59 protein-coding genes and 1 riboswitch (2 of these 60 running past the window's edge) are annotated in these 55,085 nt (G+C 71.0%); of the genes, 32 read left to right on the top strand and 27 right to left on the bottom strand.

Features of this window, described 5'->3' with window-relative positions; all coding sequences use genetic code 11:
* On the top strand, nucleotides 1-634 hold the 3' portion of the coding sequence (locus IE277_RS18455) for a catalase (protein ID WP_189953753.1). 836 nt of this gene lie to the left of the window's left edge; 634 of the gene's 1,470 nt are visible here — the last part of the coding sequence; its start codon lies off the left edge, out of view; the stop codon is at nucleotides 632-634.
* Between the two features lie 165 nt (nucleotides 635-799).
* Here IE277_RS18455 and IE277_RS18460 read toward each other — a convergent pair whose 3' ends face one another.
* Both IE277_RS18460 and hisN read right to left on the bottom strand, forming a co-directional pair.
* On the bottom strand, nucleotides 800-1,195 hold the full coding sequence (locus IE277_RS18460; protein WP_189953755.1) for a CBS domain-containing protein: 396 nt from the start codon (nucleotides 1,193-1,195) through the stop codon (nucleotides 800-802).
* Nucleotides 1,196-1,385: 190 nt separating this feature from the next.
* On the bottom strand, nucleotides 1,386-2,186 hold the full coding sequence (gene hisN / locus IE277_RS18465) for a histidinol-phosphatase (protein WP_189953757.1): 801 nt from the start codon (nucleotides 2,184-2,186) through the stop codon (nucleotides 1,386-1,388).
* 196 nt (nucleotides 2,187-2,382) lie between these two features.
* On the opposite strand from hisN, the gene IE277_RS18470 reads away from it, so the two are divergent.
* Nucleotides 2,383-2,994, top strand: a complete 612-nt coding sequence (locus IE277_RS18470; RefSeq protein WP_189953759.1) for a TetR/AcrR family transcriptional regulator — start codon at nucleotides 2,383-2,385, stop codon at nucleotides 2,992-2,994.
* Between the two features lie 65 nt (nucleotides 2,995-3,059).
* On the opposite strand, the gene IE277_RS18475 is transcribed toward IE277_RS18470, so the two are convergent.
* The 4 genes from IE277_RS18475 to IE277_RS18490 form a co-directional block, all read right to left on the bottom strand.
* A complete protein-coding gene (locus IE277_RS18475) occupies nucleotides 3,060-3,383 on the bottom strand; it encodes a DMT family transporter (RefSeq protein WP_189953761.1) in 324 nt (107 codons plus the stop codon).
* Between the two features lie 97 nt (nucleotides 3,384-3,480).
* A complete protein-coding gene (gene rsgA / locus IE277_RS18480; protein ID WP_189953763.1) occupies nucleotides 3,481-4,491 on the bottom strand; it encodes a ribosome small subunit-dependent GTPase A in 1,011 nt (336 codons plus the stop codon).
* Between the two features lie 9 nt (nucleotides 4,492-4,500).
* Nucleotides 4,501-5,817, bottom strand: coding sequence for a 3-phosphoshikimate 1-carboxyvinyltransferase (gene aroA, locus IE277_RS18485; RefSeq protein ID WP_189953765.1), 1,317 nt, complete (start codon nucleotides 5,815-5,817; stop codon nucleotides 4,501-4,503).
* Between the two features lie 99 nt (nucleotides 5,818-5,916).
* Nucleotides 5,917-6,639, bottom strand: coding sequence for a M50 family metallopeptidase (locus tag IE277_RS18490; protein ID WP_189953767.1), 723 nt, complete (start codon nucleotides 6,637-6,639; stop codon nucleotides 5,917-5,919).
* Between the two features lie 50 nt (nucleotides 6,640-6,689).
* On the opposite strand from IE277_RS18490, the gene IE277_RS18495 reads away from it, so the two are divergent.
* From IE277_RS18495 to IE277_RS18540, 10 genes are all read left to right on the top strand, one after another.
* Entirely contained in the window at nucleotides 6,690-7,505 is an 816-nt protein-coding gene (locus IE277_RS18495) for an SOS response-associated peptidase (protein ID WP_189953769.1), read from the top strand.
* A gap of 1 nt (nucleotide 7,506) precedes the next feature.
* Entirely contained in the window at nucleotides 7,507-8,133 is a 627-nt protein-coding gene (locus IE277_RS18500) for an alpha/beta hydrolase family protein (protein ID WP_189953771.1), read from the top strand.
* Between the two features lie 256 nt (nucleotides 8,134-8,389).
* The gene (locus IE277_RS18505) at nucleotides 8,390-9,085 is read left to right on the top strand and encodes a sigma-70 family RNA polymerase sigma factor (RefSeq protein ID WP_189953772.1); all 696 of its coding nucleotides are present in this window, start codon (nucleotides 8,390-8,392) and stop codon (nucleotides 9,083-9,085) included.
* The gene (gene rsrA, locus IE277_RS18510; protein ID WP_189953774.1) at nucleotides 9,082-9,381 is read left to right on the top strand and encodes a mycothiol system anti-sigma-R factor; all 300 of its coding nucleotides are present in this window, start codon (nucleotides 9,082-9,084) and stop codon (nucleotides 9,379-9,381) included. Before IE277_RS18505 ends, rsrA begins: the two co-directional genes overlap by 4 nt.
* A 129-nt stretch (nucleotides 9,382-9,510) precedes the next feature.
* On the top strand, nucleotides 9,511-10,803 hold the full coding sequence (locus tag IE277_RS18515; protein ID WP_189953776.1) for an HD-GYP domain-containing protein: 1,293 nt from the start codon (nucleotides 9,511-9,513) through the stop codon (nucleotides 10,801-10,803).
* Nucleotides 10,800-12,092, top strand: a complete 1,293-nt coding sequence (locus IE277_RS18520) for an HD-GYP domain-containing protein (protein ID WP_189953778.1) — start codon at nucleotides 10,800-10,802, stop codon at nucleotides 12,090-12,092. Before IE277_RS18515 ends, IE277_RS18520 begins: the two co-directional genes overlap by 4 nt.
* A gap of 100 nt (nucleotides 12,093-12,192) precedes the next feature.
* Nucleotides 12,193-13,173, top strand: a complete 981-nt coding sequence (locus IE277_RS18525; protein ID WP_189953779.1) for a hypothetical protein — start codon at nucleotides 12,193-12,195, stop codon at nucleotides 13,171-13,173.
* A 126-nt stretch (nucleotides 13,174-13,299) separates the two neighbouring features.
* Complete coding sequence (gene def, locus IE277_RS18530; protein WP_189953782.1) at nucleotides 13,300-13,950, top strand: peptide deformylase; 651 nt, start codon at nucleotides 13,300-13,302, stop codon at nucleotides 13,948-13,950.
* A 292-nt stretch (nucleotides 13,951-14,242) separates the two neighbouring features.
* The gene (gene cyc1, locus IE277_RS18535) at nucleotides 14,243-15,328 is read left to right on the top strand and encodes an epi-isozizaene synthase (RefSeq protein ID WP_189953915.1); all 1,086 of its coding nucleotides are present in this window, start codon (nucleotides 14,243-14,245) and stop codon (nucleotides 15,326-15,328) included.
* Complete coding sequence (locus tag IE277_RS18540) at nucleotides 15,325-16,695, top strand: bifunctional albaflavenone monooxygenase/terpene synthase (protein WP_189953784.1); 1,371 nt, start codon at nucleotides 15,325-15,327, stop codon at nucleotides 16,693-16,695. Before cyc1 ends, IE277_RS18540 begins: the two co-directional genes overlap by 4 nt.
* 126 nt (nucleotides 16,696-16,821) lie before the next feature.
* Here IE277_RS18540 and IE277_RS18545 read toward each other — a convergent pair whose 3' ends face one another.
* The 7 genes from IE277_RS18545 to nagB form a co-directional block, all read right to left on the bottom strand.
* Nucleotides 16,822-17,835: a ribonucleotide-diphosphate reductase subunit beta gene (locus IE277_RS18545; RefSeq protein WP_189953787.1), complete on the bottom strand. Its 1,014-nt coding sequence runs from the start codon at nucleotides 17,833-17,835 to the stop codon at nucleotides 16,822-16,824.
* Nucleotides 17,835-20,210, bottom strand: a complete 2,376-nt coding sequence (locus IE277_RS18550) for a ribonucleoside-diphosphate reductase subunit alpha (RefSeq protein ID WP_189953788.1) — start codon at nucleotides 20,208-20,210, stop codon at nucleotides 17,835-17,837. The genes IE277_RS18545 and IE277_RS18550 overlap by 1 nt, the downstream gene beginning before the upstream one ends.
* 123 nt (nucleotides 20,211-20,333) lie before the next feature.
* Nucleotides 20,334-20,479: riboswitch (cobalamin riboswitch) on the bottom strand.
* The gene (locus IE277_RS18555) at nucleotides 20,463-21,017 is read right to left on the bottom strand and encodes a GNAT family N-acetyltransferase (RefSeq protein ID WP_189953789.1); all 555 of its coding nucleotides are present in this window, start codon (nucleotides 21,015-21,017) and stop codon (nucleotides 20,463-20,465) included. (Overlaps the previous riboswitch by 17 nt.)
* A gap of 73 nt (nucleotides 21,018-21,090) precedes the next feature.
* A complete protein-coding gene (gene mctP / locus IE277_RS18560) occupies nucleotides 21,091-22,710 on the bottom strand; it encodes a monocarboxylate uptake permease MctP (RefSeq protein ID WP_189953790.1) in 1,620 nt (539 codons plus the stop codon).
* On the bottom strand, nucleotides 22,707-22,970 hold the full coding sequence (locus IE277_RS18565) for a DUF3311 domain-containing protein (protein ID WP_189953791.1): 264 nt from the start codon (nucleotides 22,968-22,970) through the stop codon (nucleotides 22,707-22,709). Before IE277_RS18565 ends, mctP begins: the two co-directional genes overlap by 4 nt.
* A gap of 141 nt (nucleotides 22,971-23,111) precedes the next feature.
* Nucleotides 23,112-23,876, bottom strand: coding sequence for a GntR family transcriptional regulator (locus tag IE277_RS18570; protein WP_189953792.1), 765 nt, complete (start codon nucleotides 23,874-23,876; stop codon nucleotides 23,112-23,114).
* Nucleotides 23,877-24,045: 169 nt separating this feature from the next.
* A complete protein-coding gene (gene nagB, locus IE277_RS18575) occupies nucleotides 24,046-24,831 on the bottom strand; it encodes a glucosamine-6-phosphate deaminase (protein ID WP_189953793.1) in 786 nt (261 codons plus the stop codon).
* A gap of 218 nt (nucleotides 24,832-25,049) precedes the next feature.
* Here nagB and IE277_RS18580 point away from each other — a divergent pair, with 218 nt between their 5' ends.
* Together IE277_RS18580 and IE277_RS18585 are read left to right on the top strand one after the other, a co-directional pair.
* Nucleotides 25,050-25,688: a TetR/AcrR family transcriptional regulator gene (locus tag IE277_RS18580; RefSeq protein ID WP_373310813.1), complete on the top strand. Its 639-nt coding sequence runs from the start codon at nucleotides 25,050-25,052 to the stop codon at nucleotides 25,686-25,688.
* A gap of 315 nt (nucleotides 25,689-26,003) precedes the next feature.
* Nucleotides 26,004-27,479, top strand: coding sequence for a sensor histidine kinase (locus tag IE277_RS18585; protein WP_189953795.1), 1,476 nt, complete (start codon nucleotides 26,004-26,006; stop codon nucleotides 27,477-27,479).
* A gap of 223 nt (nucleotides 27,480-27,702) precedes the next feature.
* On the opposite strand, the gene IE277_RS18590 is transcribed toward IE277_RS18585, so the two are convergent.
* Nucleotides 27,703-27,960, bottom strand: a complete 258-nt coding sequence (locus IE277_RS18590; RefSeq protein WP_003992873.1) for a WhiB family transcriptional regulator — start codon at nucleotides 27,958-27,960, stop codon at nucleotides 27,703-27,705.
* Nucleotides 27,961-28,292: 332 nt separating this feature from the next.
* Nucleotides 28,293-29,261, bottom strand: a complete 969-nt coding sequence (locus IE277_RS18595) for a diacylglycerol/lipid kinase family protein (protein ID WP_189953796.1) — start codon at nucleotides 29,259-29,261, stop codon at nucleotides 28,293-28,295.
* Nucleotides 29,262-29,397: 136 nt separating this feature from the next.
* Here IE277_RS18595 and IE277_RS18600 point away from each other — a divergent pair, with 136 nt between their 5' ends.
* Nucleotides 29,398-29,847: a hypothetical protein gene (locus IE277_RS18600; RefSeq protein WP_189953797.1), complete on the top strand. Its 450-nt coding sequence runs from the start codon at nucleotides 29,398-29,400 to the stop codon at nucleotides 29,845-29,847.
* A 29-nt stretch (nucleotides 29,848-29,876) separates the two neighbouring features.
* Here the strand turns inward: IE277_RS18600 and IE277_RS18605 are convergent, their stop codons facing one another.
* The 3 genes from IE277_RS18605 to IE277_RS18615 form a co-directional block, all read right to left on the bottom strand.
* Nucleotides 29,877-30,986, bottom strand: coding sequence for an RNA polymerase sigma factor SigF (locus tag IE277_RS18605; protein ID WP_189953798.1), 1,110 nt, complete (start codon nucleotides 30,984-30,986; stop codon nucleotides 29,877-29,879).
* A 17-nt stretch (nucleotides 30,987-31,003) separates the two neighbouring features.
* Nucleotides 31,004-31,420: an ATP-binding protein gene (locus tag IE277_RS18610; RefSeq protein ID WP_009190566.1), complete on the bottom strand. Its 417-nt coding sequence runs from the start codon at nucleotides 31,418-31,420 to the stop codon at nucleotides 31,004-31,006.
* 326 nt (nucleotides 31,421-31,746) lie between these two features.
* Nucleotides 31,747-32,007, bottom strand: coding sequence for a UBP-type zinc finger domain-containing protein (locus IE277_RS18615; RefSeq protein WP_189953799.1), 261 nt, complete (start codon nucleotides 32,005-32,007; stop codon nucleotides 31,747-31,749).
* 61 nt (nucleotides 32,008-32,068) lie between these two features.
* On the opposite strand from IE277_RS18615, the gene IE277_RS18620 reads away from it, so the two are divergent.
* Nucleotides 32,069-33,664: a Na+/H+ antiporter gene (locus tag IE277_RS18620; protein ID WP_189953800.1), complete on the top strand. Its 1,596-nt coding sequence runs from the start codon at nucleotides 32,069-32,071 to the stop codon at nucleotides 33,662-33,664.
* A 42-nt stretch (nucleotides 33,665-33,706) separates the two neighbouring features.
* Here the strand turns inward: IE277_RS18620 and IE277_RS18625 are convergent, their stop codons facing one another.
* The gene (locus IE277_RS18625) at nucleotides 33,707-34,606 is read right to left on the bottom strand and encodes a 1-aminocyclopropane-1-carboxylate deaminase/D-cysteine desulfhydrase (RefSeq protein ID WP_229881734.1); all 900 of its coding nucleotides are present in this window, start codon (nucleotides 34,604-34,606) and stop codon (nucleotides 33,707-33,709) included.
* Between the two features lie 44 nt (nucleotides 34,607-34,650).
* Complete coding sequence (locus IE277_RS18630; protein WP_189953802.1) at nucleotides 34,651-35,244, bottom strand: N-acetylmuramoyl-L-alanine amidase; 594 nt, start codon at nucleotides 35,242-35,244, stop codon at nucleotides 34,651-34,653.
* Between the two features lie 280 nt (nucleotides 35,245-35,524).
* Here IE277_RS18630 and IE277_RS18635 point away from each other — a divergent pair, with 280 nt between their 5' ends.
* The 4 genes from IE277_RS18635 to IE277_RS18650 all read left to right on the top strand — a co-directional run bounded on the left by IE277_RS18635 (nucleotide 35,525) and on the right by IE277_RS18650 (nucleotide 39,390).
* Nucleotides 35,525-36,931 (top strand): family 2B encapsulin nanocompartment shell protein, encoded by a 1,407-nt coding sequence (locus IE277_RS18635; RefSeq protein ID WP_189953803.1) that lies wholly within the window; start codon nucleotides 35,525-35,527, stop codon nucleotides 36,929-36,931.
* 112 nt (nucleotides 36,932-37,043) lie between these two features.
* Nucleotides 37,044-38,183, top strand: a complete 1,140-nt coding sequence (locus IE277_RS18640) for a family 2 encapsulin nanocompartment cargo protein polyprenyl transferase (protein ID WP_189953804.1) — start codon at nucleotides 37,044-37,046, stop codon at nucleotides 38,181-38,183.
* Between the two features lie 260 nt (nucleotides 38,184-38,443).
* On the top strand, nucleotides 38,444-39,028 hold the full coding sequence (locus IE277_RS18645) for a dihydrofolate reductase family protein (protein WP_189953805.1): 585 nt from the start codon (nucleotides 38,444-38,446) through the stop codon (nucleotides 39,026-39,028).
* A gap of 29 nt (nucleotides 39,029-39,057) precedes the next feature.
* The gene (locus IE277_RS18650) at nucleotides 39,058-39,390 is read left to right on the top strand and encodes a DUF952 domain-containing protein (RefSeq protein ID WP_189953807.1); all 333 of its coding nucleotides are present in this window, start codon (nucleotides 39,058-39,060) and stop codon (nucleotides 39,388-39,390) included.
* Nucleotides 39,391-39,440: 50 nt separating this feature from the next.
* On the opposite strand, the gene IE277_RS18655 is transcribed toward IE277_RS18650, so the two are convergent.
* From IE277_RS18655 to IE277_RS18665, 3 genes are all read right to left on the bottom strand, one after another.
* On the bottom strand, nucleotides 39,441-40,205 hold the full coding sequence (locus IE277_RS18655; protein WP_189953808.1) for a VOC family protein: 765 nt from the start codon (nucleotides 40,203-40,205) through the stop codon (nucleotides 39,441-39,443).
* 55 nt (nucleotides 40,206-40,260) lie between these two features.
* Nucleotides 40,261-40,677, bottom strand: coding sequence for a VOC family protein (locus IE277_RS18660; RefSeq protein WP_189953811.1), 417 nt, complete (start codon nucleotides 40,675-40,677; stop codon nucleotides 40,261-40,263).
* 117 nt (nucleotides 40,678-40,794) lie between these two features.
* Nucleotides 40,795-41,193, bottom strand: a complete 399-nt coding sequence (locus IE277_RS18665; protein ID WP_189953813.1) for a helix-turn-helix transcriptional regulator — start codon at nucleotides 41,191-41,193, stop codon at nucleotides 40,795-40,797.
* Nucleotides 41,194-41,332: 139 nt separating this feature from the next.
* On the opposite strand from IE277_RS18665, the gene IE277_RS18670 reads away from it, so the two are divergent.
* A complete protein-coding gene (locus IE277_RS18670; protein ID WP_189953815.1) occupies nucleotides 41,333-42,487 on the top strand; it encodes an inorganic phosphate transporter in 1,155 nt (384 codons plus the stop codon).
* Nucleotides 42,488-42,505: 18 nt separating this feature from the next.
* Complete coding sequence (locus IE277_RS18675; protein ID WP_189953817.1) at nucleotides 42,506-42,730, top strand: hypothetical protein; 225 nt, start codon at nucleotides 42,506-42,508, stop codon at nucleotides 42,728-42,730.
* Nucleotides 42,731-43,004: 274 nt separating this feature from the next.
* Here the strand turns inward: IE277_RS18675 and sodN are convergent, their stop codons facing one another.
* The gene (gene sodN / locus IE277_RS18680; RefSeq protein WP_004983535.1) at nucleotides 43,005-43,400 is read right to left on the bottom strand and encodes a superoxide dismutase, Ni; all 396 of its coding nucleotides are present in this window, start codon (nucleotides 43,398-43,400) and stop codon (nucleotides 43,005-43,007) included.
* Between the two features lie 144 nt (nucleotides 43,401-43,544).
* Here sodN and sodX point away from each other — a divergent pair, with 144 nt between their 5' ends.
* Nucleotides 43,545-43,979: a nickel-type superoxide dismutase maturation protease gene (sodX, locus tag IE277_RS18685; protein WP_189953820.1), complete on the top strand. Its 435-nt coding sequence runs from the start codon at nucleotides 43,545-43,547 to the stop codon at nucleotides 43,977-43,979.
* Here the strand turns inward: sodX and IE277_RS18690 are convergent.
* Nucleotides 43,883-44,512 (bottom strand): CGNR zinc finger domain-containing protein, encoded by a 630-nt coding sequence (locus tag IE277_RS18690; protein ID WP_189953822.1) that lies wholly within the window; start codon nucleotides 44,510-44,512, stop codon nucleotides 43,883-43,885. The genes sodX and IE277_RS18690 overlap by 97 nt on opposite strands.
* A 100-nt stretch (nucleotides 44,513-44,612) precedes the next feature.
* Between IE277_RS18690 and IE277_RS18695 the strand changes: the two genes are divergently transcribed.
* From IE277_RS18695 to IE277_RS18715, 5 genes are all read left to right on the top strand, one after another.
* The gene (locus IE277_RS18695; RefSeq protein WP_189953823.1) at nucleotides 44,613-45,371 is read left to right on the top strand and encodes a class I SAM-dependent methyltransferase; all 759 of its coding nucleotides are present in this window, start codon (nucleotides 44,613-44,615) and stop codon (nucleotides 45,369-45,371) included.
* Nucleotides 45,372-46,009: 638 nt separating this feature from the next.
* A complete protein-coding gene (locus IE277_RS18700; RefSeq protein WP_189953825.1) occupies nucleotides 46,010-47,233 on the top strand; it encodes an NAD(P)-dependent malic enzyme in 1,224 nt (407 codons plus the stop codon).
* Nucleotides 47,234-47,420: 187 nt separating this feature from the next.
* A complete protein-coding gene (locus IE277_RS18705; protein WP_189953827.1) occupies nucleotides 47,421-48,386 on the top strand; it encodes a zinc-binding dehydrogenase in 966 nt (321 codons plus the stop codon).
* Nucleotides 48,387-48,452: 66 nt separating this feature from the next.
* Nucleotides 48,453-48,662 (top strand): helix-turn-helix domain-containing protein, encoded by a 210-nt coding sequence (locus IE277_RS18710; protein ID WP_189953829.1) that lies wholly within the window; start codon nucleotides 48,453-48,455, stop codon nucleotides 48,660-48,662.
* Nucleotides 48,662-49,234 (top strand): Clp protease N-terminal domain-containing protein, encoded by a 573-nt coding sequence (locus IE277_RS18715; protein WP_189953831.1) that lies wholly within the window; start codon nucleotides 48,662-48,664, stop codon nucleotides 49,232-49,234. Before IE277_RS18710 ends, IE277_RS18715 begins: the two co-directional genes overlap by 1 nt.
* Before the next feature lie 365 nt (nucleotides 49,235-49,599).
* Here the strand turns inward: IE277_RS18715 and IE277_RS18720 are convergent, their stop codons facing one another.
* Nucleotides 49,600-50,676, bottom strand: coding sequence for a PadR family transcriptional regulator (locus IE277_RS18720; RefSeq protein ID WP_189953834.1), 1,077 nt, complete (start codon nucleotides 50,674-50,676; stop codon nucleotides 49,600-49,602).
* Between the two features lies 1 nt (nucleotide 50,677).
* Entirely contained in the window at nucleotides 50,678-51,808 is a 1,131-nt protein-coding gene (locus IE277_RS18725) for a DUF4097 family beta strand repeat-containing protein (protein WP_189953837.1), read from the bottom strand.
* 178 nt (nucleotides 51,809-51,986) lie between these two features.
* Between IE277_RS18725 and IE277_RS18730 the strand changes: the two genes are divergently transcribed.
* From IE277_RS18730 to IE277_RS18745, 4 genes are all read left to right on the top strand, one after another.
* Nucleotides 51,987-52,166, top strand: coding sequence for a DUF6104 family protein (locus IE277_RS18730; RefSeq protein ID WP_003992906.1), 180 nt, complete (start codon nucleotides 51,987-51,989; stop codon nucleotides 52,164-52,166).
* A 129-nt stretch (nucleotides 52,167-52,295) separates the two neighbouring features.
* The gene (locus IE277_RS18735; RefSeq protein ID WP_189953839.1) at nucleotides 52,296-52,652 is read left to right on the top strand and encodes a CU044_2847 family protein; all 357 of its coding nucleotides are present in this window, start codon (nucleotides 52,296-52,298) and stop codon (nucleotides 52,650-52,652) included.
* On the top strand, nucleotides 52,649-54,598 hold the full coding sequence (locus tag IE277_RS18740; protein ID WP_189953841.1) for a VMAP-C domain-containing protein: 1,950 nt from the start codon (nucleotides 52,649-52,651) through the stop codon (nucleotides 54,596-54,598). Before IE277_RS18735 ends, IE277_RS18740 begins: the two co-directional genes overlap by 4 nt.
* A 136-nt stretch (nucleotides 54,599-54,734) precedes the next feature.
* Nucleotides 54,735-55,085, top strand: partial view of an AAA family ATPase gene (locus IE277_RS18745; RefSeq protein ID WP_189953842.1) — the beginning only. The gene runs 648 nt beyond the window's last position; 351 of the gene's 999 nt are visible here — the first part of the coding sequence; the start codon lies at nucleotides 54,735-54,737; its stop codon lies off the right edge, out of view.

The raw sequence follows: 55,085 nt of genomic DNA on the forward strand, positions 1-55,085 counted from the left end.
CAACCCGTTCGACCTCACCAAGGTGTGGCCGCACGAGGACTACCCGCCGATCGAGATCGGCAGGCTGGAGCTCAACCGCAACCCGCAGAACGTCTTCGCCGAGGTCGAGCAGTCGATCTTCTCGCCCGCGCACTTCGTGCCGGGTATCGGCCCCTCGCCCGACAAGATGCTCCAGGGGCGGCTGTTCGCCTACGGCGACGCGCACCGCTACCGCGTCGGCATCAACGCCGACCACCTGCCGGTGAACCGTCCGCACGCCACCGAGGCGCGCACGAACTCGCGTGACGGCTTCCTGTACGACGGCCGGCACGGCGGTGCGAAGAACTACGAGCCGAACAGCTTCGGCGGGCCGCAGCAGACCGGCCGTGCGCTGTGGCAGGCCACCTCCGCCGACGGTCCCACCGGCAACCACCCCACCCCGGTGCACGCCGAGGACGACGACTTCGTGCAGGCGGGCACCCTCTACCGGCTGATGCCGGAGGAGGAGAAGGAGCGGCTGGTCGCGGGCCTCGCCGGGGCGATCGCGCCGGTCTCGCGCGAGGAGATCGCCGAGCGGGCGATCGGCAACTTCCGCAAGGCCGACGCCGACTTCGGCAAGCGGCTGGAGGCGGCGGTACAGGCCCTGCGCGGCTGAACCGGCTCGGCCGGCGCCGCCTCGCCCGCGCCCTGCCGGCGTTCTTTGAGAACCTGGGGTGTTCCCCAGGGCGGGCCGGACCCCACGGTGCTCGGGGTCCGGCCCGTTCCGTATGTCCGCGGCGGCGCCGGCCGCGTGTGCTCGGAGCGCCGGTCAGGGCGCCGGTCAGAGCGCCGGTACGGGCTCGCGCGTCGGGGCCCAGCAGCGGATGATGTCGCGGACCGAGACGATGCCGGCGACCTCGCCGCGGTCGAGGACGACCAGATGCCGGAAGCCGCCGTGGGCCATGGCGCGGGCGGCCTGTTCCAGGGTCCAGGTGGGGGCGGCGAACACGACGTCGGTGGTGGTGTGGGCGTGCGTGCGCTCGGTGTCCGGGCTCTGGCCGAGCCCGACGGAGTTGAGGATGTCGCGTTCGGTGAGGATGCCGATGCCGCCGGCGTCCGGGTCGAGGACGACGGCGGCGCCGACGCGGCGGGCGGACATCAGGGCGGCTGCCTGGCGGAGCGTGTGGGCGGGACCGACGGTGAGAATCACCGTGCTCATGGCGTCACGTACGAGCATGGCTGGGGCCACCTCCTAGGAATCCCCGTGCTTGCGCGGGCATTCACAAATTCACAAGTGGGGGTGGGCTCAGAGTGCCAGGTAAAGGGAGAGTCAACAAGAGGGCGCGCGTGGTGAATCGGGGGCGCGACCGGGTCCCTTCCGTCTCTCTGGTCGCCGCCCAGCCTCTCCTGGCCTCTCCGGCCGCCGCTCAGCGGCGCTGATTCAGATACCCCAGCAGTTCGTCGTGCAGCAGACCGTTGGAGGCCGTCGCGTTGCCGCTGTGCGGACCCGGCCGGCCGTCGAGGCCGGTGAAGGTGCCGCCCGCCTCCGTGACGATGATCGCGTTGGCCGCCATGTCCCACAGCGACAGCTCCGGCTCCGCGCAGATGTCCACGGAACCCTCGGCGACCATCATGTACGGCCAGAAGTCGCCGTAGGCGCGCGTGCGCCACACCTGGCGGGTGAGGTCCAGGAAGCCGCCCAGGCGGCCCTGCTCCTCCCAGCCGGAGAGGGACGAGTACGCGAAGGAGGCGTCGCCGAGCGTGCCGACCCGGGAGACATGGATACGGGACGCGGAGCTGAGGCTGCGGCCGGTGAAGGCGCCGTGGCCCTTCGCGGCCCACCAGCGGCGGCCGAGGGCGGGGGCGGAGACCACGCCGGCGACGGGTTCGTAGCCCGTTTCGCCCGCTTCCATCAGCGCGATACACGTCGCCCAGACGGGGACCCCGCGGACGTAGTTCTTCGTGCCGTCGATGGGGTCGATCACCCAGCGGCGGGGGCCGGTGCCCTCTATCCCGTACTCCTCACCGAGGATCGCGTCCCGGGGGCGGGCGCGCTGGAGCTGGCTGCGGATGAGTTCTTCCGCCGCCTTGTCCGCCTCGCTCACGGGGGTCATGTCCGGCTTTGTCTCGACCTTCAGGTCGAGGGCCTTGAAGCGGTCCATGGTCGTGGCGTCGGCGCCGTCGGCGATGACGTGGGCGAGACGCAGGTCGTCGAGGTAGTCCGGCATGTAGCGAACGGTATCTGGCGGGTGGGCGCGGGAGCTACCAGGCGGGGTAGGTGTCGCTCCTCGTGGCCTGACGGGCCCGGACGCGGCGCCACGCGACACGCCCGGCGCGAAAGCACGCTCCCGGGTCACGCGCACCCTTGACAGTGCATGCGAGCGCGTCAAATCTGGGCGCAGAGTCGCGCTGCCCACGGAGGCGATGATGCCTGCTGCCAGGGAGTCCCTGCTGGACGCCGCCTATACGGCCCTCCTGCGCCGGCCATGGTCCGCGGTGCGGATGGTCGACGTCGCCGCGGCCGCCGGGGTATCCCGGCAGACCCTGTACAACGAGTTCGGCAGCAAGGACGGGCTGGCCCGCGCACTCGTGCGGCGGGAGGCCGACGGCTATCTCGCCGGGATCGAGCGGGCGCTCGCGGCTCCGGGCGAGCCGGGGGAACGGCTCACGGCCGTGGTCGAGTGGACCAGCTCCGCCGCCCGGGACAACGCGCTGATACGGGCCATGCTCACCGGCTGCTGGAGCGAACGGCTCCCCGCCCCGCGGCTCACCGCCGTGCCGTCCCTCTCCTCGGTGCCGGCGCAGCGCCGCGCGGACGGGCCGCTGCCGACGCCCCGCGACTTCGTACGGCTCGTACGGGACCGCGCGGTCACCGCCCTGACCGGCCCTGCCGCCACCCCCGCCGACACCGCCGAACTGGCCCGCCCCTGCGAACTGGCCGTCCGCCTCGCCCTGTCCTGCGTCGCGGCGCCACCGGCGGAGGGCGGCGGCATGGCGGAACTGATCCGGGCGGTCGTCCCCGTACAGACGGTGTGATCCACCGGGGCCGCCCGTGAGAGAGGCCCAGCGCGGGTCCTGGTGCGCCGAGCGCCGGACAGGCCCTAGTGCGCCGAGCCCGACAGTTGCAGGCCGATCACGCCGACGATGACCAGGCTGATCGAGACGATCTTCAGGGTGGAGACCAGGTCGCCGAGGAAGATCATGCCGTAGATCGCGGTGCCGGCCGCGCCGATGCCGGTCCACACCGCGTAGGCGGGGCCGACGTCGAGTTTCTTCAGGGACAGGGTCAGCAGACCGAAGCTGCCGAGGGCGAACGACGCGAAGGCGATCGTCGGCCAGAGCCGGGTGAACCCGTGCGAGAGCTTGAGGCACACGGCGAAACCGGTCTCCAGAATCCCGGCCACGATGACCAGCAGCCACGCCATGCGCTGTCCTCCCGTTGATCCGGATCTCCGGCTCGGTGCGATTATGCACTTACCGGACCGGGGTCCCGGCAAACAACGGAGCGGCGCTCGGTCGGCCTCAGTCGCCCTCGTTGCGCTCGCGCGTGGCCAGCAGCCGGCGCAGCGAGTACAGCCGCGCCGGGTCGGCGTGCCCCTCCTCGACCCAGGCGTCCAGCGCACAGTCCGGTTCGTCGTGGCTGCATGCGCGCGGGCAGCCCTCCGTGCCCGGTTCGAGGTCGGGGAAGGCGTGGATGACCCGGGACGGGTCGATGTGCGCGAGACCGAAGGAGCGGACGCCCGGGGTGTCGATGACCCAGCCGTCCGTCACCGTGAGCGGCAGGGCGAGGGCCGAGGTCGTGGTGTGCCGGCCGCGGCCCGTCACCGCGTTCACATGGCCCGTCGTACGCCGCAGGTCCTCCGGGACCAGCGCGTTCACCAGCGTGGTCTTGCCGACGCCCGAGTGACCCACGAACGCGGTGATCCGGCCGTCCAGATGCTCGCGCACCCGGTCCGCCGCGTCCCCGTTCTCCAGCTCGTCGCGACTGGTGACGACGTACGGGATGTCGAGGGCGCCGTACAGCTCCAGCAGCTTGTCCGGCGGGGCCAGGTCCGACTTGGTCATCACCAGCAGCGGTTCCAGGCCGCCGTCGTAGGCGGCGACCAGGCAGCGGTCGATCAGCCGGGGGCGGGGTTCGGGGTCGGCCAGGGCCGTGACGACGGCCAGCTGGTCCGCGTTCGCCACCACCACGCGCTCATAGGGATCGTCGTCGTCGGCCGTACGGCGCAGCAGTGAGCTGCGCTCCTCGATCCGGACGATCCTGGCGAGCGTGTCCTTCTTGCCGGACAGATCGCCGACCAGGGCCACCCGGTCCCCGACCACGGCCGCCTTGCGGCCCAGCTCGCGGGCCTTCATCGCCAGCACCGTCCGGTCCTCGACCAGACAGGTCAGCCGGCCACGGTCGACCGTGAGGACCATGCCCTCGGCCGCGTCCTCGTGCTTGGGCCGGATGCTCGTACGCGGCCGGTTGCCCTTGCGGTTGGGACGGGTGCGGATGTCGTCCTCGTCGGTGTGCTTGCCGTAGCGGCGCATGGCGTGTCCCTACTGCCCGAGCATCCCGGTCCACAGCTCGGGGAAGTCCGGCAGGGTCTTCGCCGTGGTCGCCACGTTCTCGATCTGTACGCCCTCGACCGCCAGGCCGATGATCGCGCCGGCGGTCGCCATGCGGTGGTCCTCGTAGGTGTGGAAGACGCCGCCGTGCAGTCGGCGCGGGCGGATGTGCAGGCCGTCGGCGGTCTCGGTGACATCGCCGCCCAGCTCGTTGATCTCCTTGGTGAGCGCGGCCAGCCGGTCCGTCTCGTGCAGCCGCAGGTGCGCCACGCCCCGCAGGGTCGAGGGGGAGTCGGCGAGGGCCGCGACGGCCGCGACGCCGGGGGTCAGCTCGCCGACGTCGCCCAGGTCCACGTCGATGCCGTGGACGGCGCCGGATCCGCTGAACACCAGCCCGTACTCGGTCAGTTCGCAGGAGCCGCCCATCTCGGTGAAGATCTCCCGGAGCCGGTCACCCGGCTGCGTGGTGCGCTCCGGCCAGTCCGGGATCATCACCTTGCCGCCGGTGACCAGGGCCGCCGCGAGGAACGGCTGGGCGTTGGACAGGTCCGGCTCGATCGTCAGGTCCCGGCCGAGCAGCGCGCCCGGCGTCACCCGCCACACGTTCGGCTCGCCGCCCGACTCCGGGGTGTCCACCTGGGCGCCGACCGCGCGCAGCATGTCCACGGTCATCCGGATGTGCGGCAGGGAGGGCAGGGTCGCGCCCGTGTGGCGGACCTCGACGCCCTGGTTGTAGCGCGGGCCGGACAGCAGCAGGGCCGAGACGAACTGGGAGGACGAGGACGCGTCGATCGACACCGGGCCGCCGTCCAGGGCCCCGGCGCCGTGCACGGTCAGCGGCAGGGCGCCCCGGCCGTCGTCGTCGATCCGGGCGCCGAGCTGCCGCAGCGCGTCGATCACGCCGTGCAGGGGACGCTCGTACGAGCGCGGGTCGCCGTCGAACCGGATGGGGCCGTCGGCGAGCGCGGCCACCGGCGGCAGGAAGCGCATCACGGTGCCGGCGTTGCCGACGTCGACGGTGGCCGGGCCGTGCAGGCCCGTCGGCAGCACCCGCCAGGCCTCGCCCGTGCCGTCGGGGCCGACCCCTTCCTCGATCGCCACGCCCATGGCCCGCAGGGCACCGGCCATCAGCAGGGTGTCGCGGGAACGCAGCGGGCGGCGCAGCCAGCCGGGCTCGGAGGCGAGGGCGGCCAGCACCAGCGCGCGGTTGGTGACCGACTTGGACCCGGGCACGTGGACCGTCGCGTCGACGGCTCCGCTCGCGTGCGGGGCGGGCCAGAGGGCGGAGTGTGCGGGGTTCACGGTCATGCGCTCCACTTTAGTGGCTGGCAGCGACCGTAGATCTCGATCAAATACGCCGAAACCCCGACGGAGAAGCGGGGAGGAGGACGCCGTGCGCGCCGGCCCTCACACCTCCAGCAGCCAGCGCCCCCCGCCGATCAGCGAGCACAGGGTCACCGCGTGGAACAGGAACAGCCACAGCCCCGCCGGTACGTGCGTCAGCCGCGACAACTGGTCCGCGTCCGAGTCGCCCGCGCCGCTCCGGGACCGCTTCAGCTGCAGCTCGAACGGCGGCCGTACCCCGCCCAGCAGCAGGAACCACACCACCGCGTACGCGAACGCCGCCTGCACCTGGGGCCCCGCCAGCCAGGACACCAGCAGGAAGGCGCCCCCGGCCAGCACCACGGTCAGCACGCCGTACGCGTTGCGGATCATCACCAGCATCACCGCCAGCAGCGCCGTCGCCAGCCACAGCAGCAGCGTGATGCGGCCCGCCGCCAGCAGCGCGGCACCGCCGAGCCCCAGCAGCGAGGGCGCCGTATAGCCGGCGGCGGCCGTCAGGATCATGCCCAGTCCGTACGGCTTGCCCCGGCTGACGGTGAGGCCGCTGGTGTCGGAGTGCAGCCGGATGCCGGTGAGCTGCCGGCCGGTGAGCAGGGCGATCAGCCCGTGGCCGCCCTCGTGCGCGATGGTGATCGCGTTGCGCGATATCCGCCACAGCGGATGCGGGGCGACGACGGCGAGCGCGGCGGCCAGGGTGGCGGCCACCACCCACAGGGCGGGGTCGGGCTGGGTACCGGTGAGCCTGTCCCAGAGGCCGGGCAGCGAGGTGGCGGCGAGGCTGTCCATGAGTCCGAGTGGCTCCCTGCTGTCGTGCGGAGTCTGGCAGTGTGACATGTATGTGCGGACGGTATGCATCCAGTCGTAGGCCCGAGGATCTCGCAGGAGTCTTCGAGATCGAGAAGTGGGAGCCTGAAGAGACCTTGGAGCCCGACTACAACGTGGCGCCGACCAAAGAGGTCTACGCCGTCCTCGACCGTCCCTTGAAAGACGCGGACTCCCCGCGTCCGGTTCGCCAGCTGCGCAAGCTGAAGTGGGGACTGGTGCCCTCCTGGGCCAAGACGCCCGAGGGCGCCGCCCGGATGATCAACGCGCGCGCCGAGACCGTGCACGAGAAGCCCTCCTACCGGCGTGCCTTCGCCGCCCGGCGCTGCATCCTGCCCGCCGACGGCTACTACGAGTGGGTCACCGGCACCGACGAGCGGGAGCTGGAGGTCGAGGGCAGGAAGAAGCGGCCGCGCAAGCAGCCGTACTTCGTGCTGCCGGCCGACGGCTCGGTGTTCGCGATGGCCGGGCTGTACGAGTTCTGGCGCGACCGGACCCTGCCCGACGACCACCCGCAGGCCTGGTGGGTGACCTGCTCGGTGATCACCACCGAGGCCGAGCGGACACCGCTGGCCGTGGCCCCCGCCGACGGCCCGCACGCTCTGGCCGACATCCACCCCCGGATGCCGCTGATGCTCACCCCGGACCGCTGGGACGCCTGGCTCGACCCGGGCCGTACCGACCCCGGCGACCTGCGCGGACTGCTCGCCCCGCCACCGCCCGGCCTGATGCGCGCCTACCCGGTCGCCACGGCCGTCAGCAACGTCCGCAACAACGGCCCGGAGCTGCTGAAGGAGCTGGCGGCACCGGAAGAGGGCACACTCTTCTAGCGTGATCGAGATTGTCGAGACCGACGCCGGGACCGCACGCATCACCTGGCACAAGGCGAAGAAGCCCGCTCTCGTCCTCGCCGTGAGCCACGGCGCCGGCGGGGGCGTCGAGGCACGGGACCTCCAGGCGCTCGCCCACGCGCTTCCCGCGCGGGGCGTCACCGTGGCCCTGGTCGAGCAGCCCTGGCGGGTCGCGGGCCGCAAGGTCGCGCCCGCGCCGAAGACCCTGGACGCCGCCTGGCGCGGGATCTGGCCCGCGCTGGCCGGGATGGAGCTGCCCGTGATCTCCGGCGGGCGCAGCGCCGGCGCCCGGGTCGCCTGCCGTACGGCGGCCGAGCTGGGCGCGCACGCCGTGCTCGCGCTGAGCTTCCCGCTGCACCCGCCGGGCAAGCCGGAGAAGTCCCGCGCCGAGGAGCTGCTCGGGGCCGGGGTGCCCACGCTCGTCGTCCAGGGCGGCAACGACCCCTTCGGGAGGCCGGCGGAGTTCCCGCCGGGGGATTTCGAACTGATCGAGGTGCCGTACGGCGATCATGGGTTCGCCGTGTCGAAACGCGCCGAGATCGGCCAGGAGCGGGCCCTGGAGCTGATCACCGCGGGTGTCGCGCAGTGGCTCGCGTCACTCGGGTGACACCCGGGAATGCCCCGTGCCGGACCGCTGTTGTGGCGGACAGAAGTGCTGAGGCCTCGGCACCGACGTCGTAGGGAAGGAAGTCCGCCGCATGGGTTCGACCATCTGCCCGGCCCGCAGCAGCAGCACTGACCTGGACTGGACGGTGCTGCACGCGGCCAAGACCGCTCCAATTCGAGCGGCGGCAGGCACGGGTCGTGTTCTATCCTCCGAAACGAGTGGGACCGCTCTCGGTCCTGCCCGGGATCTTGAGGAGGTGGGTCCGGTCACCGGTACCGACGCAGGGACCGACAGCGGCCAGGCGGAGCAGCCCGAGGGCCAGGACGTGAGCGCGGCGGCGACCGCCGAGTCCACCGCTCAGCGCACTGCGCGCTTCGAGCGGGACGCGCTTGAGTTCCTCGACCAGATGTACTCGGCCGCGCTGCGCATGACGCGTAACCCCGCCGACGCCGAGGACCTGGTGCAGGAGACGTATGCGAAGGCGTACGCGTCCTTCCACCAGTTCCGCGAGGGCACCAACCTCAAGGCATGGCTGTACCGGATCCTCACCAACACGTTCATCAACTCCTACCGCAAGAAGCAGCGCGAGCCGCAGCGCTCCGCCGCGGAGGAGATCGAGGACTGGCAGCTCGCCCGCGCCGAGTCGCACATGTCGACGGGTCTGCGCTCCGCCGAGTCGCAGGCGCTGGACCACCTGCCCGACTCGGATGTGAAGGAAGCGCTGCAGGCGATCCCCGAGGAGTTCCGCATCGCCGTCTATCTCGCGGACGTCGAGGGCTTTGCGTACAAGGAGATCGCGGACATCATGGGGACACCCATCGGTACGGTGATGTCCCGGCTGCACCGGGGCCGCCGTCAGTTGCGCGGCATGCTGGAGGACTACGCCCGAGAGCGCGGGCTGGTCCCGGCGGGCGCCGGAGAGTCGAACGAAGCGAAAGGTTCGGGCTCATGAGCTGCGGAGACCCGCACGAGACGGACTGCGGTGAGGTCCTGGACCATCTGTACGAGTTCCTCGACAGCGAGATGCCGGACGTCGACCGCGACAAGTTCCGGCACCACTTCGAGGAATGCTCTCCGTGCCTGGAGAAGTACGGCCTGGAGCAGGCCGTGAAGAAGCTGGTCAAGCGGTGCTGCGGGCATGACGACGTGCCCGCCGACCTGCGCGCGAAGGTCATGGGGCGGATCGATCTGATCCGCTCCGGCCAGGCCGTGCCGGACCACGACGTGACCGCCGCCCCGGAGGCGTGAGTACCACCGCTCCCCGGAGGTGACCGCCGGGTCATCACCCGAACGTGCTAATCCTCAGGTCATAAGCCCTTCAGCGCCCGTTTCCCGCCCTAGGCTCCGAGCCCGGACAGGCATGGTCGGGGAGGGGCGATGGAGGCGATACCGGCGCGGGCACACGGATATGTGGCCGCCGTCGCCCTGCTGGCGCTGCTGTGTCTGCTGCCCCTGCCGACGACCCGCACCCCCTGGTGGGCGCTCGCCCTGCTCTCCGCGCTCTGCGCCGCCTGCGAGCACGTCGTACGCCGGCGCTTCGGCGGCACCTTCTATCCCGTCCTGCTCGCCGGGGCGTTTCTGCTGCCCCCGCCGGCCGCCGCGCTCGTCCCGCTGTCGGCGGCGCTGCTCTCGCCGGTCGAGCAGCGGCCCGCGCTGCCGAGGCGCGTCTGGCGGGCGGCGCGGCCCGCGCTCGCCGTGTGGGGCGCCGCCGAGGCGCACTGGGCGCTCGGCGGCCGGGACGCGGTCGTCGGCTCCGACTTCCCGTACGCGCTGCTGCCCGCAGGCGCGGCCGTCCTCGTCTTCTGTCTGATCCTCACCGCACTCGACGGCGGCATCCGCGCGGTCGCCCAGGGCGTCCCGCCGCGCCGGGCCTGGCGCGGGCTGCTGTCCGGCTCGCTCGCGCAGGGCTCGGTGCACGGACTCGCCGGGCTGATGATGGCCGTGCTGTGGCGCAGCCCCTACGGCCCGCTCGCCGCGCTGCTCGTGCTGCTGCCCATGTGGGTGTCCTGGTGGATCTTCGCCCAGTACCACCGGGAGCGCGCCGCCCACCAGGCCACCATCCGCGCCCTCGTGCAGGCCGTCGACATCAAGGACGGCTACACCCGCGGCCACAGCGAACGCGTCGGACAGGCCTCCGTGATGATCGCCCGGGAACTCGGCATGGACGACGACCGCGTCGAGGTGCTGCGGTTCGCCGGCATCCTGCACGACGTCGGCAAACTCGGCGTCCCCACCCGGCTGCTGCGCAAGGACGGCCCGCTCACCCCCGAGGAACGCCGGATCATCGAACTGCACCCCGAGTACGGCCATGAGATGGTCCGCGGGATCTCCTTCCTCGGCGAGGCCCGCACCGCGATCCTGCACCACCACGAGCGCCTCGACGGCAGCGGCTACCCGTACGGCCTCGTCGGCACCCGGATCCCCGAGTGCGCCCGGGTCGTCGCCGTCGCCGACGCCTTCGACGCCATGACCTCCACCCGCTCCTACCGCAGGGCCCGGCCCGTCGAGGCGGCCGTCACCGAGCTGGAGCGCTGCGCGGGGACGCAGTTCGACCCCCGTATGGTCGGCGCGCTGGTCCGGGCGCTGGCCCGCTACGGCTGGCATCCCCAGGTCACGGCCGACGAGAGTCCCCGTGAGACGCCGGAGCCGGTCACCGGGGCGCCTCGGTGACCGCCCTGCGCTTCATCCACGCAGCCGCCGCCCTCGCGGCCGCCGGCTCCCTCGCCGGCACGCTCTGCACCGGCCTCGCCGACCGGGGCATCGCGCTCGCCTTCGGCGTGCTCATAGCCGTCGGCGAGCTGAGCCGGTGGAGCGGCGCCCAGGTGCGGCAGGCCGCCCCCCTCGCCACCGCCGGCTCGCTGTCCTACGCCCTGCTCGGAGCGGACGCCGGGCGGCCCGCGCAAGCCGACCCGGCGCAGGTCGTCACCGTCGTCCTCGCCGCCGCCCTGCTCGGCGCCGTACCGCACATCTGGTCCGGACGCAGTCCCACCCTCGACCATCTGGCCCGCCGTGTACTCACCGTCGGTTTCACCGCCGTCTGCTTCCAACCCCTGTACGACAAGGGCCTGTTCGCCTCCTGGGGCGGCCCCCTCTACGCCCTGCTGCTGGTCGCCCTGCTCGGTCTCGCCGCCCTGTGCGACGCCGTCCTGGCCGCCGCTCTCGCCCACTGCCGCACCCGCTGGCCCTTCGGCCCGCTGCTGCGCGAGGAGCTGTGCGGGCTGCTCGGCATCGGCTCCGCCGTGTGCGCGACCGGCGCCGTGATGGCACTCGCGGTGGCCGTCGTCGGGCTGTGGGCGCTGCCCGTGTTCTGTCTGCCCCTGCTGCTCACCCAGCTGTCCGTGCGCCGGTACGCGGCCGTGCACGCCACCTACCGGCAGACCATCGCCTCCCTCGCCCGCGCCACCGAGATCGCCGGATACACCCCCGCGGGGCACGCCCGCAGGGTCGCCGCGCTCAGCCTCGCCGTAGGCCGGGACCTCGGCCTGACCGAGGGCGAACTGACCGTCCTGGAGTACGCCGCCCTCATGCACGACATCGGCCAGCTCAGCCTGGTCGACCCGGTCCCGGCGGGCGCCACCGCGGGCCTGCCCGCCGCCCAGCAGCGGCGTATCGCGCTGCTCGGCGGGGCGGTCGTCCGGCAGACCGGGGTCGCCGCGGCCGTCGCCGTGATGGTGGAACGCCAGGCGGACCCCTACCGCGAACAGCCGCCCGCCGCGCGGATCATCCGGGCCGTGAACACCTATGAGGAGAAGACCCGGGACGCCGGCCCCGAGGGACCCCTGCGGGCGCTGGAGGAGCTGCGCCTGGGCACCGCCGGTGACTACGCCCCTGAGGTGGTGGAGTCCCTCGCCCGGGTACTGGCCCGGCCACAGGCCGTTCGCGTGAGCGCGCCGGTGGACGACGGCGGGCCGGGCGCGACCCTGTCTGACCCCGCCCACCGCTGGGTAACCCATGGGTAATGAGCGCCTTTCCCACCGTACGTGGTTGGATGCGAGGGAGAGGGTGTCCGGGGGCACAAGCCAGCCCACTGTGCGGAACTGGAACTGGCAGGCGGGAATCGTGAGGATCTTCGGCAAGGGACGGCACCGGCCCTCCGCCTCCTGGCGGCAGGCCACCGACCGCGCGTTCACGCTGATCGGCGACGGCCGGTACGAGGACGCGGGCGAACTGCTGACACGGGCCGCCGACCTGGAGCCCTGGCTGTCGGAGTCCTGGTTCAACCTCGCCCTGCTGCACAAGTTCCGGCACGACTGGGAGCAGGCCCGCGCGGCCGGGCTGCGCGCGGTCGCGCTGCTCGACCGGGAGAGCGGGGCGCCCGACTGGTGGAACGTCGGCATCGCCGCCACCGCCCTGCAGGACTGGCCGCTGGCCCGCCGCGCCTGGCAGGCGTACGGGCTGAAGGTGCCCGGCGGCGCCACCGTGGCCGCGGAGTCGGCGGGCATGGAGCTGGGCAGCGCGGCGGTACGGCTCTCCCCGGAGGGTGAGGCCGAGGTCGTCTGGGGCCGCAGGCTGGACCCGGCGCGGATCGAGGTGCTGTCCATCCCGCTTCCCTCGTCCGGGCGGCGCTGGGGCGAGGTCGTGCTGCACGACGGTGTCCCGCACGGCGAGCGCACGACGTCCGCCGGGCACTCCTACCCGGTCTTCGACGAGATCGAGCTGTGGGCGCCCTCACCCGTGCCGACCTGGGTGGTCCTGCTGGAGGCGGCCACGGAGGCGGACCGGGACGCGCTGGAGCAGCTGGCCGCCGACGCGGGGTTCGCGGCCGAGGACTGGTCCTCCTCCGTGCGGCTGCTGTGCCGGATGTGTTCGGAGTCGCGGATGCCCTCGGACGAGGGCGACGGGGTGCATCTGGACCCGCACGACCACAGTGAGCCCGGTCATCCCGGGCCGCTGGGGCATCGCACGGACGGGCAGCTGTGGGTGCCCGAGCGGGAGTGCGGGGTGGCTGCGCCGGCTGCGCTGGTTCGTGGGTTGCTGGACGGGTGGGTAGCCGACAGCCCGGACTCGCGTGATTGGCGGGATCTCGAAGAGGTGTGCTGAGTCCGTCTACCGGCTGCGAGTCCGTTGCGGCTGGTCGCGCAGTTCCCCGCGCCCCTTTGGGGCGCGCCCCCGTACCCTGTATCAGCATTCATTCCCAGTTTTTGTGCAGGAAGGCGTACGTCGGTCATGGCGCAGCAGGACACCGATCAGCAGCACGCGGGCGTGCTCCCCGTCGACGACGAGGGCTATGTCGTCGACACGGAGAACTGCGAGGAGCGCGAGAAGGCCTGGCGGGAGCGCGGGACCTCGCGGCCGATCACGGTCGTCGGCAACCCGGTGCTGCACAAGGAGTGCAAGGACGTCACCGAGTTCGGCGAGGAGCTGGGGCAGCTGGTCGCCGACATGTTCGCGAGCCAGCGGACCGCCGAGGGCGTGGGCCTGGCCGCCAACCAGATCGGTGTCGACCTGAAGGTCTTCGTCTACGACTGCATGGACGACGAGGGCGTCCGGCACGTGGGCGTGGTGTGCAACCCGAAGCTCGTCGACCTGCCGGCCGACAAGCGCCGCCTCGACGACAGCAACGAGGGATGTCTGTCGGTGCCGACGGCGTACGCACCGCTCGCGCGCCCCGACTACGCCGAGGTCACCGGCCAGGACGAACAGGGCAACCCGATCAAGGTCCGCGGCACCGGTTACTTCGCACGGTGTTTGCAGCACGAGACCGACCACCTCTACGGCTACCTGTACATCGACCGGCTGTCCAAGCGGGACCGCAAGGACGCGCTGCGTCAGATGGCCGAGAACGAGCCACGTTATCCGGTGGTCGCCAACGACTAGCCGCCGCTGTGCCCGGCGGGCGCCCGGCCAGGATCACTCCCGGTCGGGCGCCCTTCGTATGACCCCGTCTCGCTCGTCCGTGCGTCGTACAACCGGTCCCCTTCTGCGCTCGTTGTGATCCCTAATCGGTCATGTGAGGGGAGAATCTCGGCACCTTGGGGTAGTGAGTGAAGCAAATCCGTTCCCATGGCGGTCAGTTGTGGTGCTGAATGGGGAGGGCGGGGATACGCAACGGCGCACGCCCGGCACACCGGAGGGGTGTGCGCGCCAGGCGGCTGAGAGGGGTTTGTCCGTGCAAGCTTTCCCACACAGCACCACCGCAACGCCGACGGCGGTCGTCGTACCGCCCTCACTGGCACTCCCGGTGATCGAGTCCGCCTTTCCTCGGCAACTGCATCCGTATTGGCCGCGGCTCCAGGACAAGACGCGCCGCTGGCTGCTCGAAAAACGGTTCATGCCGGCGGACAAGGTGCATGAATATGCCGATGGACTTTGCTACACGGACCTGATGGCCGGCTACTACCTCGGTGCCTCCGAGGAGGTCCTGCAGGCCATCGCCGACTACAGCGCATGGTTCTTCGTCTGGGACGACCGCCATGACCGCGATGTCGTCCACGGCCGGGCGGGCGACTGGCGGCGGCTGCGGCACCGCCTGCACGCGGCCCTCGACGCACCCCGGCACCATCTGCACCATCCCGACACGCTGGTCGCCGGGTTCGCGGACAGCGTGCTGCGGCTGTACGGCTTCCTGCCGCGCACCTGGAACCAGCGGTTCTCCCGGCACTTCCACACCGTGATCGAGGCCTACGACCGAGAGTTCCGCAACCGCACCCAGGGCTACATACCCGGCGTCGAGGAATATCTCGCCCTGCGCCGGCACACCTTCGCCCACTGGATTTGGACCGATCTGCTCGAACCGGGCGCCGGCTGTGAACTCCCGGATGCCGTACGGAAAAACCCCGCCTATCGCCGGCCGGCGCTGCTCAGTCAGGAATTCGCCGCCTGGTACAACGATCTGTGCTCGCTGCCGAAGGAAATAGCGGGCGATGAGGTCCACAATCTCGGAATAAGTCTCATCACCCATGAGGGGCTGAGTCTTGAGGAGGCGGTGGACGAAGTCAGGCGGCGCGTCGAGAAATGCATCAGTGAATTCCTGGAAGCCGAGCGGGACGCCCTGCTGTTCGCCGACCGGCTCGACGACGGATCGGTCCGCGGAAAGGAACTGAGCGCCGCCGTGCGGTCCTGTGTCGGGAATATGCGCAACTGGTTCAGCTCCGTCTACTGGTTCCACCACGAGTCCGGCCGGTACATGGTCGACACCTGGGACGACCGGTCCACGCCCCCGTACGTGACCAACGAAACGGCAGGTGAGAAATGACCGTCGAGTCTGCGCGGCCCCTGATCCCCGAGACGGCCGAACTCCGCGAGCCGCCCCTGGCCGGCGGCGGTGTACCGGGCCTCGGGCACGGCCTGAAACTGGCCCGTGACCCGCTCGCCTTCATGTCCCGGCTCCGCGAGCACGGCGACGTCGTACGCCTCAAGCTGGGCCCCAAGACGGTCTACGCCGTCACCACGCCGGAGCTCACCGGCGCGCTCGCGCTCAGCCCCGACTTCAAGATCGACGGCCCGCTGTGGGAGTCCCTGGAAGGGCTGCTCGGCAAGGAGGGCGTGGCCACCGCCAACGGACCCCGGCACCGACGTCAGCGGCGCACCATCCAGCCCGCGTTCCGGCTGGACGCCATCGCGCACTACGGGCCGGTCATGGAGGAGGAGGCGCATGCGCTGACCGGGCGCTGGCGGCCCGGCGAGACCATCGAGTGCACCTCCGAGTCCTTCCGCGTCGCCGTCCGTATCGCCGCCCGCTGCCTGCTGCGCGGCGACTTCATGGACGAGCGCGCCGAGCGGCTCAGCATCGATCTCGCCGCCGTCTTCCGCGGCATGTACCGGCGCATGGTCATCCCGCTCGGGCCGCTGTACCGGCTGCCGTTCCCGGCCAACCGCGAATTCAACCGGGCGCTGGCCGATTTGCATCTGCTGGTCGACGAGATCGTCGCCGAGCGGAGGGCATCTGGTCAAAAGCCGGACGATTTGCTGACGGCATTGCTGGAGGCGAAGGACGACAATGGCGACCCCATCGGGGAACAGGAGATCCACGACCAGGTCGTCGCGATACTCACCCCTGGCAGCGAAACAGTCGCCTCGACGATCATGTGGCTGCTCCAGGTCCTCGCGGAACACCCGGAACACGCCGAGAAGGTACGGACCGAGGTCGAATCCGTGACCGGTGGCCGACCCGTCGGATTCGAGCACGTCCGCTCGCTCACACACACCAACAATGTCGTCGTCGAGGCCATGCGGCTCCGGCCCGCCGTATGGATATTGACGCGGCGCGCGCTGACCGACACCGCACTCGGCGGCTATCGCATTCCGGCCGGGGCGGACATCGTCTACAGCCCGTACGCGATCCAGCGCGACGCCCGCTCCTACGACCGGAACCTCGACTTCGACCCCGACCGGTGGCTGCCCGAGCGGGCCAAGGACGTACCGAAGTACGCCATGAGCCCGTTCAGCGTCGGCAACCGCAAGTGCCCCAGTGACCACTTCTCCATGACCCAGCTGAGCCTGATCACCGCGGCGATCTCGGCGAAGTACCGCTTCGAGCAGGCCAGCGGGTCGAACGACACGACCCGGGTGGGCATCACGCTCCGCCCGCACGACCTGCGGCTGCGGGCGATGCCTTGGTAGGTCACCTGTTACCGGCGCGCGCTCAGGAGGCCTGCGGGCCCGCGGCGCGCGCCGGTAGGTGTTTCGCCTGCCGGTGAGTTCCTGCCGGTGAGGGCGAGGAGCCCCTGCCGGTGAAGGCGAGGAGGGTCAGAAGTCCTCGTCCAGGTCGACCGTGCCCTCGACCGCGACCTGGTACGCCGACGGACGCCGCTCGAAGAAGTTCGTCAGCTCCTGGACGCCCTGCAGTTCCATGAAGGAGAACGGGTTCTCGGAGCCGTACACCGGGGCGAAGCCGAGGCGCACGAGCCGCTGGTCGGCGACGCACTCCAGGTACTGCCGCATCGACTCGGTGTTCATGCCCGGCAGACCGTCCCCGCACAGATCGCGGGCGAACTGCAGCTCGGCCTCGACGGCCTCCGCGAGCATGTCGGTGACCTCCTGCTGAAGCGCGTCGTCGAAGAGGTCCGGCTCCTCCTTGCGGACGGTGTCGACCACGTCGAAGGCGAAGGACATGTGCATCGTCTCGTCACGGAACACCCAGTTGGTGCCGGTGGCCAGGCCGTGCAGCAGACCCCGGCTGCGGAACCAGTAGACGTAGGCGAACGCGCCGTAGAAGAACAGGCCCTCGATGCACGCGGCGAAGCAGATCAGGTTGAGCAGGAAGCGACGCCGGTCGGCCTTCGTCTCCAGCCGGTCGAGCTGCTCCACCGAGTCGATCCACTTGAAGCAGAACTCGGCCTTCTCCCGGATGGAGGGGATGCTCTCGACGGCCGCGAAGGCCGCCGCCCGGTCCTCCGGGTCGGGGAGGTAGGTGTCCAGCAGCGTCAGATAGAACTGGACGTGCACGGCCTCCTCGAAGAGCTGGCGGCTCAGATACAGCCGCGCCTCGGGGGAGTTGATGTGCTTGTACAGCGTCAGGACCAGGTTGTTCGCGACGATCGAGTCACCCGTCGCGAAGAAGGCCACCAGCCGGCCGATGAGGTGGTGCTCCTCCGGCGTCAGCTTGGCGAGGTCGGCGACGTCCGAGTGGAGGTCGACCTCCTCCACGGTCCAGGTGTTCTTGATCGCGTCCCGGTAGCGCTCGTAGAAGTCCGGGTAGCGCATGGGGCGCAGGGTCAGCTCGAAGCCCGGGTCGAGGAGGTTGGTGTTCCGGGTGGTCATTACTGGCAGGCCTCGCAGGACTCGGGGTTCTCAAGGGAGCAGGCGACGGCGTCGGGGTCGGCGACCGCCTGCGCGGGGATGGGGGTCTGGGTCTGCGCCTGGCCCTGGGCGGCACGGGCGATCCGGGTCGCCGGGCGGGAGCGCAGGTAGTACGTCGTCTTCAGGCCCGACTTCCAGGCGTACGCGTACATCGAGGAGAGCTTGCCGATGGTCGGCGTCTCCATGAACAGGTTCAGGGACTGCGCCTGGTCCAGGAACGGGGTGCGGGCCGCCGCCATGTCGATCAGGCCGCGCTGCGGGATCTCCCACGCCGTGCGGTAGAGCGCCCGCACGTCGGCCGGGATCCACGCGAAGTCCTGCACCGAGCCGCTGGAGTCGCGCAGCGCGTCACGGGTGCGCGCGTCCCACACGCCGAGGTTCTTCAGGTCCTGCACCAGGTAGGAGTTGACCTGGAGGAACTCACCGGACAGCGTCTCGCGCTTGAACAGGTTCGACACCTGCGGCTCGATGCACTCGTACACGCCCGCGATGGAGGCGATGGTGGCCGTCGGGGCGATGGCGAGCAGCAGCGAGTTGCGCAGACCCGTCCCGGCGATACGACGGCGCAACGCGTCCCACCGCTTCGGCCAGGTCAGCTCGACGTCGAAGTGGTCCGGGTGCAGCACGCCCCGGGCGGTACGGGTCTTCTCCCAGGCCGGCAGCGGGCCGCCGCGCTCGGCGAGGTCGGCGGAGGCCTCGTACGCGGCGAGCATGATCCGCTCGGCGATCCGCGTGGACAGGGCCTTCGCCTCCGGCGAGTCGAAGGGCAGCCGCAGCTTGAAGAAGACGTCCTGCAGCCCCATCGCGCCGAGGCCCACCGGGCGCCACCTGGCGTTCGACCGGCCCGCCTGCTCGGTCGGATAGAAGTTGATGTCGACCACGCGGTCGAGGAAGGTGACGGCGGTGCGGACGGTCTCGTCCAGCCGCTCCCAGTCGATGTCGCCGGCCGCGATGTCGACAAAGGCGCCCAGGTTCACCGAACCCAGGTTGCAGACCGCCGTCTCGCCGTCGTCCGTGACCTCCAGGATCTCCGTGCAGAGGTTGGAGGAGTGGACGACGTGCCCCGGCAGGGCCGTCTGGTTGGCGGTGCGGTTGGCGGCGTCCTTGAAGGTCATCCAGCCGTTGCCGGTCTGCGCGAGGGTGCGCATCATCCGGCCGTACAGCTCACGGGCCGGCATGGTCTTCTTCGCCAGGCCCGCCGCCTCGGCCTTGCGGTAGGCCGCGTCGAACTCCTCGCCCCACAGGTCCACCAGCTCCGGCACGTCGGCGGGGGAGAAGAGGGACCACTGCGCGTCGGCGTTCACCCGGCGCATGAACTCGTCCGGGATCCAGTGCGCGAGGTTCAGGTTGTGGGTACGGCGGGCGTCCTCACCGGTGTTGTCCCGCAGCTCCAGGAACTCCTCGATGTCGGAGTGCCAGGTCTCCAGGTACACGGCCGCCGCGCCCTTGCGCCGGCCGCCCTGGTTCACCGCGGCCACCGAGGCGTCCAGGGTCTTCAGGAACGGCACGATGCCGTTGGAGTGTCCGTTGGTGCCGCGGATCAGCGAACCGCGGCTGCGGATCCGGGAGTACGACAGCCCGATGCCGCCGGCGTGCTTCGAGAGCCGGGCCACCTGGTGGTAGCGGTCGTAGATGGAGTCCAGCTCGTCCAGCGGGGAGTCGAGGAGGTAGCAGGACGACATCTGGGGGTGCCGCGTGCCGGAGTTGAAGAGCGTGGGAGAGGAGGGGAGGTAGTCGAGGCGGCTCATGAGCCCGTAGAGCGCGGCGACTTCGTCGACGGAGCGAGCGGTGTCGTCTTCCGCCAGGCCGCCGGCCACCCGCAGCATGAAGTGCTGGGGCGTCTCGATGACCTTGCGGGTGATCGGGTGCCGCAGGAGATAGCGGCTGTACAGCGTGCGCAGGCCGAAGTAGCCGAAGCGGTCGTCGGCCGACCGGTCGACCAGGGCGTCCAGGCGGGCCGCGTGCAGCCGCGCGAACTCCGCGGTGCGGTCGGCGATCAGGCCCTCGCGGTGGCCGACGGCGACCGACTCGGTGAAGGACGTCACGCCCTGCGAGGCGGCCTCGGCGCGGATGGAGAGCGTCAGCAGCCGGGCGGCCAGCCTCGAATAGGCGGGGTCCTCGGAGATGAGCCCGGCGGCGGCCTCCGTGGCCAGTTCGCGCAACTCCGCCTCGTCGGCCCGGGCGGACCGGCCGCGCAACGCGGCGGCGGCGACCCGGCCGGGGTCGGCGTCGGGGAGGTCGGCGGTCAGCTCGGTCAGGGTCCGCAACAGCGCGGTACCGGGACCGTCGGTCTCCAGGCCGCTGGCTGAAGCCGGGTCTGCTGGCGCGATGGTCACGTGGGGCTCTCCCTCGCTCGGCACGGGGCCTGGGCAGGGCGGGGGGCAGCCACGAGCGCACACGGCGTCGCGTCCACCGGCCCACTCCGCGAGGCCCGGACGTCTTGGAGCACCCGGACCGGACGGCCGGGTGCGCTGCAGGCAGGTCCTCGGACTGACTCCCGTGCGCAGATACGCACAAGTACACCGTTGCGGGACAGTTCCGGATTCGCACCGGATTCCCCTGCGACGACAGCGAGGACGAGCATACATCTAGTGCCGGGCTGTGGTGGCACCCCCAGATGTTGTGTCGCGACGGTCTCGGAGCGTCAACTCATAGGTGAGCAGAGTGATGTCGAGCCGCTCGGGCAGCGGATTCCAGTCCCGCTCGGGAGTACGAACAAAACCGAGGCGTTCGTAGAGGCGGTGGGCGGCGTGCATGGTGCGCTGCGTCGACAGGACGATCCGTACGCAGCCGTCCACGGCCCGCGCCCGCTCGACACAGGCCCGCACCAGCGCCTCGCCGACGCCTCGTCCGCGCGCTGTCCGGGCGACGGCCAGCATCCGTATCTCCGCCTCGCGGGGGCGGGCGATGTCGGTCATGGGGCCGGGGGAGGGCACGAAGGTCACTCCGCCGAGCGGTCTTCCCTCCGCCACGGCGACCAGCACCTCCGCCTCGGCCGCGCGCTTCGCGACGTCCCTCAGCTCGCCGAGGTACGCATCGCTCTCCCCGAAGTCGAGGTGGCCGCCCTGGAGATAGGCCTGGGCGGTGATCTCGCCCAGGGTTTCATGGTCGCCGGGGCCCACCCGCCTGATGACGATGTCCATGGCACCGAGTGTGCCGGACGGGTACGACAACGGGCCGCCGGAGGCGCCTCCGGCGGCCCGTGACCGGGAGGGGTCAGTGGCCGGCGCCCACCGGCAGCTCCGTCGCGACACCCGTGTCGCCCGCGTCCGCCGTGTAGTCGGCCGGGACGGTCTCGTCCACGCCCTCGGGGGCCTTCACGGCCTTGAGGACGAGCGTGAGGACGACCGTCACGGCGACGTTGAGCACGAACGCGGTGAGACCGATGTAGCCGATCTCACCGATGCCGGGGATCTCCTTCGCCGAGCCGCCGAAGTGCTTCTGGGTCGGGGAGGCGACGCCGTACGCGGCGAAGGTGCCGTACGCCATGCCGACCGCCCAGCCCGCGAGCAGCGCCCAGCGGTGGAACCAGCGGGTGAACAGGCCGCCGACCAGGGCCGGGAAGGTCTGCAGGATCCAGATGCCGCCCAGCAGCTGGAAGTTGATGGCGACCGTCTTGTCCATGGTGAGGACGAAGACCAGCGCGCCGACCTTCACCAGCAGCGAGACGAGCTTGGAGACCTGGGCCTCCTGCTTCGGCGTGGCGTCCGGCTTGATGAAGTCCCGGTAGATGTTGCGGGTGAAGAGGTTCGCCGCCGCGATCGACATGATCGCCGCCGGTACCAGGGCGCCGATGCCGATCGCCGCGAAGGCCACGCCCGCGAACCAGTCCGGGAACATGTCCTCGAACAGCTGCGGGATGGCCAGCTGGCCGTTGGTGACCTTGACCCCGGCCGCGACCGCCATGAAGCCCAGCAGGGCCAGCAGGCCGAGCATCAGCGAGTACAGCGGCAGGATCGTGGTGTTGCGGCGGATCACGTCACGGCTCTTGGAGGACAGGGTCGCGGTGATCGAGTGCGGGTACATGAACAGCGCCAGCGCGGAGCCCAGCGCCAGCGTGGCGTAGGTCCACTGGCCCGCCTCCGGGGGCGCGAGCGCGCCGCGCGGCTTGCCCGTCGCCGGGTTGACCTGGCTGAACGCATGACCGGCCTTGGCGAAGATGTCGTCGAAGCCGCCCAGCTTCATCGGGATGTAGATGATCGCCACCGCGATGACGAGGTAGATCAGCGCGTCCTTGACGAACGCGATCAGGGCGGGCGCGCGCAGTCCGGAGGAGTAGGTGTACGCCGCCAGCACACCGAAGGCGATGAGCAGCGGCAGGTCGCGTACGAACCAGTTGGTGCCGCTGTCCCCGCCGACGCCCATCACGTCCAGCACCGCCTGGATGCCGACGAGCTGGAGCGCGATGTACGGCATCGTCGCGAGGATGCCGGTCAGCGCCACCGCGAGCGACAGGCTCTTGGAGCCGAACCGGCCGCGCACGAAGTCGGAGGTCGTCACATAGCCGTGCTTGTGGGACACCGACCACAGGCGGGGCAGGAACGTGAAGATCAGCGGGTAGATCAGGACCGTGTACGGCACCGCGAAGAAGCCGGACGCGCCGGCCGCGTAGACCGCCGCCGGTACGGCGACGAAGGTGTACGCCGTGTACAGGTCACCGCCGAGCAGGAACCAGGTGACCCAGGTGCCGAACGACCGTCCGCCCAGGCCCCATTCGTCCAGCGAGTGCTCGTCCTCGGCCCTGCGCCAGCGTGCGGCGAGGAAGCCCATGACCGTGACGGCCAGGAAGAAGAAGATGAAGACGCCGAGCGCGACGCCGTTGACGCCGTTCTTCACCGCTGCTCACCGCCCGTCCGGGACGCACGGGCACGCTGGTCGCGCTGCCACAGCTGGTACGCGGTCATGGTGAGCGCGGTGGAGATCAGCACCCAGAGCATCTGGTACCAGTAGAAGAACGGGATCCCGATGAAGGCGGGGTCCGTCTTGGCGTAGGAGCCGACCCAGAGCAGCGCCACGAAGGGTGCGACGAGACACAGGGCGATGATCACCCGGACCGGTGTGACGACCGGTGGTCTCACTTCAGGTGTTTCGGACATGCCACGGCTCTCCGTCCCCTTGCTGATCACCTGTGTAATGCGCAGGCAATCTAGGTGACGGTGTCATGGCAGTGGAAGACCTCGTCCGCATATCGGTATATCGATTCAGCGAACGTCCACCGGCCGCGCCCGTGGCGGGACTTACTCGGCGGGCCGCTTGAGCCGTGCCACGAACTTGTAGCGGTCGCCGCGGTACACGGACCGCACCCACTCCACCGGCTTGCCCTCGCGGTCCACGGAGTGCCGGGAGAGCATCAGCATCGGCAGGCCCACGTCGGTGCCGAGCAGGCCCGCCTCGCGCGGGGTGGCCAGCGAGGTCTCGATGGTCTCCTCGGCCTCGGCGAGGTGGACGTCGTAGACCTCGGCGAGGGCGGTGTAGAGGGAGGTGTACTTCACCAGGGAGCGGCGCAGGGCCGGGAAGCGCTTGGCGCTCAGATGCGTGGTCTCGATGGCCATCGGCTCGCCGTTGGCCATGCGCAGCCGCTCGATGCGCAGCACGCGTCCGCCGGCGCTGATGTCGAGCAGCCCGGCGAGCCGGTCGTCGGCGGTGATGTACCCGATGTCCAGCAGCTGTGAGGTCGGCTCCAGACCCTGGGCGCGCATGTCCTCGGTGTAGGAGGTCAGCTGGAGCGCCTGGGAGACCTTGGGCTTGGCGACGAAGGTGCCCTTGCCCTGGATGCGTTCGAGCCGACCCTCCACGACCAGTTCCTGCAGGGCCTGGCGGACGGTGGTGCGGGAGGTGTCGAATTCGGCGGCCAGCGTGCGTTCGGGCGGGACGGGCGTGCCCGGAGCCTGCGTCTCCGTCATGTCGAGCAGATGCTTCTTCAGGCGGTAGTACTTGGGCACGCGCGCCGTACGGACGGTTGTCCCGGCCCCGTTCTCCGCACTGCTGACGTCGGTGCTCATGCTCTGCCTTCCCGGCTCCGGATGCCGAAAGCGACCGACCTGGCATCGGCCACGGTTCACATCGTGGCACGGCTTCGGGGGTCAGGAGGCCACCCGCACGCTCCGTGATCCCCTCTGTATACCGTCACCCCCGCTTTTGGTCTAGTCCATCCGGTGTTCCGGGCGCGGCCTAGATCCCCTGCCAGTCCGGCTTGTCGGCGTAGGTGTGGCGGAAGTAGTCGGCCAGCTTCAGCTTGGACGCGGCGGCCTCGTCGACGACCACCGTGGCGTGCCGGTGCAGCTGCAGCGCGGAGGCCGGGCAGACGGCGGCGACCGGTCCCTCGACCGTCGCGGCGACGGCGTCCGCCTTGCCCTCGCCGGTCGCCAGCAGCACCAGGTGCCGCGCCTCCAGGATGGTGCCGATGCCCTGGGTGATGACGTGGTGGGGCACCTGTGTGATGTCGCCGTCGAAGAAGCGGGCGTTGTCGACGCGGGTCTGCTCGGTCAGCGTCTTGATCCGGGTGCGTGAGGCGAGCGAGGAGCAGGGCTCGTTGAAGCCGATGTGCCCGTCGGTGCCGATCCCGAGCAACTGCAGGTCCACCCCGCCGGCCTCGCCGAGCGCACGGTCGTACGCCTCGCACGCCGCCTGGATGTCCTCGGCGGTGCCGTCCGGTCCGAGGAACGCGTCCATGCCGATGCCGAGCGGCTCCAGCACCTCCCGGCGCAGCACCGAGCGGTAGGACTCGGGGTGGTCGGCGGGCAGCCCCACATACTCGTCGAGCTGGGCGATGCGGGCCCGCGCGATGCCGACGGCACCGGAGCGCACCTTCGCGGCCAGTGCCTGGTAGATGGGCAGCGGGGTGGAGCCGGTGGCCACGCCGAGCAGGGCGTCGGGCTTGCGTCGCAGCAGCTGGGCCATGGCCTCGGCGATCAGCTCGCCGCCCGCCGCGGCGTCCGGAACGATGACAACTTCCACGCTGGGCCTGCCGTTCTGAAGTGGTCTCGGTGCGTCTCTGTGTGGTTTAGACCAATCTAACAGAAGCGGTGTGCGCCGACGTGGGAAAGAGGCGCCGAACAACGGAAGAAGAGCGGGGGAGGGAGAGGGAGGGAGAGGGAGGGAGGGCCGGGGGTGCGGAGCACGTCGCAGGCATGTGCGGCGCAGGTCGCGGGCATTTGTCTAGGGTCCGCTATAAAATGCCCTCCATGGCGCCCGGTCAGAAGACGAAAGAGCAGGTCGGCACGGCCAGGACGCGTGGGCGTCCGCGATCCTTCGACCGGGCCGCCGCGCTGGAGAAGGCGCTCATGGCCTTCTGGGAGCACGGCTACGAGGCCACCTCGGTCGCCGACCTCACCCGGATCATGGGCATCGGCGCCCCGAGCCTGTACGCGGCCTTCGGCGACAAGCGGACCCTGTTCGAGGAGGTCGTCCGGGTCTACACCGACACCCACGGCGCCTTCGCCGACCGGGCGATCGCCGAGGAGCCCACCGCCCGCGCCGCCGTCGAGCGGATACTGCGCGAGGCCGCCGCCGAGTACACCGACCCCGCGCACCCGTACGGCTGCCTGGTCGCGCACGCCGCCACCAACTGCACCAGTCCCGAGGTCGAGCGGCTGCTGCGCGAGCGGCGCGGCGCGGACATCGCCGCCCTCGCCGCCCGGATCCGGGCGGACGCCGCCACCGGACTGCTCCCCGCCGGCACCGACGCCGCCGCCCTCGCCCGGCACACCGGCGCCATGGTCCAGGGCATGTCCCAGCAGGCGCGCGACGGAGCGAGCCGCGAGGAACTGGAGGCACTCGCGGAAATTGCCATGGCCATCTGGCCCCGCGGCTGACCGAGGCGGGCTAGGCTTCGTGGCATCGGGTGCCATCACTCGTGCATGCCGACAAGACCGTGGACACATCGTTGTGGTCTAGTCCACAATCAACATGAATAAGCCTCCGTCTTCCCCGCACAGGAAGGCGGATCGAGGAACCGGCGCTCTCTGCCCTGACTGCCCCGGCTCCTCGACCTTCGGCCGACCGGGACCGCACACCCCACGGCCGATGATGCTCCGGGCTGCGGTGCCGGGAGGGTTGAGGGTCCCTTCCAGGCGCCGCGGCCCGCGGGTGTTTTCCGGCCATCCGAGGCCCGCGGGTACGCTCACACCGTGCCCTCCATGAACGAACTGGTCCGCCAGCACACCGCCCTCGACGACTCCGACCTCGAGTGGCTCCATCTGCTGGTCTCGGAGTGGCAGCTGCTCTCCGACCTCTCCTTCGCCGACCTGGTCCTGTGGGTACCCACCCGCGACGGCACGCGGTACGTCTCGGTCGCCCAGATGCGCCCCAACACCGGCCCCACCTCCTACCAGGACGACATGGTCGGCCATCTCGTCCCGCGCGGCCGCCGGCCCATGCTGGACGCGGCGCTGGACGAGGGCCGGATCGTGCGCGAGGGCGACCCGGAGTGGCGCGAAGAGGTCCCCGTACGCGTCGAGTCCATCCCGGTACGGCGTGAGGGCCGCGTCCTCGGAGTGATCGCCCGCAACACCAATCTGCTGACCGTCCGCACCCCGAGCCGGCTGGAGCTGACCTATCTCCAGAGCGCCTCGGACCTCGCGCAGATGATCGCGGCAGGATCGTTCCCCTTCCCCGGCCAGCAGGTCGACATGGACGCCTCGCCGCGCGTCGGCGACGGCCTGATCCGGCTGGACGCCGAGGGGGTCGTCCAGTACGCCTCCCCGAACGCGCTGTCCGCCTATCACCGCCTCGGCCTCGCCGCCGACCTGGTCGGCCACTACCTCGGGCAGACCACCGCCGACCTCGCGCCGACCCGCGGTCCGGTGGACGAGGCGCTCGTCAAGCTCGCGAGCGGCTGGGCGCCGCGCGAGTTCGAGATCGAGTCCAACGACGGGGTGATCCAGTTCCGGGCGATCCCGCTGAAGCCCAAGGGCACCCGGATCGGCTCGCTGGTGCTGTGCCGGGACGTCACCGAACTGCGCCGCCGCGAACGGGAGTTGATCACCAAGGACGCGACCATCCGGGAGATCCACCACCGGGTGAAGAACAACCTCCAGACGGTCGCCGCGCTGCTGCGGCTGCAGGCCCGGCGCATCGACTCCGAGCGTGGCCGGGAGGCCCTGGAGGAGGCCGTCCGCCGGGTCGGCTCGATCGCGATCGTGCACGAGACGCTCTCTCAGAACCTGGACGAGCGGGTGGAGTTCGACGACATCGCCGACCGGGTGCTGGCGATGGTCGCCGAGATCTCGCCGGGCAAGGTGACCGGCCGGCGCACCGGCCGCTTCGGGATACTCGACGCCGAGGTGGCCACCCCGCTGTCGATGGTCCTTACCGAGGTCTTGCAGAACGCCCTGGAGCACGGCTTCCGTGAGGGCGACACCGGCACGGTCGAGGTCTCCGCGGTCCGCGGCGGCACCACCAAGGAGGCCCGCCTCCTCGTCACGGTCCAGGACGACGGCGTCGGCCTGCCCGAGGGCTTCGACCCGCACCGCTCGGGCAACCTCGGCCTACAGATCGTCCGCACCCTGGTCGAGGGCGAGTTGGGCGGCTCCTTCGACATGGTCCCGGCGCCGGGGCGGGGGACCCGGGTGATCCTCGACATTCCGGTGCAGACGCAGAAATGAGTACGTCCCGTTTCCGCAAAAGGGGAGTAACTCCCCATGGCGCAAAGGGGGTTCGGGCACAGCAAAAAGCCCCGGACCGTCATCGGTCCGAGGCTCGTGCTCGTTGCTGCTCTGCTAAATCGCTAGCGGCATCGGGGGATACTGCGCGCTGCGGCTCGGGGGCGGGAGATGCGTGCGTGCTGCACGCGCCGCCAAGCTCAGGCTGTCAGCAGGGGTGGGTATGTCAGGCGGAGGCCTGACGGGCCCGGTTGCGGGCGGCGCGGCGCTTCATGGCGCGGCGCTCGTCCTCGCTGAGACCACCCCAGACGCCGGAGTCCTGACCGGACTCGAGCGCCCACTGCAGACACTGCTCGATCACCGGGCAGCGACGGCAGACGGCCTTGGCTTCCTCGATCTGCAGCAGCGCAGGACCGGTGTTGCCGATGGGGAAGAAGAGCTCGGGGTCTTCCTCGCGGCAAACGGCGTTGTGACGCCAGTCCATGGCTGCTACCTCTCCTTGGTTTCTCTGAACGTATGACGTTCAGGTTGCTTGTGAATGTGAACGCTTTCACGAATCCCTCAACAAGTGAAGGGCCGACCGCCGAGTCTTACCCGGCGTGGTCCTTGGTTTGAAGAGGGGTTCCGGTGATCAGTGGAGGCCGGTGTTGCGGGCCGTCCCGATCGCCACGTAGAGACTCGCAAACCTCAGCGACGGATACAACCCCTTCCGGAAAGTTTTTTTTGATTCCTCGGTGTCGACTAGGTCACAGCCGTACTTCCATGGGGTGGATCCTGGCCTAAACGTTCGAGTGAAAGGACTTTGGCCCGTTCCGCTCACACAATCACACGCAGTGCACGGCGTACGCCTGTGAACGTCACGCTTGTACGCAGCCCGAGGTGGTCACCGTCCATCTGCAGGGGCAGAGGCGCCTTCGAATGCAAGGTGAACCGGTCCAGGTCGTGCAGTGAGGTCACATGCCTGCCATGGGGTCCGCGCTCGGGGGACGAAGTGAGCAACTGGGTGCCATACCGGGCAACCGAGGCCGTCGACAGCCGGCTCAGACCGAGTACGTCGATGCCCGTGTCGAACGAGGCCTTAGGTGATGTGTACATAGGGCGATTGCCGAGATACGTCCAAGGGGACGTGTTCGAGACTATGGCGACCACAAGCCCATCGATCGGGTCCTCGCCGGGCCGATCCAGTGTGATCGCGCCGTGCCGGCGGTTCGGCTCGCCCAGGAACTGCCGGACCACCTGACGAACGTACAAACCGTGTGTCGACGTCTTGCCGCGCTCGCGCTGCTGCTCGACCCGGCCGACCACGCCCGCGTCGAAACCGAGTCCGGCGTTGAAGGTGAACCAGCGGTCCGGGGCCGCCTCGTCCTCGGTGCCGGGCGTGCCCGAGGTCAGGCCGAGGCCGACGGTCCGCTCACTGCCCTCGCGCAGCGCGTCCAGCAGGGCGCCGGTGGCCTCCACCGGGTCGTTGGGCAGGCCCAGGGCGCGGGCGAAGACATTCGTGGAGCCGCCGGGCACGACCGCGAGACCGGGCAGCCGGTCCAGATCGGGGCCGTCGTGCAGGAGGCCGTTGACGACCTCGTTGACCGTGCCGTCGCCGCCGAGGGCCACCACGAGGTCGATGTCGTCGCTGTCCGCCGCCTGCCGGCCGAGGTCGCGCGCATGGCCGCGGTACTCGGTGGTGACCGCCTCCAGCTTCATCTCGCTCGCCAGCGCGTGGATCAGGACGTCACGCCTGCGTGCGCTTGTGGTGGTTGCCGCCGGATTGACCACGAGAAGTGCACGCATGGATGGCAGCGTACCTACCCGGGGGTACGCGGCCCACACCGAGGTAGGGATCGGGTAAGAGGGAACCGCGGTGCCGTCGCCCGCACAGTGCCGTCCCCGCCCCTGGGGACGTCCGCCCGGCGGCTACCCTGCTGGGGTGAGCAGTGAGCAGAACCCGGCCCTGGACGCCGAAGCAGCCGCAGTGGAGGGGCCCCGCCCCCGTCGGTTGACGTACGCCGCCGTGCTGGCCGCCCTGGAAGGGGTCGGGCTGGTGGCCGGCGGGCTGTGGGTGCTCGTCCTCGGGGTCACCGGCGACCCGGACGACCGGCAGCAGGCCGTGACCCTGGGCATCACGCTGGTCGTGCTCGCGCTGCTGCCGCTGCTCGCCGCGCGCGGACTGCTGCTGCGGCGCGGCTGGAGCCGTGGCCCCGCGGTGATCACCCAGATCATGGCCCTGCCGGTGGCCTACACCCTGCTCCAGGCCGACAGCATGGCCATCCCGGCCGGGATCGCCATCGCGGTGATCGCCGTGGCGGCGCTGGTGCTGCTCGTCAACAGCGAGACGACCCGGGCCCTCGGGATCAAGGGACCGGGTCGCGCCGAATAGCTCACGCCGAACAGCTCACTTCGAGCGGCTCACTCCTCGACGAGCAGCTTCTCCCGCAGCTGGGCCAGCGTGCGGGCCAGCAGCCGGGAGACATGCATCTGGGAGATGCCGACCTCCTGCGCGATCTGCGACTGGGTCATGTTGCCGAAGAAGCGCAGCAGCAGGATCCGCTTCTCCCGCGGCGGCAGGTCCTCCAGCAGCGGCTTGAGGGACTCGCGGTACTCGACGCCCTCCAGCGCCTCGTCCTCCGCGCCGAGGGTGTCGGCGACGGCCGGCGACTCGTCGTCGGTGTCGGGCACGTCCAGGGACAGCGTGGAGTACGCGTTGGCGGACTCCAGGCCCTCCAGGACCTCCTCCTCGGAGATCGCGAGCTTCTCGGCCAGCTCATGGACCGTCGGGGAGCGGCCGTGCAGCTGGGACAGCTCGGCCGTCGCCGTGGTCAGCGCGAGCCGCAGCTCCTGCAGCCGGCGCGGCACACGGACCGCCCAGCCCTTGTCGCGGAAGTGCCGCTTGATCTCGCCGACCACGGTCGGGGTGGCGTACGTGGAGAACTCCACGCCGCGCTCCGGGTCGAACCGGTCGACGGACTTGATCAGACCGATCGTGGCGACCTGGGTCAGGTCGTCCAGCGGCTCGCCTCGGTTGCGGAACCGGCGCGCCAGGTGCTCCACGAGCGGCAGATGCATGCGGACCAGCTGATTGCGCAGCTCCGCGTACTCCGGACTGCCGTCCTTCAGTCCGCGCAGTTCCACGAACATCGCCCGCGCACCGCTGCGGTCCTGGGGGTCGTGCGGAGCGGCCTGCACGGCCTCCGCGCCCAGCGCGTCGTCCTCGGCGTTTCGCTCGTGCTCGCTCATCGTCCCGCCCGTAGCCCTTCCCCGAGCCCTGGCACCCGCGCGGACGGCGGGCCCGGTGTCGCCGGGCTCCTCCGGCCGCACGCCCTGCACGCCGTCACCGCCGGCACGCGCGGAGTCGTCCTCCGGGTGCGGTCTGGCCTGCTCGGGGATGCTGTCGATGCCGTCCGCCATGCGCAGGGAACCGTCCCGAGGGGGCTCCCCGGAGATCTCGCCCGAGCTCGACCAGGGGGCACCCCCGTCCCCGGCCGGCAGCTCCCGTGTGCCGCGCTCTTCGTCCCGCACCGGACCGTCCCCGTTCCTCACGCCGGGCCAGGGCCCGCGCCGCGCTGTTTGTAGAGGCTGATCGACACGGTCTTGTCCTCGTCGACGGCGGACGAGACCTTGCCCGCGAGGGCCGACAGCACGGTCCAGGCGAAGGTGTCCCGCGAGGGGGCGTGACCGTCCGTGGTCGGCGCCGAGACCGTGACCTCCAGCGAGTCGTCGACGAGCCGGAAGACACAGCTGAGCACGGAGCCGGGCACGGCCTGTTGGAGCAGGATCGCGCACGCCTCGTCCACGGCGATGCGCAGGTCCTCGATCTCGTCCAGGGTGAAGTCCAAGCGGGCCGCGAGACCGGCCGTGGCCGTCCGCAGCACCGACAGGTAGGCACCCGCGGCCGGCAGCCGGACTTCCACGAAGTCCTGATTCGCCGCGGGCTCGCCTGCGATCTGGGACACCCTCACCTCCATGGTGGTACAAGCTTTACGGGGCCGAGGGTCGCCCCCCGGGGGTAACGCGTACGTGGTTCGGCGGTGACGCTATCGCGCTCCGAACGTTCCTGTCCCGGGACCCCAACCCCCCTGGCGTCACTCACAGTAAAGCTGTGTATACGCTCCGTGTCTAGAGGGTCTGCGGGCCCAAATGGGAAGAGCGCGCGCCGGGTTGACGTACCCAGACGTCAGACGCTCGAACCGTCGTGCGGCCGCCGCCGCATGCAGTGTCACACGAGAACGCGGTCAGACGGGAATACGACCGCGCCGGAACCCGCTCGACAGCCGGGACCTCAGACGAGTACGTGGTCCACGAAGCACCACCGCCACTCCTCGCCGGGTTCGAAGGACCGCATGACCGGATGACCGGACGCCTCGTGGTGCTGCGTCGCATGTCTCCCCGGTGAGGAGTCGCAGCAGCCGACATGGCCGCAGCTGAGACACAGCCGCAGCTGCACCGGGTGGGTGCCGTCGCGCCGGCACTCCGGGCAGGTCGCGTCGAGCGGGTTCGGTTCCGGGTGCGGCAGCGCGTCGGCGTGCGTGCACTGTTTCATGATTGCCAGATTACGACGGGTGTGCGGGTGGCCGCGCGGAAAACGAGGGTGGGCGAGGATCATGGACGTGATGCCGCTGCTGTTGCTGGTGGCGGGCAGTGCGGGGATCGCGGGGGCCGCCCGGCGCACTCCGGTGCCGGCCCCGCTGCTGCTGGTCGCCGTGGGCCTCGCGGTCTCGTACGTCCCGGGCGTCCCGCACTACACCCTGGACCCGGAGATCGTTCTGCCGCTCGTGCTGCCCCCGCTGCTGTACAAGGAGGGCACGGAGAGTTCGTATCTGGATCTGCGCGCGCAGATGCGGCCCGTGGGACTGCTGTCGATCGGGTACGTGCTCTTCGCGACCTTCGCCGTCGGCTGGGTCGCCTATCTCGTCGTACCGGGGCTGCCGCTGCCCGCCGCGCTGGTGCTGGGCGCGGTGGTCGCGCCGACGGACGCGGTGGCGGCCGCGGCGATCGCGCGCCGGGTCGGCCTGCCGTCCAGGATCACCACGATCCTCCAGGGCGAGTCCCTGCTGAACGACGCCACCGCGATCACCGCCTACAAGGTGGCATTGACCGCGGCCGTCGGCGAGGGGGCCACCTGGAGCGGCGGGATCGAGGAGTTCCTGCGGGCCGCCGTCGGCGGTGTCGTCGTCGGGCTGGTGCTCATGGTGCCGATCCACTGGCTGCGCACCCACCTGAAGGAGGCGCTGCTGCAGAACACCCTCTCGCTGCTGATCCCGTTCGTCGCCTATGGCGTGGCCGAGCAGTTCCACGGCTCCGGCGTCCTCGCGGTCGTCGTGGTCGCGGTGTATCTCGGACACCGCTCCTGGGAGGTCGACTTCGCCACCCGGCTCCAGGAGGACGCGGTGTGGCGGATGGTCGCCTTCCTGCTGGAATCCGCGGTGTTCGCGCTGATCGGTCTGCAACTGCCGACCGTCCTGAAGGGCCTCGGCGCGTACGAGGGGACCGACGCGGCCTGGTACGCGATCGCGGTCTTCCTCGTGGTCGTCGTGGCCCGTTTCGTCTGGGTGTTCCCGGCGACGTTCTGGCCCCGCCTGCTCTCCCGCCGCATCAGGGAGCGTGAGGGCAACCCCACCTGGCGGGCGCCGGCCGTGACCGGGTGGGCCGCCATGCGGGGCGTGGTGTCGCTGGCCATCGCCTTCTCGATCCCGCTCACGGTGGACGGCGGCGCCCCCTTCCCCCAGCGGAACCTGATCCTGTTCCTGACCTTCACCACCGTCATCGGCACCCTGGTCGTCCAGGGCCTCACGCTCGCGCCGCTGATCCGCCTGATGAGGTTCCCCGGCCGCGACCAGCAGGCCGAGACGCTCGCCGAGGCCAACGCCCAGGCCCAGGCCTCCCGGGTCGCCGAGAGCCGCCTCGACGATCTTCTCGCCGACGAGCGCAACGCCCTGCCCCCGCCGCTCGCCGACCGCCTGCGCACGGTCCTGGACCGCCGCCGCAACGCCGTCTGGGAGCGCCTCGGCCAGACGAACCCGGTCACCGGGGAGTCCGTGGATGACACCTACCGCCGGCTGTCCCGCGAGATGATCGGCGCCGAACGCGAGGTCTTCGTCAGACTCCGCGACCACCGCTACATCGACGACGAAATGCTCCGCGCCCTGCTCAGACGCCTGGACCTGGAGGAGGCGGCGGCCTACCGGGAGGCGGGCTAGGGCCACTCCCGCGGGAATCGTCGGACAGGGCCCAGGGCCGGCCTAGGGCAGCGGGAGCGGGCGTCCGGTGATGACGGCGGCGATCGTCGTGCCGCGCGGGAAGGCGTCCTCGTCCGCGAGGGCGACAAGTGAGTAGAGCAACTTGGCGACATAGAGACGCTCGACGGGCAGTCCGTGACGGGTCTCGAAGTCCTCGGCGAAGGTGTGCAGTTCGGGTGTCGTACGGGCGTAGCCGCCGAAGTGGAAGCGCTCGTCGAGGGTCCAGGAACCGGTACGGCCGCCGAAGGCACGTTCCTGCAGTGCCTGTATGTCGCCTTCCAGGAAGCCGCCCCTGAGCACCGGCACGCCCAGCGCCCGCTGCCCCGCCGTCAGCCCGGCGGCCAGCCCCGCGAGCGTCCCGCCGGTGCCGCAGGCGACCGCGACCACGTCGGCGTGCCCGCGCAGTTCCTCGCCCAGCGCCCGGCAGCCGTGGACGGCCGCGCCGTTGCTGCCGCCCTCGGGGACGACGTACGCCTCCTCGGCGCCGGCCGCGCCCAGGATCGCCGCCAGGGTCTCCGGCTCGGTCTTGCGCCGGTACGTCGACCTGTCGACGAAGTGCAGCCGCATGCCGTCCGCCGCGCACCGGGCCAGGGAGGGGTTGAGCGGCCGGCCGGCCAGTTCCTCGCCACGCACCACGCCGACGGTCACCAGGCCGAGGAGGCGGCCCGCGGCGGCGGTGGCGCGCAGATGGTTGGAGTAGGCCCCGCCGAAGGTGACCAGCGGCCGGCCCCGCGCCGCCTCGATGTTCGGCACGAGCTTGCGCCACTTGTTGCCGATGAGGTGGGGGTGGATCAGATCGTCGCGCTTGAGCAGCAGCCGCAGACCACGCCGCTCGAACCGGTCGTCCCGCACCTCCTGGAGGGGGGAGGGAAGCCGGGGCGCGAGCGGGTCGAGGCTGGTCACCGCTCCATTGTCGCCGTATGCCGCCGTAGCTCCCGCTTCCCCCGCTACCTCTTCAGCCGCTCCGCGACCCGGTCCCGCAGCCATCCCATCCCGAGCCCCCTCGGGTCCACCTTCCCCGGCTGCCACTCCAGGTGCCCGATGACGGACCCCGCGGACCAGCCGTGCCGCCGGCACACAGCGGCGGCGACCCGCTCGATCGCGTCCAGCTGGGCCTGCGGCCATGGGTCCGCCCCGTCGCCGAGGTTCTCGCACTCGAAGCCGTAGAAGTGCCGGTTGCCGTCGGTGTTCGCCTCGTTGTCCGGCGGCAGCCGCCTCTCGGCGATCACCGCGCGCAGTACGTCGTCGTCGCCGAGACCGGCGTGGTCGGCGCGGCCGTAGCCGACCAGATGGACGGTGCCGTCCTTGGTGATCACACCGTGGCACAGCGGTCCGGGCAGCGCCGCGGTGCCGTCCCGGCAGACCTGCACCGTGTGCGCGCCGCCCTGGGTCACCGTGTGGTGGATCATCACGCCGTGGACGGGCCCCCAGGGGCCCTTGTGGTTGCGGTTGTGCTCGCGCCAGTCGCCGACCTCGACGACGGTGACGCCCTCCGCGCGCAGCGCGTCCAGAAACCCGCTCGCGGACATGGGTGGGGCCATGCCGCCTCCTTCGTGCCGTATCGGTCTGCCACGACACGTCTACCGAAACCCCGTGCCCCGGACCAGCCGCCTCGCACGCCGTGCGAGCCGATCCGGACATCCGGCACCGGGGCGGCGGGTGCGAGGGACGGGACAGGGGTCCTTCTCCGTGCCCAGTGAGGCGGTGATCCATTCCCGCTCTTTCGGGTAATGGTGCGAACACGATCCGTGATGGAAGGCTCGGTGCCGAGTCCGGTGCCCGTGCGATTCGGCGCCGGGAATACCTGGGAGGCAATTCTCTATGTCGGTAGGCGAAGAGGTCCGCACGGATCAAGGCAGGCCGCAGCAGTCCCTCGGGACGGCGGCCGCGCGGAACCTGGCCACCACCACCAAGTCCGTCCCGCAGATGCAGGAGATCAGCTCCCGCTGGCTGCTGCGCTCGCTCCCCTGGGTCGACGTACAGGGCGGCACGTACCGGGTGAACAGGCGACTGGCGTACACCGTCGGCGACGGTCGCATCACCTTCGTCAAGACCGGGGACCAGGTCGAGGTCATCCCGGCGGAACTCGGCGAGCTGCCGGCCCTGCGTTCGTACGAGGACGAGGAGGTGCTGACGGAGCTGGCCCGGCGCTGCCGCCAGCGCGACTTCGCGCCCGGCGAGGTCATCGCCGACTTCGGCAACCAGACGGGAGAGGTCTACCTGCTGGCGCACGGCAGGGTCGAGAAGATCGGCACCGGCCCCTACGGCGACGACGCCGTCCTCGGAGTCCTCGCCGACGGCGCCTACTTCGGCGAGCAGGCGCTGCTGGACCCCGACGCCATCTGGGAGTTCACCGTCCGCGCGGACACCGCGACCACCGTGCTGATCCTCAGCCGGCAGGACTTCGCCCAGGTCGCGGAGCGCTCGGACACCCTTCGCGCACACCTGGAGCAGCTCCGCGCGGTCCCGGAGCAGCGGACCAACAAGTACGGCGAGAAGGAGGTCGAGCTGGCGGCCGGTCACTCCGGCGAGCCCGACCTGCCGCACACCTTCGTGGACTACGAACCCCGGCCGCGTGAGTACGAGCTGAGCATCGCCCAGACCGTGCTGCGCATCCACTCGCGCGTGGCCGACCTGTACAACCAGCCGATGAACCAGACCGAGCAGCAGCTGCGGCTCACGGTCGAGGCGCTCAAGGAGCGCCAGGAGCACGAGCTGATCAACAACCGCGACTTCGGTCTGCTCAACAACTGCGAGTACGACCAGCGGATCCAGCCGCACGACGGCGTGCCCAGCCCGGACGACATGGACGAGCTGCTCAGCCGCCGGCGCAGCACCAAGCTGTTCCTCGCCCACCCGCGCGCGATCGCCGCGTTCGGCCGCGAGCTGAACAAGCGCGGACTGGTCCCGGAGTCCGTCGAGGTCGGCGGCAACCGCATCCCGACCTGGCGCGGCGTGCCGATCTACCCGTGCAACAAGATCCCGGTCACCCCGGAGCGCACGACCTCGATCATCGCGATGCGTACCGGCGAGCAGGACCAGGGCGTCATCGGTCTGCGGCAGTCGGGCATCCCGGACGAGATCGAGCCGAGCCTGTCGGTGCGTTTCATGGGCATCAACGAACAGGCGGTCATCAACTACCTGGTGACGGCGTACTACTCGGCCGCCGTGCTGGTGCCGGATGCGCTCGGCGTGCTGGAGAACGTCGAGATCGGCCGGTGGAGGTGACGTTTCCGCACGTCGCGGCCGTGTCCCCGCTCGTCGGGAAGGGTAGACCCTCGCAATATGCGTCCGGCCGGGCCGGCGACGCCGGTGTCCGCGGACCTGGCGAGGGGGAGACATGGCCGAGTTCATGACGGAGACCGAACAAAGTTCCCCCGTCGTACCGCACCCCGGCACGACGGGGGAGCGGCGGGGGAGGGCCGGCGGCAGCGATGCCGGTCCGTACGACGGGCAGGAGGCGGCGGCGCTGCTGGAGCGCACCCGGACCCTGGTCGACCCGGAGCTGCGCGCGGCCCTGGAGTCGCTGCCCGGCTCCCTGCGCCGGATCGCGCTCTACCACTTCGGCTGGCAGCACGCGGACGGCACCCCGGCGCGGGACAACGCAGGCAAGGCGATCCGGCCCGCGCTGGTGCTCGCGGCGGCCGCCGCACTCGGCGGACCGACGGCCCAGGCGGCCGCGGTCCGGGCGGCGGTGGCGATCGAACTGGTCCATAACTTCACGCTGTTGCACGACGACGTGATGGACCGCGACACGTCCCGCCGGCACCGGCCCACGGTCTGGTCCGTGTTCGGCGACGCCGATGCGATCCTCGCCGGTGACGCCCTTCAGGCACTGGCCCTGCGGCTGCTCGCCGAGGACCCGCATCCGGCCTCCGCCCCGGCCGCGGCCCGGCTCGCGGACTGTGTCGTGGAGCTGTGCGCCGGTCAGCACGCCGACACCGACATGGAGCGCCGCGCCCCGGACGAGGTCACCCTGGACGAGGTGCTCGCCATGTCCGAGGCGAAGACCGGCGCGCTGCTGGGCTGCGCCTGCGCCCTCGGCGCGCTGTACGCGGGCGCCGGCGACGAGGACGTCGCGGCGCTGGACGGCTTCGGACGCCAGGCCGGGCTCGCCTTCCAGCTGATCGACGACGTCATCGGGATATGGGGTGACCCGAGGCACACCGGGAAGCCCGCCGGCGCGGATCTCGCGTCCCGCAAGAAGTCGCTGCCCGTGGTGGCGGCCCTGTCCTCCGGCGCTCCCGCGGCGGCCGAACTCGCCGCACTGTACGCCGAGCCGTATGTCTCCGGTGACGCCGAGGGCGTCGTGCGGACGGCGCTGGCCGTGGAGCGGGCCGGCGGCCGGGACTGGGCGCAGACCGAGGCGGCCGACCGGATGGCCCGCGCCGTACAGGAGCTGTCCCGCGCGGTTCCCGCCCCCGAGGCAGCGGACGGACTGCTGGCACTCGCCGAGTTCGTCACCCGGCGCACCGGCTGAGCGCTGCCGGCGACCGGCGGCCGCGAAGACCCCGGAGCACCCGGCCCGTGCGGCTCCTGACCCCGGATGGGCAACGAGGCTCCGGCCAGGCGGGCCCGCACATCCCCACAGTGTGCGGGCCCGCTGTCTGCGCCTAAGCGGAATCGTTTCTCTCATGTGCGGCAGACCGCGGAAACCTCTTGTAACCACTACCACCGGAGTACTATAAATGGAGTGGTCAAGCCACCGGTCATTCCAACTCCCTCTGAAAAGAGACCAGTTTGCGCAAGCTCACGTACTTTGTCGCCTGCTCGATCGACGGCTTCATCGGTGACGGGCAGGGCGATGCCTCGGAGATGTTCCGCTTCATGGACGAGGAGTTCCTCGACTTCCTGAAGACGGAGTTCCCGGAGACGATGGCCACCCAGGGCCGCAAGCACTTCGGCGTCGATCACCTGGAGAGCAAGCGGTTCGACACCGTCATCCAGGGCCGCGGCAGCTATGAGCTGGCCCTCAAGGAGGGCATCACCAGCCCCTACGCCCATCTGCGCGAGTACGTCGCCTCCCGCACCCTGGCCGCGTCCCCCGACCCGAACGTCGAGATCGTCTCCGACGACCTGGTCGGCAGGGTCCGCGCGCTGAAGGCCGAGGAGAGCGGCCTGGACATCTATCTGTGCGGCGGCTCGCACCTCGCCGGGCAGCTGCTGGACGAGATCGACGAACTCGTCATCAAGACCTATCCGCTCGTCTACGGCACGGGCATGCCCATGTTCGCCACCGGCGTCGACATCAAGGACTTCACCCTCGATGGGGTGCGCACCTTCACCAACGGCGTGTTCGTCCGGACGTACACGAGGCGCCGCTGAGTCCGTCGCCGACGCCGTACCGTGAGCGTATGCCGAAACTGCCCCGTATCTTCCACATCACCGAACGCTCCCTGTGGGAAGCGGCCCGCGAGCGCGGTGCCTACGAGGTGTCGACCCGTGGCCGCACCCTTCAGGAGGAGGGTTTCATCCACTTCTCCACCCGTGAACAACTCCCGCGCATCGCCGCGTTCCTGTACGGCGGTTACGACGGCCCGGACGAACTGGTCGTCCTGGTCGTGGACCCGGCCCTGGTCGGCGTGCCCGTGAAGTACGAGGCCGTCGAGCCGGGCGGGGAGGAGTTCCCGCATGTGTACGGGCCGCTGCCGGCCGCCGCCGTGGTGGACGTGGAGCCCTGGAGCTGACCGGCGAGGGCTGACGAGGAACCGACGAGGGCTGACGAAGGCTGACGAGGCTATGGCCCGACCGTGCCCTGGCCGGTGTCCGGCAGACCGCCCGTCTCCGGATCCCGGCCGGTCAGACGGTAGGTGCCGCCCGCCGGATCGACCATCACCGTCCAGTGCGGGCCGTGGTGCAGCGCGGCGGCGCCCAGCTCCTCGTGCCGGGCGCGGACGGCGGCGATGTCCGCGCAGGCGAGGTCGAGATGGGCGCGGGCGGGGCCCTCGTCGTCGAGCCGCTGGAGCAGGATCCGGACGGGGAGTCCCGCCGGCGGCTTCAGCACCTCGAACTCCGGCCGGGAACCCGCGAGCCGCTGCCAGCCGGTGAGCCCGGCCCAGAAGGCGCACTCCGCGGCATACGCGGACGGCGGGATGTCCAGGCACACCTGGTCCAGCCGGCTGCCCGCCACCACCGGCGGTCGTACCGTCTCGCCGTGCCAGGGCACCGCACAGAACAACAGCCCCGCCGGGGAGCGCAGTACGGCCCGGTCGCCGTGGTCCGCCACCACCTCCGCACCCAGGTCCCGGGCCGACCGGGTCAACTCCCGTACGTCCCCGGTGCAGAAGTCGAGATGGGCGCCGCCCGCCCTCTCGGCGACGCCCTGGAGCTTCACGCACGCGTCCGCCCCGGCGGCCTCCGCGGGCAGCAGGGTCAGGAACTCGCCCTGTTCACCGCGGGGTTCGGACGCGCGGGTGCCGGTGACGGCCGTCCAGAAGGCGCGCCCCTCGGACAGCCGGACGGCGGGCCGGTCGGCGAAGGCGTACGTCCAGCGAATGATCATGGATGGAGCGTAGGCGCGAACTCCCCGGCTGCTCAGGGGACTTCGCACACGCCGGTCACTCCGCGGGCCGCTGGAGGAAGCGCAGCTGGTTGCCCGCCGGATCCCGGAAGGCGCAGTCGCGCACCCCGTACGGCTGGTCCGTCGGCTCCTGGAGCACATCGGCGCCGGACTGCCGCACCCGCTCGAACAGCGCGTCGCAGTCCTCGGTCGTGAAGAGGACACCCCGCAGCATGCCCTTGGCGAGCAGCTCGGCCATCGCCTGCCGGTCGGCGGGGGAGGCGTCCGGGTTCGCGCCGGGCGGCTCCAGCACGATCTCGACGTCCGGCTGGAGCGGTGAGCCCAGGGTCACCCAGCGCATGCCCTCGAAGCCCACGTCGTTGCGGACCTCCAGGCCGAGCACGTCGCGGTAGAAGGCGAGCGCCTTGTCGTGGTCGTCCACCGCGATGAAGCACGTCTTGAGTTTCACGTCCATGCAGTCACGCTAGGCCCATCCGGGCCGGAGCGCGCGCGACTCGGCAGGGCCGGCGGCGTGGCCGGGTGCGACGCGGGGGTCAGTACGGCCGGCGGCGCGGGCGGGGTGACGCCGGGGTCAGTACGGCCGGCGGCGCGGGCGGGTGAACGTACGGGCCACACAGGACGGGATCACGGCGCTCTCCTTGTGGTCACGGGCCCGGTAGGCGCTCGGCGTCTCGCCGACCAGCTCGGTGAAGCGGGAGCTGAAGGAACCCAGTGACGTACACCCCACGGCGAGGCACACCTCGGTCACGGTGAGGTCGCCGCGGCGCAGCAGCGCCTTGGCCCGCTCGATCCTGCGTGTCATCAGATAGCTGTACGGCGTCTCACCGAAGGCCTTGCGGAAGCTGCGCTGGAAGTGGCCCGGCGACATATGGGCACCGCGGGCCAGCTCGGTCATGTCGAGCGGCTCGGCGTACTCACGGTCCATGCGGTCGCGCACACGCCGCAGCCGTCTGAGGTCCTCCAGGGTCACGTGCACAGCCTGGCACACGGCACTGACATCCCGGGATGCCACGTTTCCGCACAGGAAAACACAACAGGGTCCCCCATCTTCGACACTCCGTTTGCCTTCAGTTCGCCGCCCATTGGCCAGCCCTTGCTTGCCTTGGGGAATGGACCACATCACGTTCCTCGTGGCGGTCGTCATCGTCACGGCACTGGCGTTCGACTTCACGAACGGGTTCCACGACACCGCGAACGCAATGGCGACATCCATCGCCACCGGCGCGCTCAAGCCGCGCACCGCGGTTCTGGTCAGCGGAATCCTCAACATCGTCGGCGCCTTTCTGTCCACCGAGGTGGCCAAGACGATCTCCGGCGGAATCGTGGACGACACACGCGTCAGCCCAGCGATGATCTTCGCCGGGCTGGTCGGGGCGATCCTGTGGAATCTGGTGACCTGGCTCGCCGGGCTGCCCTCCAGTTCCTCCCACGCCCTCTTCGGCGGTCTGATCGGCGCCGTCTGGGTCGGTGCGGGCTCGCACGGTGTGCACTTCGACAAGGTTGCCGAAAAGGTGCTGATCCCGGCCGTGGCCTCGCCGGTCGTGGCCGGCGTGGCCGCCCTGGTCGCCACCTACCTGGCCTACAAGCTCAGCGCCCGCGCCCGCCAGGACTCGGTGACCAAGGGCTTCCGCCTCGGCCAGATCGCCTCCGCCTCCCTCGTCTCCCTCGCGCACGGCACCAACGACGCGCAGAAGACCATGGGTGTCATCACGCTGACGCTGATCTCGGCGGGCGCGCTCGGCCATGACGCCGGCCCGCCGGTGTGGGTGATCGGCGCGGCGGGCGTCGCCATCGGTCTCGGTACCTACCTGGGCGGCTGGCGGATCATCCGCACCATGGGCAAGGGGCTGGCCGAGATCCAGTCACCGCAGGGCTTCGCCGCCGAGACGGCTTCCACGACCGTGATCCTCACCTCGGCTCACCTGGGCTTCGCGCTGTCCACGACCCAGGTCGCCTCGGGCAGCATCCTCGGCGCCGGTCTCGGCCGTCGGCTCGCGGAGGTCCGCTGGGGCGTCGCCGGCCGGATGGTGCTGGCCTGGCTGATCACCCTGCCGTCCGCCGCGCTGGTCGGCGGCCTCGCGGCGAGCGTGGTCAAGCACGGCGGCAATGCCGGTACGGCGGTCATCGCCCTGGTCGCCCTGGCCCTCGCCGCCGTCATCGTCGCCGCGTCCCGCCGTAACCCGGTGCGCGCCGACAACGTCAACGACCACCACGAGGTCAACCTCCGCAACCCGGCCCCGACGAACGTCGGCACAGCCGCCTGACCCTCCCGGGAGCCCCTCATGCATGTCGACTGGTCCGCCCTCGGCAAGGTCGCCGCGGTCAGCCTCGGCGTCACGGTCGCCGTGGTCGTCGTCTTCACCTTCGGTGTCCTCGGCCTGTCCCGGGCCGAGGCCGACGGCTCCGGATCCGCGCCCGCGGGCCGTGCCCAGGCCGCCCTGTGCTTCCTCGCCTGCGCGGCGGTGGTGGCGTACGGGATCTATCTGATCGTGCCTCAGTTCCACTGACCCCGGCGGCGCGTCAAGCGCAGCAGCAGGGGCCCGGCCGGCGAGACCGGCCGGGCCCCTTTTTGCGGGCGGCAGCGTGGTGAACCCGCTGTGGCTCTTCGCCCCGGACGCGCGGACCCTGCCGTGGCCCTCGTCCCCGGAGGCGGCCGTCCTTCAGCAGAAAACACCGCACCCGGACCGTCACGGCCGCCAGGCTCGGCGGCCCGCGGTCCGGGTGCGGGCGACAAACACCTGCGAGTGAAGAAACCCGCAGGTCAGAAGGCGTAAGAGAAGGTCAGGCCTTCTTGGTCTCCCAGAAGATCTTGTCGATCTGGGCGATGTAGTCCAGAGCCTTCTGGCCGGTCGCCGGGTCGGTGGACGCCTTGGCGGCCGAGAGGGCCTTCAGGGTGTCGTTGACCAGCTGGTGCAGCTCCGGGTACTTCTCGAAGTGCGGGGGCTTGAAGTAGTCGCTCCAGAGCACGGAGACGTGGTGCTTGGCGAGCTCCGCGCGCTGCTCCTTGATGACGGTGGCGCGTGCCTGGAAGTGGGGGTCGTCGTTACCGGCCATCTTCTCCTGGACGGCCTTCACCGACTCCGCCTCGATGCGGGCCTGGGCCGGGTCGTACACGCCGCAGGGCAGGTCGCAGTGGGCGCTGACCTTGACCTTGGGGGCAAACAGGCGGGAAAGCATGGAGCATTCCTTCCTCGTGATCGTCTTCTCAGGTGCGACATTACTCCCTGAGGAAGGCGATTTCTCGGGTGCCCCCTAGGGCTTAGGACAAAAGTCCAGGGTCAGACTGAGACTGGTGGAGGAACGGACCGGGGAGGTGCCGGGATGCCGGAGCTGTCGCAGGAGACCGAGCGGGGGAGGGCCGTGGCGCCGTTCGGGCTGGCCGAGGTGACGGGCCCGTCGATGGTGCCCACGCTCCATCACGGGGACCGGCTGCTGCTGCAGTACGGCGCCACCGTCCGGCCGGGGGACGTCGTGGTCCTGCGCCATCCGTTCCAGCAGGATCTGCTGGTCGTCAAGCGTGCCGTGGAGCGGCGCGACGGCGGCTGGTGGGTGCTCGGGGACAACCCGTACGCCGGCGGGGACAGCACGGACTACGGGGTCGTGCCGGACGAACTGGTGCTGGGCAAGGCCCGCTTTCGGTACCGGCCGCTGCCCGCCGGTCAGCGTTCGCCGCTCACACTGGTGCGCTGGGCGCTCTCGGCCGCGAGGCCGCTGCTGCCCGACCGGTCGGCCTCCAGGCGCTTGCGGGCCCGGTAGGCGGCCACGTTGGCGCGGGTCGCGCAGCGGTCGGAGCAGTAGCGCCGGGAGCGGTTGGTGGAGGTGTCGAGATAGGCGTTGCGGCACGGCGCGGCCTCGCACAGGCCGAGGCGGTCGACGCCGTACTCGGTGAGGTGGAAGGCCAGGCCCATGGCCGCGATGGCCGCGTAGCCGGCGGTGGCGTTGGAGGGGTGGTCGGCCAGATGCATGTGCCACAGCGGGCGGCCGTCCTCGTCGCGGAAGTCGTGGCCGGAGATCTGCGGCGACACCGGGAACTCCAGCAGCAGTGAGTTCAGCAGGTCCACGGCCAGGGTCTCGTCGCCCTTGTCGGCGGCCTCGAAGACCGCGCGCAGCCTGCCCCGTACCGAGCGGAAGCGGGTGACATCGGCGTCGGTGGTGCGCCGGGCCGCGGTGGAGTTGGCGCCGAAGAGGTCGCGGACGGCCTCGACCGAGGTGAGTGAGTCCTTGCCCCGGGCCGGTTCCTCGCTGTTGACGAGACGTACGGCGTAGTCCGAGTAATAGGCCAGTTCCACTTGTAGTCCTTACGGGGGCGCTTTATGGTCGTGTCTGCGGTCGGGTAACAGCCGGTCGTGCTTCCAGGGTATTACGCATCATGAGGGGAGTCGGCGTTCCATGACCACGAGTACCGGAACGGACTGGGCGGCCTGGCAGGAGAGCTGGGACCGGCAGCAGGAGTGGTACATGCCGGACCGCGAGGAGCGGTTCCGGATCATGCTCGACATGGTCGAGGCGCTCGTGGGGACCGCCCCGCGCGTCCTCGACCTCGCCTGTGGCACCGGCAGCATCACCGACCGCCTGCTGCGCCGCTTCCCGCGGGCCACCAGTACCGGCGTCGACCTCGACCCGGCCCTGCTCGCCATCGCGCGCGGCACCTTCGAGGGCGACGACCGCGTCTCCTTCGTCACCGCCGACCTCAAGGATCCCGACTGGCGGGCGGGGCTGCCGTACGACTCCTACGACTGTGTCCTGACCGCGACGGCCCTGCACTGGCTGCACAGCGAACCCCTCGCGGCCCTCTACGGTCAGGTCGCGGAGCTGGTCCGCGACGGCGGTGTCTTCATGAACGCGGACCACATGATCGACGACAGCACGCCCCGGATCAACGCGGCCGAACGCGCGTGGCGGCACGCGCGCATGGATCAGGCCAAGCGCGAGGGCGCCCTGGACTGGGCCGAATGGTGGCAGGTCGCGGCCGAGGACCCGGTACTCGCCGGGCCCACCGCCCGCCGCTTCGAGATCTACGGCGAGCACGCGGACGGCGACACGCCCTCGGCGGACTGGCATGCGCGCACTCTGCTGGCGCACGGGTTCGGCGAGGCGCGGGCGGTGTGGGCGTCGCCGTCGGACACGTTGCTGCTGGCCCTGAAGTGAGCGACCTGAAGTGAGCGACCTGAATCGAGCGACCTGAAGTGAGCGAAAGGGGCGGTACGGAAGAGCCGTACCGCCCCTTTCCGTGTGAGCGCCGGCGTGTGAGCGTCAGAGGGCCTTCGGCAGGGAACGGCCGCGTCCGCTCGTGCCGCTGCGACCTCGGGGGTTTACCGCATCTTGCCATTCGGGCTCGCCGTTCAGGGGACCCGCTATGCCAAAATCGCATGACGGGCGACCCCCGAACCGCATCAGGTCGGCATCCTTGGTCCAGCATCACCGAACCATCTACGGGAATCCGGTCTTCCGGCCGGAGAACCTTCGGCCCGTCTCGCGATGCGGTCACCGTGAACATCCGTGGACCAGCGCCTTCATGTGCCCGGCGCGGTTGTCAGCGGCGCGTCACCTCGCCGTGGCTTTCCGGTTCCCCGGTGTGACCTTGCACCTAATGGACTCGTCGTGGGCACCGTCCGTCCGGTAAGAAGGTTCTTTACACCCCTCATCCGGGGCTCAGGGCGCGTGTGCGGCGCGCCCGTCGCGTATGTGCTCGTCCGTATCACCCATCGGGCCGTACGCGGTGCCCGCCCACCCCTCACCAGGAGTGGTCGACCCTCAAACCATGCATAGCTAAGGGGTAAGACAAAGTGGCAGCGGAGATCGTCAATCCTCGCAGCGACAGCGATACGGACCAGGAGGGCGGGGGCGAGCCCCTCGATTCCTTCGATCCGGCGTTCGCGCTGCACCGCGGCGGCAAGATGGCCGTGCAGGCCACCGTGCCGGTCCGCGACAAGGACGACCTTTCCCTCGCGTACACGCCCGGCGTCGCGCGCGTGTGCACCGCGATCGCGGAGCAGCCGGAGCTGGTCAACGACTACACGTGGAAGTCCAACGTGGTCGCCGTCGTGACCGACGGTACGGCCGTGCTCGGGCTCGGGGACATCGGTCCCCAGGCCTCCCTCCCCGTCATGGAGGGCAAAGCGATCCTGTTCAAGCAGTTCGGTGGCGTCGACGCGGTTCCGATCGCGCTCGACTGCACCGAGGTGGACGACATCGTCGAGACCGTCGTCCGGCTCGCCCCGTCCTTCGGCGGAGTGAACCTGGAGGACATCTCGGCGCCCCGGTGCTTCGAGATCGAGCGCCGGCTGCAGGAGCGCCTGGACATCCCGGTCTTCCACGACGACCAGCACGGTACGGCCGTCGTGACGCTCGCGGCGCTGCGGAACGCGGCGCGGCTCAGCGGCCGGGAGATCGGGCAGCTGCGGGCCGTCATCTCGGGCGCCGGCGCGGCCGGTGTCGCCATCGCCAAGATGCTGGTCGAGGCCGGCATCGGGGACGTGGCCCTGACGGACCGCAAGGGCGTCATCTCCGCCGGCCGGGAGGACCTCACCCCGGTCAAGCGGGAGGTGGCCGGCTTCACCAACAAGGCGGGCATCGCCGGCACGCTGGAGGACGCCCTCGCGGGCGCCGACGTCTTCATCGGCGTCTCCGGCGGTACGGTCCCCGAGGAGGCCGTGGCCTCCATGGCGGAGGGTGCCTTCGTGTTCGCGATGGCCAACCCGAACCCCGAGGTGCACCCGGACGTCGCCCACAAGTACGCGGCGGTCGTCGCGACCGGTCGGTCCGACTTCCCGAACCAGATCAACAACGTGCTGGCGTTCCCGGGCATCTTCGCGGGTGCGCTGCAGGTGCGGGCCTCCCGGATCACCGAGGGGATGAAGATCGCCGCGGCGGAGGCGCTGGCCGGGGTCGTCGGGGACGACCTCGCCGCCGACTATGTGATTCCGTCGCCGTTCGACGAGCGGGTGGCTCCTGCGGTCACGGCCGCGGTTGCGGCTGCCGCGCGGGCCGAAGGGGTTGCGCGCCGGTAGCGTGAATGGCCCCGCCTGCTGAGGCGGGGCCATTGCTTTTCCCCTCACCCGCCCGACCCGGGCGTTGAAGGTGCCCTTGAGGGGCGCCTGTGGCGGGCTGTGCCGCATGGGTGCACCCGCGCAAGAGGGCATGTGTCACAGGGCCCTGTAGTTCCGTCGGCTGACCCGCGCACCTATCGTCGGGCCCATGTTCGCTGTCTACGCCGCCCGAATCGACCGCGACCAGCCGCTCACCGGCCTTGAGTTGGGGGAGCGACCGGCTCCCGAGGCCCGTCCCGGCTGGAGCACCATCGACGTACGGGCCGCCTCCCTCAACCACCATGACCTCTGGTCCCTGCGCGGCGTCGGCCTCCCCGAGGACCGGCTGCCGATGATCCTCGGCTGCGACGCCGCCGGCATCGACGAGGACGGCAACGAGGTCGTCCTGCACTCCGTCATCGGCCAGAGCGGCCATGGCGTCGGCCCGGACGAGCCGCGCTCCATCCTCACCGAGCGCTACCAGGGCACCTTCGCCGAGCAGGTCGCCGTGCCGACCTGGAACGTGCTGCCCAAGCCCAGGGAGCTGTCCTTCGCCGAGGCCGCCTGTCTGCCGACGGCCTGGCTGACGGCGTACCGGATGCTGTTCACCAACGCCGGGGTACGGCCCGGGGACTCGGTCCTTGTGCAGGGCGCGGGCGGCGGGGTCGCCACGGCCGCGATCGTGCTCGGCAAGGCGGCGGGACTCCGGGTCTTCGCCACCAGCCGGGACGAGGCGAAGCGCAAGCGGGCCCTGGAGCTGGGGGCCGTGGAGGCCGTGGAGTCCGGGGCGCGGCTGCCACAGCGGGTCGACGCCGTCATCGAGACCGTGGGCGCGGCCACCTGGTCCCACTCGGTGAAGTCACTGCGACCGGGCGGCACGATCGTCATCTCCGGCGCCACCAGCGGGGACCGGCCCTCGCACGCCGAGCTGACCCGGATCTTCTTCCTGGAGCTGAAGGTCGTCGGCTCGACGATGGGCACCAAGGACGAGCTGGAGGATCTGCTCTCCTTCTGCGCCGCGACCGGGGTACGGCCCGTCATCGACGAGGAGCTGCCCCTGGACCGGGCCCGTGAGGGCTTCGAACGGCTCGCGGCCGGGGAACAGTTCGGGAAGATCGTGCTCACCAACGCCTGAGGTCTTCACACCTCCCTCGTGTCAACCATGGTTGACACGAGGGAGGTGTCAACGTAGGTTGACATCATGACCGATGCAACCGATCTGGCCCAGCGGGCCGGCGACCGCGATCCGCGGGTCGGGCTGCGGGCCGTGGCCGCGCTGCGCAGGCTGCTGGAGCAGCTGGAGGCGGTACAGGTGCGCAGCGCGCGCAATCAGGGCTGGTCGTGGCAGGAGATCGCCGCGGAACTGGGTGTCAGCAGGCAGGCCGTGCACAAGAAGTACGGGAGGCAGTGATGTTCGAACGCTTCACCAAGGATGCGCGCGAGGTCGTGCAGGGCGCGGTAATGGACTGCCGACGCGCCGGGGTCCGGACCGTCGACGCCGAGCATCTGCTGCTCGCCCTTCTGGAGCACGAGGGCGGCCGCGCCTCCTTCGCCCTGGCCGCGCTCGGGCTCGCGGAGCACCGGGAGTCGGTGCGGCGGGCGTTGTCCCGGGCGCGGCGGCAGGCCGGGCTGACCCGGGCCGAGACGGACGCGCTGGCGGGCCTGGGTATCGATGTGCCGGAGATCGTGGCGCGGGTGGAGGAGGCGCACGGCGTCGGAGCGATGTCCGGTGAGCGGAAGGACGGAATCCGGCGGTCGGGTCGCCGGCCGAGCTTCGGCCAGGGTGCGAAGGACGTGCTGGAGAAGTCCCTGCGGGTCGCCCTCGCCCAGCGCGACCGGCATATCGGCGACGAGCATCTGCTGCTGGCGCTCACCGTGCTGCCAGGCGTGCCGGCCGAGGCGCTCGCCGACCATGGGGTGACGTACGAGTCGGTGACGCGGGTGCTGTACGCAGACGCCGGGGAGGACCGGAAGGCCGGTTGACTGGAAGGCCGGTTGACCGGCAGCCCGGCAAGCATCCAGACGGACCGGCGTTGTGCGGGCGACGCTGTCGTACGGCCGACGCTGTCGTACGGGCGACGCTGTCGTACGGTCAGCGCCGTCGTACGGGCGATGCCCGACCGGCGCCGCCAGGCCGACGGCCAATCGCCACCGCCCCACCGCCCCGCCGCTCCCGCCCACCCGACCTCCGCCACCTCCTTGCCCGGCCTTCGGTGCCGGGAGGTCGGATCCCGGCGCACCCTCGGCACCGATCGTCCGTCCCCCCCGCCCACACCTCTCCAGCCGGGCCCCGGCCTCGGCCCCGGCCCGGGCTCCGAGCCTCCGGCCGGACCCGGCCGGAGGCTCGGTCAGACCTTCGGGGAGCGCAGGAGGGCGCCGATATGGGCCGCTGCCGTCGACAGATGGCGGCGGGTGTCGCGGAGCTGGTCCTGGGTGACTCCGTGGTCGCGGGCCGCGTCGCGGATGTCGTCGCGGAAGCGGTCCAGGAGGCGGTCCAGGTCCCGGCTCGGGTCGCCGGTGAAGTCCTCGTGCGCCCAGGAGGGTTCGTACTCGGCCGGGAAGTCCTCGGCGGGGGAGACGTAGTGCGGGGCCGTGGCCGGGGCGGGGGCGGCGGCCGTGGGCGGGGCGGTGGGCTCGGCGGCTCGCTCGGGGGCCGGCTCCTCCGGAGTGCGGGTGGAGCTCCAGGTCCTGCCGAAGTCGCCCAGCTCCCTGGCCAGCTCGGACAGGCCCTCGCGGACGCCCGTGGGCCAGTCGCCCTGCGTGAAGTGGTCCTGGACGCGGTCCTGGACCTGACGGGCGATGCGCTGCATCTCCTCCTGTGCCTGGGCCCGCGCCCGCGCCTGCGCCTCCTGGGCCTGATGGCGGGCCCGCTGGGCCTCCTCGCGGGCCCGGCGGCTCTCGTCCTTGGCGCGGCGGGCCTGTTCCTTCCACTCCTGCTTGACCCGGCGCATCTCCTCCTTGGCGGCCCGCCAGGACTCCTTGTCCGTGAAGTCGCCGTACTCCCCGGCGGGGCCCGCCGCGCCGGTCCTGGTGCTCCGGCGGGCCTCGGAGGCCGCCTCGCGCATCTCCCGGCGCAGATCGCCGGCCGCGCCGCGCACATCGGCCCTGATCTCGGCGGCCAGTTCCGCGACCGACTCGCGGATCTCCAGCTCCAGATCGGCCAACTCGCCACTGCGATCGGCCAGTTCGGCCCGGCCCGCGTCCGTGATGGCGTACACCTTGCGGCCGCCCTCCGTGGTGTGCGTGACCAGGCCCTCCGCCTCCAGCTTGGCCAGACGGGGGTAGACCGTGCCCGCCGAGGGGGCGTACAGCCCCTGGAAGCGTTCCTCAAGGAGCCTGATCACCTCGTAGCCATGGCGCGGGGCCTCGTCGAGCAGCTTGAGCAGATACAGGCGGAGGCGCCCGTGGGCGAAGACGGGGGGCATGTCAGAGCACCTTCTTTTCGGTCGTACCGTCGGCCGGGGCGTCGGTGGTGTCGGAGGTGCCGGCGCCCTGGTCGGAGACGGAATTGTCTCCCGGGGCGGCCGGTGCGTCGGCCGCGGGGGCGGTGCCGGGAGCCTGCGGGGGCGCGGAGGCCTCGAAGGAGGAGCCAGAAGAGCCAGAAGAGCCAGAAGGGCCAGAAGGGCCAGAAGAGCCAGAAGGGCCAGAAGGGCCGGAAGAGCCGGAGGTGCCGGAGGTGCCGGAGGGGTCGGTGGATGCTGCGGGGGAGGGCGCGGAGGGCTTGGTGTCCCAGGGGGTGTCCGGCTCGTCCTCGCGCGGTGGGCGGCGCAGCAGGGCGATCGAGCCGGAGACCGTGGTGGCGCGGAGCCGGCCCGTGCCCGCGCCGAGCCGGCCGGTGATCTTGTGGGCGCCCCACTGGCCGTGCACCCGCAGGCCGTCGAAGGCGTTGGAGATCGTGCCGCTCGCGGTGTTCGCCTCCACCTCGGCGTCCGCCGGGTGGGGCAGGCGGATGGCGATCTCGCCGGAGACGCTGGTGAGGCCGACCTCGGTGGGGCCGTCCGGGTCCAGGTCCACGATCATGGAGCCGCTGACGGAGTCGGCGCGGACGGAGCGGCCGGAGCCCTCCACCACCGTCAGGTCGCCCGAGACCGACTTGAACCGCAGGTCGCCGGTGACCGCCTGGGCCTCCACGTTTCCCGACACGGTGTCCGCGGTGACCGGGCCCGAGACACCGACCAGGGTGGTGTCGCCGGTCACGCCCTTGATCACCGCGGGGCCGTCGATGCCGGAGACGACCGCGGTGGCGCCGACCACGCCCACCTCCACGCGGGTGTCGGCCGGGACCGCCAGGGAGACGACGGCGCTGCGCTGCCAGCCCTTGCGGTCGAGCCACTTGAGGAAGCCCTTCCAGGGCAGGTCGTCGTAGGCCACGGTGAGGGTGTCGCCGTTCTGGGTGACCATCAGGGGCGGGCCTTGGATCTCCGTGACTTCGAGGCGGGCGGAACCTTCGTCCGTGCCCACCACGTTGACCGTTCCGTTGACGATGCGGACCTGGAGGTCGCTCACACGGGTGTCGAAGGTCAGTTTCTGGGGCTCGGTGACGGACCACTCGGACATGGGGACTCCTCGGCCAGGCGCACGATCGGGACACGTCATATCGCGTCCTCCGAGAAACACGATATATCGTGGCCTCCGGAAGTCAAGCCGCCTTTTCGTGTGAACAAGCCGCCCCTTCGTGTACAGAGGGACACGGCCTACCCTGGGGTGATAGATCCGTCCCCATCAGGAGTGAGCGTTGTACTTCACCGACCGTGGCATCGAGGAACTGGAGAAGCGGCGCGGCGAGGAGGAGGTCACCTTCGAGTGGCTCGCCGAGCAGCTGCGGACGTTCGTCGATCTCAATCCGGACTTCGAGGTGCCGGTGGAGCGGCTGGCGACCTGGCTGGCGCGGCTGGACGACGAGGACGACGAGTAGGCCGGGCGCGCAGTGACGAGTGGGCCGGGCGCATGGTCCCGGAACCGGCGTGGGTATTAGCCTCGTCATGTGCAAGTGGGCGCCGTCCAGGGCCGGTTGACCTGGCGGCTCGGCTCTACGGGGGGCGTAATGAGTCATATCCAGGACATCGAGATGCCGGACGGCACGGTGGTCACCGCCCGGATCGGCGCGGGGATGGCCTACGACGACCAGGAGGACGTCGGCTTCACCGAGGCCGCCGTGGCCAAGGTCGAACAGCTCCAGGAACTGATCAGGGCCGTCGGCGGCACCGTCCTCGACGCCGCCCGCGCGGCCAGGCCGCACGAGGCGTCGATCAGCTTCGGCGTGGAACTGACCGCCAAGGAGGGCCTGGCCGTCGCCGTGCTCGCGCGCGGGGAGGCCAAGGCGTCCCTGGAGGTCACCCTCACCTGGCAGTTCGACCGGGGTACCGCGGGGGAGGGCGAGGGGAGAGCGGACGGCGCATGAGCGAGCGCGATGACCGTCTCTTCGACCTCGTCCGGGCCGCCACCGTCCATCTGCTTCCCGCCGGAGGGAAAGACGGCCCCTTATGGGGCAGCGGCTTCTTCGTGGCGCCCGGCTGGGTGCTCACCGCCGCCCATGTGCTGCGCCCGCACCTCGCGGCGGACCACACCACCGCCCTGCGGGTGCGCGGCGAGGGCGTCGACGCCGAGGCCCGTCTCGCGCGGTGGCTGCTCACCGACCCGCGCAACCCGACGGTGCCGCTGGCCGAGGACCTGGCCCTGGTCCGGCTGACCGACGAGCACCCGCACGAATGCGTGTGGCTCACCGACCGGGCCGCCCGCCACTCCGGCGCCCTCAAGGCCTGCGGCTACTACCCCGGCCCGCCCGAGGCCCGCTTCCGCATCGTGGACGCCGAGATCAACGGCCACGAGGACACGTACGGGCTCATCATCAAGCCCGACATCGACTTCCCGAGCGGTATGTCGGGCGGCCCGCTGCTCGACCCCGGCACGGGGGCCGTCGTCGGGCTGATCAAGTCCCGGCGCAAGGAGAAGGACGGCGGCAAGGGGGTGGCGATCGCCGCGCTGCGCCGGTTCGGGGAGATGTACCGCGAGGTCATGACCGCCCACGACCGCTGGCACGGCGAGGAACCCGTCTCGGAGACCGGGGACAACTGGATCGACCTCCAGTGCGGCCCGGCGGCCGACCCGGGCGCGCTCTGGACGCCCCGCGACCGCCGCACGGCCTTCGCCCTGCTCGCCGCGCTGCCGCAGCCGCCCGACGAGCCCACCGTCAAGCTGATCGCCAAGGAGGCCCGCAGCGGCAACCAGTGGCCCGGCGGCACACCCGAACTGCGCACCTGGCGCGACGGCCACGGTCTGCTCTACGAAGGCACCACCCCGCTCGACCCGCTCGCCTTCCTGCGCTACCTCGGACTCGTCGAGGCCCACACCCGCGCCCGGAACGCCGCCACCCCTCTGCTCACCGGCTGGATCCGGGAGCGCCTGCGCCGCGACACCCGCCGCTATCTGCACGCCTACGCCCGCGACATCACCCTTCCCGACGAACTGAAGCCGCCCCCGCAGGACCACGGCCCCGAGCGCGTCGTGATCTCCTACCCCGGCCCGGGCGAGGGCCCCGTCGTGGCCCTGCTGCTCGATCCGGTGATCGGCGCACAGCCCGTCCGGTTCTTCTGGCAGATCTGGTACGACGACGGGGACGGCCTGCCCGAGGTGCACGACACGGACTCCTCGGTGCACGGATACCGGCCCGACGAACTCGTCCAGGCACTCCGTGTCCCGCTGGGCGGACTGCTGGAGTCCAAGGACCGCGAGGGCAACCCCGTACCCCTCGAAGTCGCGCTGCCCGCCGAGCACCTGGACACCGCCGTGCACCGCTGGCGGTTCGCGGACATCGCCGCGCTGTACGACCCCGGGCACCTCGGCGCGCGCCGTCGGCTGGTGCTGCGCGCCCTGGAGCGCCGGGGAGATCCGGACAGCCTCTGGCACGAGCGCTGGCAGGAGATGGCGGCCGGGCGCCGCTTCCAGGGCTGGCGGATGCCTCCGTCCGGCGCCGTGGACCCGTCCGGCTACCGCGCCGCCGGACGCGACCGCATCCCCGTGATGTGCCGCCCGGCCGGACAGGGGCCCGGGCGGGTCGCCATGACGCACGCACTGCACAGCGGGCATGCCGTCGCCCTGTGGCACATCGGCCCGCACCCCGAGCGCGGCGCCTGCCTGCCGGAGTGCGACACACTGCACGCGCGCGTGGAGAAGTTCCTCGAAACGCTCGGCTCGCTGGCCGAACTCCCCGACCGGCTGCGGCTCGTCCGCCAGGACATCAGCGAACAGCACCCCGAGAGCACCTGGGCCGAACCGCTCGCGCTGCTCTACGACGACCCGCGCCGGCCCCTGCCGGGCGAGGAGACCGACCCGGTGGACGCACCGTGAGCACCCCCGAAGGCTGGCCGAAATCTCCCGTGTACCACGGCTGCTGCGGGTATGTTTCCAGGGGCCCATTGCGGGCGCACGACGCCCCCGTCAGTCACGACGTGCTCTACCACCGACCGTCGACGAGGAGCGCGGCATGAGCGAGTGGTTCATCTACCAGGGCATCGGGCAGCCGGATCCGGCCAGGATCGACGCGCTGCCGCAGCCGCCGCCCTGGCGGAAGTTCGACGCCCCGACCGTCGACTACGACATCCCGGAGCTCGACTCCGTCACCCACCGCAGACTCGGCGAGCGCACCGTCCCGCTGCCCGTGCAGGATCCCGACGCCCTCGAACTCGTCAACGCGGCCCTGTATCTGCGGCGCCCCCTGCTCGTCACCGGCGAGCCCGGCGTCGGCAAGTCCACCCTCGCCCACTCCGTCGCCTACGAACTCGGCCTCGGCCGCGTCCTGGAGTGGCCGGTCGTCAGCCGCAGCGAACTGCGCGAC

Origin of the sequence: Streptomyces alanosinicus (assembly GCF_014650595.1) — a bacterium.
GTDB classification, from domain to species: Bacteria; Actinomycetota; Actinomycetes; order Streptomycetales; family Streptomycetaceae; genus Streptomyces; species Streptomyces alanosinicus.

Bases quoted from the DNA above. Each gene is read 5' to 3' on its own strand.
- IE277_RS18720 (WP_189953834.1), bottom strand. From the start codon at position 50,676: ATGCCCCCCGTCTTCGCCCACGGGCGCCTCCGCCTGTATCTGCTCAAG.
- IE277_RS18725 (WP_189953837.1), bottom strand. From the start codon at position 51,808: ATGTCCGAGTGGTCCGTCACCGAGCCCCAGAAACTGACCTTCGACACC.
- IE277_RS18660 (WP_189953811.1), bottom strand. From the start codon at position 40,677: ATGGACGTGAAACTCAAGACGTGCTTCATCGCGGTGGACGACCACGAC.
- IE277_RS18460 (WP_189953755.1), bottom strand. From the start codon at position 1,195: ATGCTCGTACGTGACGCCATGAGCACGGTGATTCTCACCGTCGGTCCC.
- rsgA (WP_189953763.1), bottom strand. From the start codon at position 4,491: ATGCGCCGCTACGGCAAGCACACCGACGAGGACGACATCCGCACCCGT.
- IE277_RS18565 (WP_189953791.1), bottom strand. From the start codon at position 22,970: ATGTCCGAAACACCTGAAGTGAGACCACCGGTCGTCACACCGGTCCGG.
- IE277_RS18675 (WP_189953817.1), top strand. From the start codon at position 42,506: ATGCATGTCGACTGGTCCGCCCTCGGCAAGGTCGCCGCGGTCAGCCTC.
- IE277_RS18715 (WP_189953831.1), top strand. From the start codon at position 48,662: ATGTTCGAACGCTTCACCAAGGATGCGCGCGAGGTCGTGCAGGGCGCG.
- IE277_RS18580 (WP_373310813.1), top strand. From the start codon at position 25,050: ATGCCCTCCATGGCGCCCGGTCAGAAGACGAAAGAGCAGGTCGGCACG.
- IE277_RS18670 (WP_189953815.1), top strand. From the start codon at position 41,333: ATGGACCACATCACGTTCCTCGTGGCGGTCGTCATCGTCACGGCACTG.
- IE277_RS18555 (WP_189953789.1), bottom strand. From the start codon at position 21,017: ATGGACATCGTCATCAGGCGGGTGGGCCCCGGCGACCATGAAACCCTG.
- def (WP_189953782.1), top strand. From the start codon at position 13,300: ATGGCGCAGCAGGACACCGATCAGCAGCACGCGGGCGTGCTCCCCGTC.
- IE277_RS18590 (WP_003992873.1), bottom strand. From the start codon at position 27,960: ATGGACTGGCGTCACAACGCCGTTTGCCGCGAGGAAGACCCCGAGCTC.
- IE277_RS18490 (WP_189953767.1), bottom strand. From the start codon at position 6,639: ATGGACAGCCTCGCCGCCACCTCGCTGCCCGGCCTCTGGGACAGGCTC.
- sodX (WP_189953820.1), top strand. From the start codon at position 43,545: ATGCCGGAGCTGTCGCAGGAGACCGAGCGGGGGAGGGCCGTGGCGCCG.
- IE277_RS18695 (WP_189953823.1), top strand. From the start codon at position 44,613: ATGACCACGAGTACCGGAACGGACTGGGCGGCCTGGCAGGAGAGCTGG.
- IE277_RS18470 (WP_189953759.1), top strand. From the start codon at position 2,383: ATGATGCCTGCTGCCAGGGAGTCCCTGCTGGACGCCGCCTATACGGCC.
- IE277_RS18655 (WP_189953808.1), bottom strand. From the start codon at position 40,205: ATGATCATTCGCTGGACGTACGCCTTCGCCGACCGGCCCGCCGTCCGG.
- IE277_RS18735 (WP_189953839.1), top strand. From the start codon at position 52,296: ATGAGTCATATCCAGGACATCGAGATGCCGGACGGCACGGTGGTCACC.
- IE277_RS18620 (WP_189953800.1), top strand. From the start codon at position 32,069: ATGGACGTGATGCCGCTGCTGTTGCTGGTGGCGGGCAGTGCGGGGATC.
- hisN (WP_189953757.1), bottom strand. From the start codon at position 2,186: ATGCCGGACTACCTCGACGACCTGCGTCTCGCCCACGTCATCGCCGAC.
- IE277_RS18595 (WP_189953796.1), bottom strand. From the start codon at position 29,261: ATGCGTGCACTTCTCGTGGTCAATCCGGCGGCAACCACCACAAGCGCA.
- sodN (WP_004983535.1), bottom strand. From the start codon at position 43,400: ATGCTTTCCCGCCTGTTTGCCCCCAAGGTCAAGGTCAGCGCCCACTGC.
- IE277_RS18570 (WP_189953792.1), bottom strand. From the start codon at position 23,876: ATGAGCACCGACGTCAGCAGTGCGGAGAACGGGGCCGGGACAACCGTC.
- IE277_RS18630 (WP_189953802.1), bottom strand. From the start codon at position 35,244: ATGGCCCCACCCATGTCCGCGAGCGGGTTTCTGGACGCGCTGCGCGCG.
- IE277_RS18515 (WP_189953776.1), top strand. From the start codon at position 9,511: ATGGAGGCGATACCGGCGCGGGCACACGGATATGTGGCCGCCGTCGCC.
- IE277_RS18635 (WP_189953803.1), top strand. From the start codon at position 35,525: ATGTCGGTAGGCGAAGAGGTCCGCACGGATCAAGGCAGGCCGCAGCAG.
- IE277_RS18710 (WP_189953829.1), top strand. From the start codon at position 48,453: ATGACCGATGCAACCGATCTGGCCCAGCGGGCCGGCGACCGCGATCCG.
- IE277_RS18740 (WP_189953841.1), top strand. From the start codon at position 52,649: ATGAGCGAGCGCGATGACCGTCTCTTCGACCTCGTCCGGGCCGCCACC.
- IE277_RS18540 (WP_189953784.1), top strand. From the start codon at position 15,325: ATGACCGTCGAGTCTGCGCGGCCCCTGATCCCCGAGACGGCCGAACTC.
- IE277_RS18705 (WP_189953827.1), top strand. From the start codon at position 47,421: ATGTTCGCTGTCTACGCCGCCCGAATCGACCGCGACCAGCCGCTCACC.
- IE277_RS18495 (WP_189953769.1), top strand. From the start codon at position 6,690: ATGTGCGGACGGTATGCATCCAGTCGTAGGCCCGAGGATCTCGCAGGA.
- rsrA (WP_189953774.1), top strand. From the start codon at position 9,082: ATGAGCTGCGGAGACCCGCACGAGACGGACTGCGGTGAGGTCCTGGAC.
- IE277_RS18640 (WP_189953804.1), top strand. From the start codon at position 37,044: ATGGCCGAGTTCATGACGGAGACCGAACAAAGTTCCCCCGTCGTACCG.
- aroA (WP_189953765.1), bottom strand. From the start codon at position 5,817: ATGACCGTGAACCCCGCACACTCCGCCCTCTGGCCCGCCCCGCACGCG.
- IE277_RS18650 (WP_189953807.1), top strand. From the start codon at position 39,058: ATGCCGAAACTGCCCCGTATCTTCCACATCACCGAACGCTCCCTGTGG.
- IE277_RS18615 (WP_189953799.1), bottom strand. From the start codon at position 32,007: ATGAAACAGTGCACGCACGCCGACGCGCTGCCGCACCCGGAACCGAAC.
- IE277_RS18475 (WP_189953761.1), bottom strand. From the start codon at position 3,383: ATGGCGTGGCTGCTGGTCATCGTGGCCGGGATTCTGGAGACCGGTTTC.
- IE277_RS18545 (WP_189953787.1), bottom strand. From the start codon at position 17,835: ATGACCACCCGGAACACCAACCTCCTCGACCCGGGCTTCGAGCTGACC.